General features: G+C 63.2%; 42 protein-coding genes (2 of these 42 cut by a window edge). 13 read left to right on the forward strand and 29 right to left on the reverse strand.

Annotation, left to right across the window (positions count from 1 at the left end):
* The 6 genes from C1M53_RS31750 to C1M53_RS16315 all read left to right on the forward strand — a co-directional run.
* Positions 1 to 2158, forward strand: partial view of a filamentous haemagglutinin family protein gene (locus tag C1M53_RS31750; RefSeq protein WP_165357999.1) — the 3' portion only. The gene continues 941 nt to the left of window position 1, outside the view; 2158 of the gene's 3099 nt are visible here — the last part of the coding sequence; the start codon falls outside the window, past its left edge; its stop codon occupies positions 2156 to 2158.
* Positions 2159 to 2932: 774 nt separating this feature from the next.
* Complete coding sequence (locus C1M53_RS16295) at positions 2933 to 4420, forward strand: recombinase family protein (protein WP_129413182.1); 1488 nt, start codon at positions 2933 to 2935, stop codon at positions 4418 to 4420.
* 330 nt (positions 4421 to 4750) lie between these two features.
* Positions 4751 to 5362 (forward strand): secretin and TonB N-terminal domain-containing protein, encoded by a 612-nt coding sequence (locus C1M53_RS16300; RefSeq protein WP_129413183.1) that lies wholly within the window; start codon positions 4751 to 4753, stop codon positions 5360 to 5362.
* Between the two features lie 20 nt (positions 5363 to 5382).
* On the forward strand, positions 5383 to 5904 hold the full coding sequence (locus C1M53_RS16305) for a sigma-70 family RNA polymerase sigma factor (protein ID WP_129413184.1): 522 nt from the start codon (positions 5383 to 5385) through the stop codon (positions 5902 to 5904).
* Between the two features lie 8 nt (positions 5905 to 5912).
* Positions 5913 to 6905: a FecR domain-containing protein gene (locus tag C1M53_RS16310; RefSeq protein WP_129413185.1), complete on the forward strand. Its 993-nt coding sequence runs from the start codon at positions 5913 to 5915 to the stop codon at positions 6903 to 6905.
* Positions 6906 to 7243: 338 nt separating this feature from the next.
* Positions 7244 to 20020 carry a filamentous haemagglutinin family protein gene (locus tag C1M53_RS16315; protein ID WP_129413186.1) on the forward strand — a complete coding sequence of 4259 codons (12777 nt, stop codon included), beginning with the start codon at positions 7244 to 7246 and terminating at the stop codon, positions 20018 to 20020.
* 267 nt (positions 20021 to 20287) lie between these two features.
* On the opposite strand, the gene C1M53_RS16320 is transcribed toward C1M53_RS16315, so the two are convergent.
* From C1M53_RS16320 to C1M53_RS16400, 18 genes are all read right to left on the reverse strand, one after another.
* Positions 20288 to 20875, reverse strand: a complete 588-nt coding sequence (locus C1M53_RS16320) for a dihydroxyacetone kinase subunit L (RefSeq protein WP_129413187.1) — start codon at positions 20873 to 20875, stop codon at positions 20288 to 20290.
* A 31-nt stretch (positions 20876 to 20906) separates the two neighbouring features.
* Positions 20907 to 21902, reverse strand: coding sequence for a dihydroxyacetone kinase subunit DhaK (locus C1M53_RS16325; RefSeq protein WP_129413188.1), 996 nt, complete (start codon positions 21900 to 21902; stop codon positions 20907 to 20909).
* Positions 21903 to 21919: 17 nt separating this feature from the next.
* Positions 21920 to 22951, reverse strand: coding sequence for an ABC transporter permease (locus C1M53_RS16330; protein WP_165358161.1), 1032 nt, complete (start codon positions 22949 to 22951; stop codon positions 21920 to 21922).
* Entirely contained in the window at positions 22948 to 24462 is a 1515-nt protein-coding gene (locus C1M53_RS16335) for a sugar ABC transporter ATP-binding protein (protein WP_129413189.1), read from the reverse strand. Before C1M53_RS16335 ends, C1M53_RS16330 begins: the two co-directional genes overlap by 4 nt.
* 65 nt (positions 24463 to 24527) lie before the next feature.
* Positions 24528 to 25526, reverse strand: a complete 999-nt coding sequence (locus tag C1M53_RS16340; protein WP_129413190.1) for an autoinducer 2 ABC transporter substrate-binding protein — start codon at positions 25524 to 25526, stop codon at positions 24528 to 24530.
* 56 nt (positions 25527 to 25582) lie between these two features.
* The gene (locus C1M53_RS16345) at positions 25583 to 27079 is read right to left on the reverse strand and encodes an FGGY-family carbohydrate kinase (RefSeq protein WP_129413191.1); all 1497 of its coding nucleotides are present in this window, start codon (positions 27077 to 27079) and stop codon (positions 25583 to 25585) included.
* The gene (locus C1M53_RS16350) at positions 27079 to 28179 is read right to left on the reverse strand and encodes a M42 family metallopeptidase (protein WP_129413192.1); all 1101 of its coding nucleotides are present in this window, start codon (positions 28177 to 28179) and stop codon (positions 27079 to 27081) included. The genes C1M53_RS16345 and C1M53_RS16350 overlap by 1 nt, the downstream gene beginning before the upstream one ends.
* The gene (locus tag C1M53_RS16355; protein WP_129413193.1) at positions 28176 to 29159 is read right to left on the reverse strand and encodes an ABC transporter permease; all 984 of its coding nucleotides are present in this window, start codon (positions 29157 to 29159) and stop codon (positions 28176 to 28178) included. The genes C1M53_RS16350 and C1M53_RS16355 overlap by 4 nt, the downstream gene beginning before the upstream one ends.
* 26 nt (positions 29160 to 29185) lie before the next feature.
* Positions 29186 to 29995, reverse strand: a complete 810-nt coding sequence (locus tag C1M53_RS16360) for a BtpA/SgcQ family protein (protein ID WP_129413194.1) — start codon at positions 29993 to 29995, stop codon at positions 29186 to 29188.
* A gap of 38 nt (positions 29996 to 30033) precedes the next feature.
* Positions 30034 to 30807 carry a DeoR/GlpR family DNA-binding transcription regulator gene (locus tag C1M53_RS16365; RefSeq protein ID WP_129413195.1) on the reverse strand — a complete coding sequence of 258 codons (774 nt, stop codon included), beginning with the start codon at positions 30805 to 30807 and terminating at the stop codon, positions 30034 to 30036.
* A gap of 354 nt (positions 30808 to 31161) precedes the next feature.
* Positions 31162 to 31389 (reverse strand): hypothetical protein, encoded by a 228-nt coding sequence (locus tag C1M53_RS32525; RefSeq protein WP_348629990.1) that lies wholly within the window; start codon positions 31387 to 31389, stop codon positions 31162 to 31164.
* On the reverse strand, positions 31386 to 31778 hold the full coding sequence (locus C1M53_RS32530) for a glutathione S-transferase N-terminal domain-containing protein (RefSeq protein WP_348629991.1): 393 nt from the start codon (positions 31776 to 31778) through the stop codon (positions 31386 to 31388). Before C1M53_RS32530 ends, C1M53_RS32525 begins: the two co-directional genes overlap by 4 nt.
* A gap of 205 nt (positions 31779 to 31983) precedes the next feature.
* Positions 31984 to 32955, reverse strand: a complete 972-nt coding sequence (gene nadE, locus C1M53_RS16375) for an NAD(+) synthase (protein ID WP_129413196.1) — start codon at positions 32953 to 32955, stop codon at positions 31984 to 31986.
* Positions 32952 to 34505: a class I adenylate-forming enzyme family protein gene (locus C1M53_RS16380; protein WP_129413197.1), complete on the reverse strand. Its 1554-nt coding sequence runs from the start codon at positions 34503 to 34505 to the stop codon at positions 32952 to 32954. Before C1M53_RS16380 ends, nadE begins: the two co-directional genes overlap by 4 nt.
* Positions 34506 to 34519: 14 nt before the next feature.
* Positions 34520 to 34774 (reverse strand): acyl carrier protein, encoded by a 255-nt coding sequence (locus tag C1M53_RS16385; RefSeq protein WP_129413198.1) that lies wholly within the window; start codon positions 34772 to 34774, stop codon positions 34520 to 34522.
* 23 nt (positions 34775 to 34797) lie between these two features.
* Positions 34798 to 36714 (reverse strand): asparagine synthase (glutamine-hydrolyzing), encoded by a 1917-nt coding sequence (asnB, locus tag C1M53_RS16390; protein ID WP_129416212.1) that lies wholly within the window; start codon positions 36712 to 36714, stop codon positions 34798 to 34800.
* A 10-nt stretch (positions 36715 to 36724) separates the two neighbouring features.
* Positions 36725 to 37828: a hypothetical protein gene (locus C1M53_RS16395; RefSeq protein WP_129413199.1), complete on the reverse strand. Its 1104-nt coding sequence runs from the start codon at positions 37826 to 37828 to the stop codon at positions 36725 to 36727.
* Between the two features lie 216 nt (positions 37829 to 38044).
* A complete protein-coding gene (locus C1M53_RS16400; RefSeq protein ID WP_129413200.1) occupies positions 38045 to 39031 on the reverse strand; it encodes a helix-turn-helix domain-containing protein in 987 nt (328 codons plus the stop codon).
* Between the two features lie 175 nt (positions 39032 to 39206).
* On the opposite strand from C1M53_RS16400, the gene C1M53_RS16405 reads away from it, so the two are divergent.
* From C1M53_RS16405 to C1M53_RS16415, 3 genes are read left to right on the forward strand one after another with little or no spacing between them, the layout of a single operon-like run.
* The gene (locus tag C1M53_RS16405) at positions 39207 to 39704 is read left to right on the forward strand and encodes a flavin reductase family protein (RefSeq protein ID WP_165358162.1); all 498 of its coding nucleotides are present in this window, start codon (positions 39207 to 39209) and stop codon (positions 39702 to 39704) included.
* 33 nt (positions 39705 to 39737) lie between these two features.
* Entirely contained in the window at positions 39738 to 40523 is a 786-nt protein-coding gene (locus C1M53_RS16410) for an SDR family oxidoreductase (protein ID WP_129413202.1), read from the forward strand.
* A 41-nt stretch (positions 40524 to 40564) separates the two neighbouring features.
* Positions 40565 to 41800, forward strand: coding sequence for a styrene monooxygenase/indole monooxygenase family protein (locus tag C1M53_RS16415; RefSeq protein ID WP_129413203.1), 1236 nt, complete (start codon positions 40565 to 40567; stop codon positions 41798 to 41800).
* Positions 41801 to 41843: 43 nt separating this feature from the next.
* On the opposite strand, the gene hpaH is transcribed toward C1M53_RS16415, so the two are convergent.
* The 5 genes from hpaH to C1M53_RS16440 all read right to left on the reverse strand — a co-directional run bounded on the left by hpaH (position 41844) and on the right by C1M53_RS16440 (position 46519).
* Positions 41844 to 42644 carry a 2-oxo-hept-4-ene-1,7-dioate hydratase gene (gene hpaH / locus C1M53_RS16420; RefSeq protein ID WP_129416213.1) on the reverse strand — a complete coding sequence of 267 codons (801 nt, stop codon included), beginning with the start codon at positions 42642 to 42644 and terminating at the stop codon, positions 41844 to 41846.
* Positions 42645 to 42655: 11 nt separating this feature from the next.
* Entirely contained in the window at positions 42656 to 43519 is an 864-nt protein-coding gene (locus C1M53_RS16425) for a fumarylacetoacetate hydrolase family protein (RefSeq protein ID WP_129413204.1), read from the reverse strand.
* Positions 43520 to 43551: 32 nt separating this feature from the next.
* Complete coding sequence (hpaD, locus tag C1M53_RS16430; protein ID WP_129413205.1) at positions 43552 to 44532, reverse strand: 3,4-dihydroxyphenylacetate 2,3-dioxygenase; 981 nt, start codon at positions 44530 to 44532, stop codon at positions 43552 to 43554.
* 69 nt (positions 44533 to 44601) lie between these two features.
* Positions 44602 to 46119: a 5-carboxymethyl-2-hydroxymuconate semialdehyde dehydrogenase gene (hpaE, locus tag C1M53_RS16435; protein WP_129413206.1), complete on the reverse strand. Its 1518-nt coding sequence runs from the start codon at positions 46117 to 46119 to the stop codon at positions 44602 to 44604.
* A 13-nt stretch (positions 46120 to 46132) separates the two neighbouring features.
* Positions 46133 to 46519, reverse strand: coding sequence for a 5-carboxymethyl-2-hydroxymuconate Delta-isomerase (locus C1M53_RS16440; RefSeq protein WP_129413207.1), 387 nt, complete (start codon positions 46517 to 46519; stop codon positions 46133 to 46135).
* A gap of 245 nt (positions 46520 to 46764) precedes the next feature.
* On the opposite strand from C1M53_RS16440, the gene hpaR reads away from it, so the two are divergent.
* On the forward strand, positions 46765 to 47169 hold the full coding sequence (gene hpaR, locus C1M53_RS16445; RefSeq protein ID WP_162839659.1) for a homoprotocatechuate degradation operon regulator HpaR: 405 nt from the start codon (positions 46765 to 46767) through the stop codon (positions 47167 to 47169).
* Positions 47170 to 47236: 67 nt separating this feature from the next.
* Here the strand turns inward: hpaR and C1M53_RS16450 are convergent, their stop codons facing one another.
* Complete coding sequence (locus C1M53_RS16450; RefSeq protein ID WP_129413208.1) at positions 47237 to 47746, reverse strand: flavin reductase; 510 nt, start codon at positions 47744 to 47746, stop codon at positions 47237 to 47239.
* A 9-nt stretch (positions 47747 to 47755) separates the two neighbouring features.
* Positions 47756 to 49303, reverse strand: a complete 1548-nt coding sequence (locus tag C1M53_RS16455) for a 4-hydroxyphenylacetate 3-hydroxylase N-terminal domain-containing protein (protein ID WP_129413209.1) — start codon at positions 49301 to 49303, stop codon at positions 47756 to 47758.
* Positions 49304 to 49395: 92 nt separating this feature from the next.
* Here C1M53_RS16455 and C1M53_RS16460 point away from each other — a divergent pair, with 92 nt between their 5' ends.
* Positions 49396 to 50271, forward strand: a complete 876-nt coding sequence (locus C1M53_RS16460; protein ID WP_129413210.1) for a helix-turn-helix domain-containing protein — start codon at positions 49396 to 49398, stop codon at positions 50269 to 50271.
* A gap of 9 nt (positions 50272 to 50280) precedes the next feature.
* Here the strand turns inward: C1M53_RS16460 and C1M53_RS16465 are convergent, their stop codons facing one another.
* The 4 genes from C1M53_RS16465 to C1M53_RS16480 all read right to left on the reverse strand — a co-directional run bounded on the left by C1M53_RS16465 (position 50281) and on the right by C1M53_RS16480 (position 54455).
* A complete protein-coding gene (locus tag C1M53_RS16465) occupies positions 50281 to 51636 on the reverse strand; it encodes an aminotransferase class III-fold pyridoxal phosphate-dependent enzyme (RefSeq protein ID WP_129413211.1) in 1356 nt (451 codons plus the stop codon).
* 17 nt (positions 51637 to 51653) lie between these two features.
* Positions 51654 to 52310, reverse strand: coding sequence for an HAD-IA family hydrolase (locus tag C1M53_RS16470; protein WP_165358163.1), 657 nt, complete (start codon positions 52308 to 52310; stop codon positions 51654 to 51656).
* On the reverse strand, positions 52307 to 53572 hold the full coding sequence (locus C1M53_RS16475; protein WP_129413212.1) for a Tm-1-like ATP-binding domain-containing protein: 1266 nt from the start codon (positions 53570 to 53572) through the stop codon (positions 52307 to 52309). Before C1M53_RS16475 ends, C1M53_RS16470 begins: the two co-directional genes overlap by 4 nt.
* Positions 53573 to 53666: 94 nt before the next feature.
* The gene (locus tag C1M53_RS16480; protein ID WP_129413213.1) at positions 53667 to 54455 is read right to left on the reverse strand and encodes an IclR family transcriptional regulator; all 789 of its coding nucleotides are present in this window, start codon (positions 54453 to 54455) and stop codon (positions 53667 to 53669) included.
* Positions 54456 to 54663: 208 nt separating this feature from the next.
* Between C1M53_RS16480 and C1M53_RS16485 the strand changes: the two genes are divergently transcribed.
* Both C1M53_RS16485 and C1M53_RS16490 read left to right on the forward strand, forming a co-directional pair.
* Positions 54664 to 56112: an APC family permease gene (locus C1M53_RS16485; RefSeq protein ID WP_129413214.1), complete on the forward strand. Its 1449-nt coding sequence runs from the start codon at positions 54664 to 54666 to the stop codon at positions 56110 to 56112.
* 187 nt (positions 56113 to 56299) lie between these two features.
* Positions 56300 to 57671, forward strand: partial view of an aldehyde dehydrogenase gene (locus C1M53_RS16490; protein WP_165358164.1) — the 5' portion only. 116 nt of this gene lie beyond the right edge of the window; the window shows 1372 of its 1488 coding nt (coding positions 1-1372); the start codon lies at positions 56300 to 56302; its stop codon lies off the right edge, out of view.

Here is a 57671-nt window from a genome sequence, read left to right on the forward strand (position 1 = left end):
GCTCTGGACCGATCATACCGCGATCAATCTGATCTCTGCCGGCGGCAATCTCACGCCCAGCACCTCGGCGTCAGAAAACGGTCAACAGACCAGCGATCAAAATGCGGCGGACGGATCGTTCACCTATCCGTCGATCCTGCGCGCGGCGGCGTTAGGCGGCAGCATGTATTACGGCGTCAATGCATTGCCGTTCATGCGAGACGACGCTTCGCAGGTATATCCCTTCGTGACCCTTGCTCCGTCTGCGCATGGTGCGCTGGAGATGCTGGCCCGGGACTCGATCTATGGCGGGCAGTACTCGTTCAGCCTGTCCGGTTCCGGTGTGGCGTTGCCGACGCCCTTCAATCCGGCCTTCATGGGACGCAATGTTGACCCCACGGGACGCATCAAGGTGACCAATGGGGCAGTCAATGGCATTGTCGACGAGCAGAACGATCCGGTGCCGTTGTCGCTGTTTGTCTTCGGACCGAACACTGCGGCGCTCGGCGCCGGTCGGGCCCCGGACGCCGATCCCATTCGCTTTTATGCTCGTGACGGCGACGTCGTTGGTCTGCGCACGGGCGAAACGCTGAAGTACGCTCTTTCAATCCAGACTTGGTACAACGCTGGGGCTCCCGTCAGGGTACGCGCCGGCCGGGATATCGTCGGAGCTGGTCTCGCCCCCGACGTCTTCTTGACGGGGCCCTTGGGGTGGACGTCACGCGGCAACCTGATCGTGCACAGCAATCCGAATGACGTGTCGATCGTCTCCGCGGCGCGCGACATCGTCTATGCCAATTTCGATATAGCGGGTCCCGGCACGCTGGAAGTCTCAGCGGGCCGCAATCTTTATCAGGCCGACAAGGGTTCGATTACCAGCATCGGATCGATCGCCATCGGCGACACGCGTCCCGGCGCGAGCATCTTGATGCAGGCCGGCATCGGTGTGAACGGGTCGGACTATGCGAAACTGGCGTCGCTCTATCTCGATCCGGCAAAGCTCGCATTGACGGGCACGCCCCTCGCCGATCAGCCGGGCAAAGTGGCCAAGACCTACGAGAAGGAGCTGGCCGCGTGGCTGAAGGAGCGTGACGGTTTCGAAGGCACGGTCGAAGAGGCGCGATCTCGTTTCGCCACGCTCGCCCCGGAGCAGCAGCGCATCTTCCTCCGGCAAGTGTATTTTGCGGAACTGCGCGAAGGTGGGCGCGAGTACAACAACCCGGATAGCTCGCGTCATGGTTCCTACCTGCGCGGCCGCAACGTGATCGCGGCGCTGTTCCCGGACAAGGATGCCGACGGCAATCTCATCGTGCGCGCCGGCGATATCACGATGTTCGGCGGCTCCGGCGTGCGAACGCTGTTTGGCGGCGGCATTCAGATGTTGACGCCGGGTGGGCGCACCATCATCGGTGTCGAAGGACAGGTGCCGCCAGCCTCGTCGGGATTGGTGACCCAAGGTTCCGGCGATATCCAGCTCTACAGCAATGGCAGCGTCCTCCTCGGTCTGTCGCGCATCATGACGACCTTCGGCGGAAGCATCCTGGCCTGGTCGACGGAGGGTGACATCAACGCCGGCCGCGGCTCGAAGACGAGTGTGCTCTACACGCCGCCGAAGCGCGTCACCGACAACTACGGCAATGTCACGTTGTCGCCGCAGGCGCCGTCGTCGGGGGCAGGCATTGCGACGCTGAACCCGATCCCGGAAGTGAAACCCGGCGATGTCGACCTGGTTGCGCCGCTCGGCACCATCGACGCTGGTGAGGCAGGCATCCGGTTTTCCGGCAATGTGAACGTTGCTGCCTTGCACATCGTCAATGCGGCCAACATCCAGGGCCAGGGTACGGTGACCGGCGTGCCGCAGGTCGTGGCACCGAACATAGGCGGCCTGACCGAAGCCGGGAACGTGGCTGGCTCGGCCTCGAAGGCTGCGGCCAATCCGGCCCAATCAGGAGCCAGCGAGCAGCCATCCATCATCATCGTCGAGGTACTTGGTTTCGGTGGCGGGGGAAACGGAGACGAACCCGAGGATCAGAAAGAACGACGTCGGCGCAGTGCTGCCGCCAGTCAACCAGGCAGCCAGAATCCGGACAGTGCCTACCAGGTCCTGGGTGCAGGTGAAATGACCACGGACCAGGCTCGCCAATTGATCGCAGAACGTCGTCACGCTGCCGGGCAGTGACGATCCGACACCCTTGAAGATTACGAGCGTACGGCGGAGGCAAGCAGCCGCCGTACGCTCTCTCGGCGCCGCGCCTTAAAGTCTCATGCCGGCTGCCGTTATGCTGGATTGCGGTGATGGGTGGCACCTCGCCCTGGCCTCTTGCAGCCGGTGATGGCTCGTGATGGTGGCCGTGCCTGCGCGGCCACGCTTCGGCCGCGTGCAGCGATCTGGAAGGGCGCCGTGGCGGAGACACTGTTTTCGCCATCCCAAAACCAGTGCAGGGATGCATCCTGCAAGCCCCCTCGCAACGACGTCATGTTGGTGCGAATTTTTGGCGGGTTCGCGTCTTCTCGCGTGTCTACGAAACAGGACCTTGTCGAGGGTTGCGTGCGGCCTCTCAAGATCCTGGAGATAATTTCGCGACCGGATCCGTCCAAGCGCAGTATCCAGGGGGAATATCTGTTCGGTGGCGGGCCAGAAAATCTGCTCGTACGGTGAGATGTACAAGGATTTTGACGAATAGATCTGAAAGCTGATCGGCGTGGCGCTTGCGATTGTGTCATGCCGATTGATCCTGACAGCTGAGGATACGAGTTTCGTAAACTGGTAACTCACCTCTTCGACCAGAAACAAATGCGAGCGTGCCAATTTCCCGAAAGGGATGGGGGCTGCTGCCGGCAATTCACGCTTCAGGCCGCCCTTTCCGAAGCGTGTCTCGTCTTCGGCCGATCGCGACGCGGTCGGATCCGGGCTCACGATCTGGCGGCTGGTTGCAACGGGAGGACACGTGTCATGATGCTTGAAAAGATCGCCCTGCACCATCTGGAGCGCAAGGCGATTTTGTATGTCAACCAACCTTCGGACAAGTCGGTCGTGCGCAATCCCGAGAGGGATCCGCAGGAGTTTTCGATGCGCGATCGTCTGGCGGCACTCGGCTGGCCTCAGATCGAATCGGTAGGGGACGATCATGCCGGTTTCGCCGCCGGCGATGTCTCGCGGGCCGGCTTCGATCGCCTGTTCGAGGAGGTCCGTCTCGGCAAGGTCGGGGCGGTCGCAACGCGTCAGCTCTCGGAATTTGCACGCAAGAACCCTGATTGGCGACGGCTGGTCGACATGTGCCGGGTTGTCGATACCGTTCTGGTCGACGAGGAGATGGTTTATGCACCGCGCCGGAAGGATGACCTGCTGCTGTTGGGATTGCGAGGCGATGCCAACGAAGATGAGCTCAATCTGCTCCGCCAGCGCTCGCTCTCCGCGCTCTACGAAAAGACCGAGCGCGGCGAACTGGCCATTGCTGCCCCGGTTGGCTTCGTAAAGGTTGAGGGTAGACTGGAAAAGGATCCGGATCGCCGCGTTCAAGAGGCAATCGCCCTTGTGTTCGACAAGATGGCCGAACACGGGAATACGGAGCATGCCCTGTTATGGTTCCTCGAGCATGGGCTGGATCTGCCCACCAAACGCAGCAACGGCAACGTCACCTGGAGCAGACCGAGATACGCGACCATCTGCCGGATGGTTGAGAACCCGATCTATGGCGGCGCTTACGTCTGCAGGGATGCTCGTGTTACGCTCGGATTTGATCCTTTTGCTGCTCGTCAGCCCGCACTCCGGAAGAAGCCAGCCGAAGGGCTTGCGCTGGTTCCCGACGCTCATGAGGGTTATCTCAGCTGGGAGCGCGCGGTGGCGATCCGCAGGATGGTGGGGGGCAATCCCGGTGCTGGTGGTCGCCACGGACTGCGGCATGCAGATGATGTCACGGAACCACGTCTGCCAGGGTGGCGTCGAGATGTACACAACAGGGCTTCAGCCGAGATCATCGAAGCGGTTCGCCAGTTCGTGCTTGTCGCCAGCGATCGCGTGATCGCAGGAATTCTCAATCGCAACGGCCTGTTGACGGGGCAGGGCAACCGCTGGACGCGCGAACGCGTCGCGGCACTCAGATTGCATCATGGAGTGCCGGTCTTCCGTCCGGCTGCGGACGGGCTCGAGCCATGGCTCAACCTGGACGGGGCCGCGCAGCTGGTCGGCATCACATCGGACACGCTGCAGTTCGCCGCCGAAGCCGGCGAAATCGAGGGCAGGCATCCCTTGTCGGACGGCCCATGGATCTTCAGCCGGACACTGCTTGGGACGGCCGCAGCCCAGGGCGTTGTTCAACGCATCCGCAGAAACTTGAAATATTTCCACGAGATCGCACCCGACCAGCAGAACCTGATCGCTTCGAACGCCTGGGAAACGAGCAGCGTCAACGGCGCGCTCCGGTATGGGAGGAGCAGGTGAAGAACGGCATAGCCATCGTGGCTTGATTGGAGTTACAGCCGCGGTCAGGACTATCGAAAACGCAACGCTGCATTCCGTATTCGTCCCGACATGCCAGCCTCGGCCGGCCTGGTCAAAACTGCCGCTCGTTCCTCGCCACACCGTGGCTGTGGGCCGAGAGAGACCCTTTACGTGACATGAGACTGTAACACACCCTGCCTAAAGGACGGCATCGGGGCCGCGACAGTGCGTGAATGCGAGGGTGAGGTATTGAGGCTGGGTGCGCTTGTCGCCACGCAGATCCGGAGCGTCGGGCTGGGCCATGCTTGCGTTTTGATTGGCTTGGGCCTGATGACAACCTTCAGCTCAGCCTTCGCGCAGAGTGAGCGCATCAGCTTCAACATTCCAGCACAGCCTCTGGCGAGTGCGCTCTTTCAGTTCGCGGAAACCACAGGGATGACGGCGTTGATCGATGGTCAACTGGCACAGGGGTTGAAGTCGTCCCCTGTCAAAGGACGACTCTCGCCGCAAGATGCATTGCGGATACTCCTTGCCGGAACGGCTCTTTCCATCCGCTACGCTGGAACGAATGCCTTTACCTTGACCCCCACGATGTCGGAGCAGAGCCGTGATGGCGCGGCGGCGCGAAACGCACGCCATCCCGATCACGGTGACTATTTTTCCCAGGTGCAGAGCGTTCTCGAGCGCACGCTCTGCCGCAACGGCGGTCTCGGGTCGTATCGAGCGGCTTTTCAGATATGGGTCGGAGAAGGCGGCTCGGTTCAGGCATTGCATTTTCTGAGTTCGACCGGCGATGAAACGCGGGATACGACGATCGCGGCAGCCTTGGGGAGCGCCAGCATCGCACCGCCGCCACGAGACTTGCCACAGCCGCTCACCATCATCTTGCGACCGAAGGCTTCAGCACCGGACTGCACCAAACTGTCTGGGCTGCGTCCGTGACGGAAACGCCAAGCGCCAGCATGCGCGCCACTCTTGAAGCCGGCTACCGAAAACTCAGGGAGCGTCTCCGCCGCCGGCTTGGTTCGGATGCACTGGCAACGGAAGCCCTGCATGAAACCTGGCTTCGCATCGGGCGGATGGGTGACGTCGGGCTGGTGCGACGTCCGGAATCCTATCTCTTCCGCATGGCGCTCAATGTCGCGGCGGATCGCAGGCAGACCGAAAGCCGGAAGCTGAGCGCGGCCGAAATCGAGACCCTGCGGCATATGCTGGACCATGCACTCGATCCCCAGCGTATCGCCGAGGCCCGATCGGAAATCGCAATGCTGGAAGATGCGTTGAATGAATTGACGCCGCGCCGCAAGGCGATCTTTCTGCTCGCCCGGGTGAACGAAATGAAGCATGAGGACATTGCGAAGCGATTTGGGATTTCAGCGCGAATGGTGGAAAAGGAACTGCTCCACGCGCTGAGCCACTGTTCCGAACGTCTGGGCAGAAAAGTGATCCGCAGGTTCGGTCCCGGCGCACAGAAACAGTCTTAAGGGTTGGGATGGGCGAAGGTGATGCGGCCATAGCGATGGATGCCCAAGACGAGATGCTGCAACGCGAAGCACAGGAATGGCTGCTCCGTCTGACGTCGGGTAACGTGACCGTTGCCGACGCCGAAGCGCTCAAGCGCTGGTGTGCACGCAGCAAGACACACGCCCAAGCCTTCGCCGAAGCCAGTCTGCTGTGGGAGAACCTCGGCACGGCGGCGCGTCGCCTGCCGGACCCGAACGTGTTGGGACATGGCCGTCGCAGCCACGCGGCCACAATGGGAAGGCGCGCTTTCCTGGGGGGCAGCATGGCGGCATCGGTCGCCATGGCCGGTTATCTTGCGATGCGTCCTCCCCTGGATCTGTGGCCATCGGTCGAGGAACTCGCCGCCGACTACCGCACCAGGACCGGAGAGCAGCGGCGCATATCGGTTGCGAATGGCGTCGTCGTCGACCTGAACACGGGCAGCAGCCTCAACGTTCGCCGGGAAGGCAACGAAGAGCGGCTCGAACTCGTCTCCGGAGAGGCCGCGATCGCAACGACGCAGCAGCTGCCCGTGCGTTTGACGATCGAGGCCGCCGGCGGGCAGATCCATGCAACCGAAGCCCAGTTCAATCTTCGATGCAACGGATCGCGGGCAATCGTGACGTGTCATCGCGGCTCGGTCGGCGTCGACTATTCTGGGCGATCACTCAGCCTGCGCGAGGGAGAGCAGATCTCCTATGCGAATGGCACGCTGGATGTCGCAACCTCCGTCGATCCCGCCGTGGTGATGGCATGGCGGGAAGGCCAGCTCGTATTCCGGCAGACGCCGCTGTCTCAGGTGGTGGAAGAGGTCAACCGATACAGATCGGGGCGCATTGTCCTGGTGAACGAAGAACTCGGCCGGCGCCTTGTCGAAGCCCGCGTCCGTCTCGATCGTATCGATGATCTGATCGGCCTGGTTCGTGAAGCCTACGGCGCGCAGGTGACATCGCTGCCTGGTGGGATCGTGGTTCTTTCCTAGGGCGACTCCGGGAAAGCAGCGTCGCGGTTTTTCGTTCGGAATTGCGAAAGACAAAAGCTGGGGCGTTGCCGTGAAAACGGGAGTGCTCCGGGGTGCTTTGTTCCAGGAGACGGGCGGTCATTCCATGAAATTTTTGTGACATGGTTCAGTCCATCATGCCTTCAACCGGTCTAGGGGGCACGAACGGACGAAGCGTGGACGCATTCGTGAATTGTCTGGATGGAGGCTTCGGCAACCGTCCCTCAGGCAGCTGCGGCAGTGCATTCCTTTTGCCGGCTCACATTTGTGCGTTCGCAGAAAGTCTCCGATTGATTTCAGTTGACAGTTCAAGGTGAACCATGGCGTCGAGCAACACGAAAACGCGCTCTCTCTCGGTCTTGCTTGCAACCGTGAGTGCTGCAGCGCTCTTTGCTGCGACGCCAGGCAGCCATGCCCTCGAGCTTGGCGGCGGTACTGCGCCAGCGCCGTCGGCGGCAGCGCTTGCTGCTGCGCAGTCGGGGTCGCAGGAAGCGGCGCGCGCGGCGCGCGAGAACTCCAACGCGCTGAAACGGGCGACGCTGTCCATCCAGACCATGCAGGCGAGCCAGGGCGCCGCCCGTGACGCCGCTCGCGCCGCGCTGCAGGCGATGCCGCAGGTCGTGCCCAACGGCCTGCGTCCCGGCGGCCTGCAGATCGGCACCGGCGTCGTCGGTTCCAACGGTAGCGTGAACCGGGAACTGTGGAAGGGCGCCGACCTGCCGACCGAATTCACCGATGGCGACCGCATCAAGGTCGCCGTCAAGCAGAACGAGCAGAAGGCGATCCTCACCTGGGATACCTTCAACGTTGGCGGCCAGACCGACCTTACGTTCCAGCAGCAGGCTGGAAACTGGGTGGCGCTCAACCGCGTGCTGGGCACCGATGCGAAGCCCAGCCAGATCCTCGGCTCCATCAATGCCAATGGCCAGGTCCTGGTCATCAACCAGAACGGCATCGTCTTCGGCGGCACCAGCCAGGTCAATGTCGGGGCGCTGATCGCCTCGACGGCAAAGATCGATACGCAGAAGTTCCTCGACAGCGGCATCTATTCGTCAGGCAGCGGCAGGAACTGGGTACCGAGCTTCACCGATGCGGCAGCGCTGCTGGGCAAGACCCCCGGCGGCGGCGTGGTCAAGGTCGAGGCTGGCGCGCGGATCACCACCCGTGCGCCGGCCTCGGTGACGGCGGGCGGCGGCTTCGTGCTCTTGATGGGCGGCGCGGTCGACAATGCCGGCGCCATCACCACGCCCAACGGCCAGACCCAGCTTGCCGCCGGCGATGACTTCGTGCTGCGCCGCGGCTACGGCACCGACGCGAACCTCGCCTCGACGACGCGTGGCAACGAGATCGCACCGCTCTTCAAGGCGGGCAGCAGCGCCGGGCTGGTGCGCAATGCCGGCATCATCTTCAGCCCGCAGGGTGACATCACGCTGGCCGGCCGCACCGTCGAGCAGAACGGCATCCTGGTTGCCTCGACCTCGGTCAACACCCGCGGCACCATTCATCTCCTGAACTCCGCGACCGACAAGGCCGGCAGCGTGACGCTCGGCGCCGGCAGCGTCACCACCATCATCCCGGAGCTGGAGAGCAAGGAGACGGCGCTCAACTCGCAGCGCGATGCGCTGATCAAGGCGTCCGCCGGCGCCAACGCCCAGCGCAGCCAGTCGGCCAGCGGCTCTTTCGACAACCTGTCGCTGCTTGCCGACCGGCTCGACCAGTCGCGCATCGAGATCGTCAGCGGCGGCAATGTGGTCTTCCAAGGCGGGGCCGCCGGTTCGCTGACCATTGCCCAGGGCGGCCAGACGGCGGTATCGGCGGGCGGACGCATCGTCACCGAGGGCGGTGCCACGATCGACGTGTCGGGCGTGCGTGATGTCGTGCTGGCGATGGCGACCAACAATCTGAAGGTCAACATCCAGGGCAACGAGCTGCGTGACAGCCCGGCCAACCGCGACAAGAACGATCTGAAGAACAAGGATGTGTGGGTCGACATCCGCGACCTGATCTATGTGCCGGCGGGCACCGGCGGCTATGACGCCAACCGCTATTACACATCCGGCGGCTTGCTCGAGGTCGGCGGCTATCTCGCCAACACCGCCCATTCGATCGGCGAATGGTCGACGGTCGGCGGCACGATCACGCTGTCGGCGCCGGAAGTCGTCGCGCAGCAAGGTTCCATCTTCGACATCTCCGGTGGCTCGCTCAAATATGAAAGCGGGGCGATCCGCACGACGAACTTCCTGGGCCGCGACGGGCGTCTCTACAACATCGACAATGCGCGCGCCGACATGATGTTCTACGGGCTCGGGCAGGGCCATGTGCGCGAGCACGCACGCTGGGGCTTCACCGAAGTGTGGACGGGACCGTTCGGGCGGGGCCGCGAGCATGTGAGCTGGGAGGCCGGCTACACGGTTGGCCGCGACGCCGGCCAGCTGGTGCTGTCGGCGCCGACGGCGGTGTTCGAGGGCAACATCCTGGCCGATGTCGTCACCGGCACGCGCCAGCGGCAGGCGCGCCCGGACGGCACCACCGACGGCTACAAGCTCGGGCAGACGCAGGTGGCCAAGGCGGGCCAGCTGCTTGTCGGCAGCTACGGGGCGCAGGGTCGGCTCGACGCGCACAACTCCGCGATCGTCATCGGCGACATCACCGGCATCACGAAGGGGCTCGACACCAGCGCCGCGCTGCCATCCACGCGCAACGGCACCTTGTGGTTCGATGCCGGACATCTCAACGCGCAGAAGCTGGGCGGGCTCGACCTTGCCACGCGCGGCAAGATCAGCATCGAGCGTGACCTCACGCTCGCCGATGGCGGCTCCCTCAACCTCGTCGCGCCTGTCGTCGACTTCAAGGCCAACGTCACCGCCAAAAGCGGAAGCGTCAGCGCAACGAACGTGTTTCGCTCGCCCGCGGTCGGCGCCGTCCCTGTTATCTTGACTTCCGCCAACACTGCGCGGGTCACGCTGCATGCCGGCGCCAGGCTCGATCTCACCGGCCACTGGTCGAACCTTCTCCTCGACCCCAAGGATCTTTCGAAGCTCGCTTATGTCGACGGCGGTAAGGTGCAGTTCGAATCCAGTCATGACGTCGTCCTCGCCGGGGGAAGCCGGATCGACGTCTCCTCGGGTGCTGCCTTGCTCGCCAATGCCAAGACCCAGGGCGGAAAGGGCGGCGACGTTTCGCTCATCGCGGGCTCGGAGCAGGGGAGCAACACCACGGGCCGGTTGCGCCTCGACGGCGAACTCGCAGCATTCGGTGTAAACGGCGGCGGCAAGCTGGCGGTGACCTCCGGCGGCAAGGTGCTGATCGGTGCCAAAACGCCGGTCGAAGGCGCGCTCAATCTGTCTGCCGGCCGTTTTCAAAGTGGCTTCTCCGCCTATGACATCAATGGCCAGGACGGGCTGATCGTCGCGGAGGGGGCAACCATCGACGTTACAATGCCGGTCTATCGGCTCGCCGAGAAGAGCAGAACGGCGTCGGGCAGCAGCGATCCGGCCGGTGTCCTGGAATTGTGGACACCTCCAGTCTACCGGGAAGACCCACGCGCCAGCCGCCTGGTCCAGCGCGGCAGGGCCGATCTGACGCTGCGTTCGCAGCGATCGTATCAGGGCGGCGGTGTCGAGATCGGCAAGGGCGCGACTGTCTCGGTCGATCCGGGTGCGGAAATCAGGATCGCTGCGCCCGGCCAGATGACGGTCGAAGGGCGATTGAACGCCTGGGGTGGCCGTATCACCTTCGACGTGGTCCGTTCCGACATAGCGCCATACGATCCCACGGCGCATAACCGCTCGATCTGGATCGGCGAACAGGCCGTTCTCGACGTGGCGGGGCGCGGCGCGAGCGCTGTCGATGGGCGCGGCTATCGCTATGGGCTGGCGCAGGCGGGCGGCACGATCCAGTTGGGCAGCGTGCTCGACTGGGAAAGCGGTGAGCCGGTGATCCGTCGTCCGCCCGGCCTGCATGTCGTGATCCGCCCCGGTGCGATGCTCGACGCCTCGGGCAGCAGCGTGGTGCTCGACCTGCCGGGGGCGAACGGCGCCTGGCAGCCGGTGAAGGTGGCAAGCAACGGCGGCACCATCGTGATGGGCTCTGCCAACTCCTTGTTCATCGACGGCACGCTGCGCGCTGCGGCGGGCGGCGAAGGGGCCGCGGGTGGCACGTTGGCGCTGACCTTCCAATTCGGCCTCTACCAGAAAGGGCAGCCGACCGCAGAGGTGCTGACGCCCCGCTCGCTGGTGCTGACCCGCAACACAAGCGGGGACCGGCTGGGCAAAGGCGCGAAACCGAGCGACAAGCTGGCTTACGGCACCGCCTATCTGGGCGTGGACCAAATCGAAGCGGGCGGGTTCGACAATCTCTCGATTTTCGCCACGATGCGCACACCGGACGACCTGACGCTGAACATGAGGCAGAGCCTGCGTCTCTGGTCGCCGCTGGGGGTCGCGGCCGACGCGGCCGGCGGGCGCACCGTCAGCCTGTCGGCGCCCTATGTCAAGCTGGGCCAGGCCGTCTATGGACCCAACGGCAACACCGAATTGATAGGAGCGCAGCCTGTCCCGACCTCGCCCACGCGCAATGATACATTGCGGATCAGCGCGAGCCATATCGATGTTCATGGTCGCAACGAATTCGTGGGCTTCGGCGACGTCGCGCTGAGCAGCCGTGGCGACATCCGCCTGCTTTCGACCCCTACGACGGTAGGGTCCGGACGGACCACATTGTTTGCACCCCGCCTGATGACGGTGACGGCCGCGCAGATCTATGCGGGAACCGGCGCGGATGGCTATCTCGGCGTGGGCGATACCAATGGCGGTGGCGTTCAGGTCTCATCGCGACCGGACGACCGTCTCATCATCCGGTCCTGGGGTGGGCCGGCCCCGGATATGCCTTTCTCTGTGGCGGGAAAGCTGACCATCGCCGCCGGCTTGATCGAGCAAGGCGGCGTGCTGCGCGCGCCGCTCGGCACGATCATAGTCGGCGACGTCTACAGCAATCCGGTGGTGCGCTTTCTCGGCGGCAGCGTGACGTCGGTCAGCGGTGCAGGGCTGGTGATGCCTTATGGCGGCACCATCGATGGCATCAAATATGAATATGCCGGCGCTGATCTTGCCGTTCCGGGGATTGGCGGGACGAATGTTTCGAGCGAGCGCAACCTCACGATCGCCGGCAAGCAGGTCGTGGTCGAAGCGGGCGCGGTTCTCGACATGTCCGGCGGCGGCGACCTCCGGGGCGCGGGCTTCGTCAGCGGGCGTGGCGGATCGGTCAACATTCTCGCCGCCGCCCTGGTTGACTCCAACCCGGCCTTCGGTTTCAGCCGGTCGAGAAATCGGGTTTATGCGCTCGTGCCGGGCTATGCCGGCGGCTATGCTCCGGTCGGGTCTGAAATGGGCGCGGGCGCACCAGCGGCCGGGCAGCAGGTGACGATCCCCAATGGCGTTCCAGGGTTGCCCGCTGGCACCTACACGCTGATGCCTTCCAACTATGCGCTGCTGCCGGGTGCATTCCGCGTCGAGATCGGCGAGGTCGCCGCGGCCGGACTGGCAGGGGTGACACCGGTTGGCAGCGGCTCCTTTGTGGCGCCGGGCTATCTGGGGACGGTCAACACCAGCCATCGCTCGGCGCAGGCCAGCCAGTTGATCATCACGCCCGCGGACGCGGTGCGCCGGCACAGCGGCTATAACGAGACCAGCTACAACGACTTCATTCTGGCCGATGCCGCGCGACGCAACCTCCCGCGAGGCATGCTGACGATCGATGCCCGAGCGTTGCGGTTGAAATTCAGTGACGGCGCGGGGCTGGACGGCAAAAAGGCGTTGCTGTTCGACGGCGCCGCGCTGTTCAATCCAGCCAAGGACAGCAAGGGCTTCGGCGGCATACTGACGGTATCTGGCAAGGGCTTCGGCGGGTCCACGCTCCAGATCCTGGCGGATGGCCAGGCGCCGCTGAAAAATCTGGCCGGCATGGCGATCGAGGCGAGCCAGCTCAACGCCTTCGGTGCCAACCGCATGGTGCTCGGCGGCACGCTGGGCGGCAATGGACAGACTGAAGTTGCGATCGCTGGCGATGTGGGAGGCGTGATCCTGCGCAGCGGCGCGATCCTGCGCGCGCCGGAAGTGGTGCTGACTGCGGACGGCGGAGGCCTGGGCGTTCTGATGGAGCAAGGCGCGACCATCAGCACCATCGGCCTCGGCAGGCCGGGCTTCTCTTCTGATGAAGGCTATTTCTTCCGCACGTCGACAAGCGCGTTCGTCGTCTCGAACGGCTGGGTCAACCTGCTGGCCGCGATTGGCGAGAAGAAGCCGACGATCGACATTGGCGGCTGTGCCGCGGGCAATGTCTGCGTCGGTGACACGCGAATCCTGACCGAAGGCACGATCGGCGTGGCGACCAATGGCGCGTTCACCCTGCGCGATTCCGTCAGCTATGGTGCGCGTGATCTGGTGCTGGCCGTCTCCGCCGTGAACCTCGGCTCGGCCGAAGCGCTGGCGAAAGCGCGCGCGAGCGGGCAGCTTGCGCCGGGCATGGCGCTGAACCAGGGCCTGCTGACCAACCTGCTGGCCGGCAATACGGCGCAGGGCACGCCCGCGCTGCAATCGCTGGTGCTGAACGCCCGCGATGCCTTCAACATCTACGGATCGGTCACGCTCGATACGCTGGACATGAACGGCAAGTCGCGACTGAAGCGGCTGGTTTTCGGCGCGCCCGCCATCTACGGCTATGGCTCTGCGAGCGACGTGACGACGATCCGCACCGGGGAGTTCATCTGGGCGGGCACTGTCCCCGTCAATACGGAAACCACATATCGGCCTGGCGACGCAATCGCCGTTGCGCCGGGCGCGGCCATCCTCGACCGGCTGGGCGGTGGTACGCTCGACATCGTCGCGGAAACGATCCGCTTTGGCTATACGCCCAATTCGCAGCAGGTCCGGCTGGTGCCGACCGATCGCATCGCGCTGGGCTTCGATACCGTGAACCTCAAAGCGGGCAAGCTGATCTCCGCCGATGCCAACAACGGCACGCTGCATGTCTATCGCAAACAGACCGGCTACGCGGCCGACAAGGGCTGGAGCTATGCGGGTGGCGATCTCAATATCACGGCTCCGTTGCTGACCGGCGGTTTCGGCGGCAAGCTGGCCGTTCACGCGGGTGGCGCCATCGCCATCACGGGCAGCAGCGGCGGCGAGGTGCCCGCCATCAACCAGCTCGGCGCGGAACTGCGCTTCGTGGGCCAGTCCATCCGTCTTGATACGGCCGTCGTTCTGCCCAGCGGCAAGCTGGTGCTGGAGGCGGCGGGCGACGTGATGCTGGGCAACGGCGCGAAGATCGACCTTAGCGGGCGCGAGATCACCATTTTCGACGCGAAGCGTTACAGCTGGGCCGGCGATCTGCTGATGTCCAGCCGCGACGGAAATGTCAGCGCCGCAGCGGGATCGGTGATCGACATTTCGGCGGCCTACAACCGTGGCGGCAGCATCAGTGCGACCGCCTTGGGCGAAGGCGCGGGCCGGGTGGACCTTCTCGGCACGATCCGGGGCAAGGCCAGCGGCGTTTATGATGCTGGCGGGACGCTGGTGCCTTATGATGCCGGCCAGCTCACCGTGCGGGCGCAGACGCTTACGGACTTTGCCGGCCTCAACGAACGGCTGAACAAAGGCGAGCTGTTTGGTGCGCGGCGCTTCCAGGTCAAACAGGGCGACCTTGTCGTGGGCGACGAGGTGAAGGCGCGCGAAGTGCAGATCGTGCTCGATGGCGGCGACCTGACCGTCAATGGCAGGATCGACGCGAGCGGTTATCAGGTTGGCGCCATCCGGCTGGCGGCGAAGGGCAACCTCACCATCAACGGCACGCTGGACGCCCATGCCAGCGGCATCCGGCTGGACAGCTATGGCAAGCCCATCGATGCGGCCAATCGCGCCGTGGTGGAACTGACCACCCGCAAAGGCACGCTGGCGCTGCGCGACGGCGCGGTGGTGGACCTGCGCGCGGGCACGGGGTCGATCTTCGCGGACAATGTCGCGCGTGGCACGCTGGACCTCATAGCCCCGCGCGTCGGCACCAATGACGTCGCGGTAGATGCGCGTGGCACGGTGGACGTGCGGGGCGCCAGGACCGTTGCCGTCTATGGAATGCGCAGTTACGACGATGCGCCGCTGGCTGCACTGCCGGACGTGTCCGGCACCCGCCCGCAGCTCATCACCCAGGCCTATCTTGACGGAATTGATGACGATAGCCGGGCCTTCATGGATGCAGCACTTGTCAATCCGTCATTGACCGCGCGGCTGTCGGGGTTGTCCGGCCACCGCCTGCGCCCCGGCGTCGAGATCACCAGCAATGCGACCACCAACCCAGGCGGCAACCTGACAGTGGCGGGCGATATCGACCTTTCCGGCTATCGTTATGGTCCGAACGCAAGCCGGCTCGATCCGGCACGGCGCGGCTTTGGTGAACCGGGCATGCTGGCAATGCGCGCGGCTGGCAATCTGAATGTTCATGGCAGCATCAACGATGGCTTCGCTCCACCCGCCACTACGCCCGATGACAAGGGCTGGCTGCTGACCGAGGGACGCGAAAGCTATTATTTCAACGGCCATACGCCTTTCGGCGGTGACATCGTGGTGCCGATCGACGGCGTGGTGCTCGATGTCGGCACTGTCTTCCCGGCCGGTGCGGTGCTGAACTACGACATCACGGTGCGCGCGGTGACCCTACCCGAGGGCAGCACCGTCCCGGTGGAGGTGTCGCTGACCGGCAAGCTGACCCTGCCGGCAGGGCTCGTGCTTTCCGCCGACGTCAAAACGGCGGACGGCAGGCTCTACAAGGCGGGCACAGTGCTGGCTGAAACGCTGACGCTGGATAGCGGTTCGAAACTGGGTGCGGGCTTCCAGCTTCGCAGTGATGTTGCGGTCGGTTCGTTCACCCTGCCCAAGGGCACGAAACTCCCAACGGCGCTTACAACCAATGGTCAGATCACGCTTGCGCGCGGATCGCTGATCCCGTCGATGACCAAGGTGGAGCTTGTCGGCGACAAACCTGTCAATCTGCGCCCGGTCGATGCCGACGGGCGCCAGGGCCGCAACTGGGCGATGGCGCCGATGCTGCCCGAAGGCACGACGAGCTGGGATCTGACAGCGGTGGCGGGGGCCGATCTCGGCTCTTCCGACATGCGGGCGCAGAACGCGCTGGGCACTGGAGACATCGTGCTGGCGGATACCCACTACGGCTCGATCGGCAAGGTCAACATCCGTTTTGAAGGTGGCTCAGGGCCAGGCGGTGGCATCTCGTTGACGCCCGCCGGCGCAGTGAAGGCGCTGGGCGATGCCAGCTTCGCCAATCTCAACGCGGAAGACCTGAACGCTTTGATGAAGTCCAAGTTGGGTGCAAGCTTCGAGGATTACTGGGGTATGTCCCTCGCTGCTTATTGCGCGCTGGAGCCCGGTGCCTGTGTCATGAAGGAGCCGAGCGACGGCAAGACATGGTCCTTCAATGCCGAGGGATCGTTGGCATTTTTCGGGGAGGAGACGCTTGCCGGCAAGACACAGGCGGAAGTCGACGCCTGGATGCAGGAAAATTGGGGCATGTCCTGGGAATATGTCTTCAACAAACAATCCCTGGCGGATGTCTGCAAAAGCAGCGGCAATGAAACTTTCTGCAGCGGCAAGCTGGACAAGCCCGTGCTCACCGCAGATGGCGCGCTCGGCTGGATCGGCGATAAACGCTTCGCCGGGTTGACCGCAGCGGCGCTGGATGCTGCGCTGGTGGATGCATATGGCAGTACCTTCCAGCAACTCACCGGCAGTACTCTGCCCGATTTCTGCGAGGCCAATCCCACCCAGTGCCAGGCCGCCGGGTTCGAGCCGCCGAAGGAAGTGCGCGACTATGTCTATTCCTTCGGTTCGCCCGCCTTCAGCGTGCTGCGGACGGGCACGGGCAACCTTAGCCTCGTGGCCGGGCGCGACGTTGCGATGATGTCGCTCTACGGCGTCTATACCGCCGGTGAGCAGAGCAGCATCGCAGGCATAAACAACAGCCGCTTCAACCTGCCGCGTTCGGGCGAGAACGGCGCGGTGCTGGGCGATCTCCAGGGCGGCGGCCACTATGACGGCGTGCTGTCTGCCTGGCGGGCCTGGTATCCCGACCACGGCGGCAATCTGTTGGTTTCCGCCGGGCGTAACATCCTTGGCGACAGCATGGGCGAGGTTGCCGGTTCCGCCGTGCCGGACGACCGTCACACGGGGCTTCTCTCCAGCGTGGGCGTGGGCAACTGGCTGTGGCGCCAGGGCACCGGCACCACCGCGGGCGTGGACGCGGTCGATACCAGCTGGTGGATCAATTTCGGGGCCTATGTGCAGCCCTCGAATACGGACAAGTCGGCCCGCATGGCCGGTTTCACCGGCTTCGGCGCGCTGGGCGGCGGCAATGTGAAGATACAGGCCGCGGGCGATGCGGGCATCATCTCCGGCCGTGGCGAAGGGATGCGCCGCACGACCCAGCGGGCGGAACGCTCGCAGGGGCTGGTTGTGGCGGTGGGATCGACCGGCCGCGTCGTCGGCGGCGATCTGGTGCTGACCGGCGGTGGCGATCTCGACATCCGCATTGGCGGCTTGCTTAACCCGAACGCCTATGTCAGCCAGCAGGGGCCTTCCAGCGGCAATGGCGGATTGACGAAGGACAATCTGGACCTCAACGGCGTGTTTACAAACCTGCGCGGCACGCTGAAGCTGGCCGGCGGAGGAATGGGTGGGATGACCCCGACCTTCGGCGATGGCCTCGGCGTGCGGCCAAGCAATCCCTTTGCGATGGGCGGCGCACATGCAATCGCGGGGCCGGTGCTGATGCTCGGCGATTCGACCGCATGGCTGGACACACGCGGCGATCTGGTGCTTTCCGGCGCGGGCAATCCGGGTCTGGTGAGGCAGCCGGGCTCAGTCGCTCATACCAAAGGCGGCGTGGCGCTGGACGGCAAGGGGCAGGCCAGTTTCTCGCTCTGGACCCCGGCCACCGCGATCAACCTGTTGTCGGCGGGCGGCGATCTCGCCCCGGCCTCCTTCGGTGAAGGCAATGTGCTGGGCAGCAATCTGCTCGCCCCCTCGGTCCAGAGCGGCGGTGGCACGCGTTATTATCATTATTATCCCTCGATCCTGCGGGCGGTTGCGCCGGGCGGCGATATTCGCATCGCCGGTTCCCCGGTGGTTTACGAGCAGCGGTATGATGCCACGCTGTTGCTGGCGCCGTCGCCCACGGGTGCCCTGGAATTTCTGGCGGGCGGATCGATCCGTGCCGGCTCGACAAGCTATGCCATCAGCATGTCGGGCGCGGCGATGGAGGTGCTGGCGACACCGTTCAAGCCGGCCTTCGTCTTGAGCAACTGGAAATATGGAGAGACGGTCCTCACCAACCAGGCCAACAATGGCATAGACGGCCTGTTCGCGTTCGGTCCGAACACGGTGACCCGCGCATTGCATGGCAATGATCCTGACCCGGTGCGTTTCTACGCGGCGAACGGGGACATTACCGGCCTGCGGGTCGGCGCCACGGTGACCGGCTTCACCGGCAAAGGGCCGGACGGGAAAGACCGCGCGCCCGATGGCTACTGGTATGAAATGGCCAAGGCGGTGCGGCTTCGTGCCGGGACAGACATTCTCGGCGTCAATGTCACGGCCATGAACAACCATGCAACCGACATGTCGCTGGTGCAGGCGGGCCGCGATATCGTCTATGCCAATTTCGCCATCGCCGGCCCAGGCAATCTGGACGTGATCGCGGGCGGCCAGATACGGCAGGAAGATGCGGCCAGCATCTATAGTATCGGCGCCGTGGTTCCCGGTGATACCCGCCCCGGAGCCAGCCTGTCGTTGCAGGCGGGCATGACTGGCGCGAATTGGGAAACGGTGCGCGCTCGCTATCTCGGTTCGACCAATCTTGCTGACCCGGGCCTTCCGCTGGCCGACCCGAAAAATGCGGGAAAGGTCGTGAAGGTCTATGACAAGGAACTGGCTGCATGGCTCGTGGAACGCTTCGGCTTCACCGGCACGGGCGAAGAGGCGCTGACCTATTTCGATACCCTTGCACCTGAACAGCAGCGCATCTTCCTGCGACAGATCTACTATGCCGAGACCCGCGAAGGCGGCCGCGAATATAACGACACCGCTGGTCCGCGCTTCGGTTCCTACCTGCGCGGTCGCCAGATGATCGCGGCGCTGTTCCCGGACAAGGATGCGGATGGCAACACCATCACCCGCCGTGGCGACATCGTCATGTATGGCGGCTCTGGCATCCGTACCAACTTCGGGGGCGACATCCAGATGATGGCGCCGGGCGGGCAGATCGTCATCGGCGTCGAGGGCAAAGTGCCGCCGGCGAGCGCCGGGGTGATCACGCAGGGCTCGGGCAACATCCAGATGTACTCGAAGGGCTCGGTCCTGATCGGCCTGTCGCGTATCATAACAACCTTCGGTGGCGGCATTCTCGCCTGGTCTGGCGAGGGCGACATCAATGCCGGCCGCGGCGCCAAGACGACGGTTCTCTATACGCCGCCGAAGCGCGTCTACGACAACTACGGCGTTGTCACGCTATCGCCGAACATTCCGTCGGCGGGTGCCGGTATTGCGACGCTGAACCCGATCCCGGAAGTGAAACGCGGCGACGTCGACCTGGTTGCGCCGCTCGGCACCATTGATGCCGGTGAGGCAGGCATCCGGTTCTCCGGCAATGTGAACGTTGCCGCCTTGCACATCGTCAATGCGGCCAACATCCAGGGCCAGGGCACGATGACCGGCGTGCCGCAGGTCGTGGCACCGAACATAGGCGGCCTGACCGAAGCCGGGAACGTGGCCGGTGCGGCGTCGAAGGCTGCGGCCAATCCGGCCCAATCCGGAGCCAACGAGCAGCCGTCGATCATCATCGTCGAAGTGCTCGGTTTCGGCGGCGGAAGCGGTGGCGAGAAACCGGAAAAGGAGGAGGAGAAGAACGCCCGCGCAGCTACCCGCCAGCAGGGGCAGAGCCCCGATAGTCCTGTCCAGGTCGTCGGTGCGGGAACTCTCGATCGCGATGCGGCCAGTCGGCTAACGGATGAGGAGCGGAAGCGTCTCGTTCAGTAGCCGTGCAACAATGCATTCCAGACTGTGACGGGTGAACCTGGGCATTTGTCCTGCGGGAATTTCGCGTAGGACAAATGCCGTAATGTGCGGTTCGCTCAGTATCCTTGATGCTTCGGACATCCGGGCAGGCCCTGTCCACGATCATCGAGTTCCCGGGGTTGCGCTTTTCCGCAACCAAATCAAAACACAAACGACCCGTCTCGCGACGGGCCGTTTGTGTTTGAGCTACGCGGCGAGCGGCAGCCAGTGGCCGTTGCTATCTTCTTCCTAAAGACCTTCCAGGATGCGTTGCAGCGCGAGTTGGCCGGGATCGGCGAGGCCGATGCTCTTGTCGGCGAACATGCGGGCGCGGCCAAGTTTGTTTGGCTGGCCTTTGAAAGCCTCGACCGTGTCCTGTGCCGCCGTCACCGCTTTCGCGATCATTTCGCCGGAAGCTGCGCCGTCAGTCGCCCTGGCAATCGCATCGAGGCTGTCGAGCACGGTCTTGTCGCCAAGCGCACCCTTGCCGCGCGCCATCATGGCGTCGCGCGCAGCGGCGACCAAGGCTGGTAATTCGTTTGGTTCTATCGCCGTCCTGCCTTTGGTCGCCTTGGCGGCAGCCATGAAACCGGTCGCCACCAGTGTGCCGTAAGAAGAAGAGGAAACGCGCTGGAACGCCTTGGCGATCTCAAGTAGCGCCAAGCCAAAGTCGTCCGGCAACGCGGCATTCGCAGCTTCGGCAAACCCCTCTGAAACAGTGATGCCAAGGTCGCCGTCACCAAGCGCGCCATCGGCTGCACAAAGTTCGGCCGATGCCGCAACAGCTGCTGCCGAAACGCTTTGCAGAGCCGAGCTCAATACCTTGCTGTCTATCATTGCAGATCCCTCCCGAGCGGCTCGGAGCTGGTTAGACACGCCAGAAGGCGCAGTCAGCCGGCGCCCTCAGCAGACGTTCGAGCTCGTCATCCAGCTTGATGATGGTGATCGTGGCGCCGGTCATCTCCATCGAAGTGGCATAGCGGCCGACCAATGGCATGACGATCTCGACGCCGAGTGCATCGAGGCGCTTCCTGGCGTGGCGATAGAGGATATAGAGCTCTTCCGCAGGCGTCGCGCCGAGCGAGTTGACCAGGATCGAGATGCGATCACCCGCCGCAAGCGGCTGGTCGTCGACCAGGCGGTCGATCATCTCATCCGCGATGACGTCGGCCGTCCTGATCGCGGCACGCCAGATGCCGGGTTCGCCATGGATACCCATGCCCATTTCCATCTCACCCTCGCCGATCTCGAAAGTCGGCTTTCCAACCTGCGGAATGGTGCAAGGTGTCAACGCCATGCCGATCGAACGGCAGGCATCGGCGGCCTTCTGCGCGACACGTGTCACCTCGTCGAGGTCGGCACCGGCCTCGGCATGGGCGCCCGCCAGCTTGAAAGCATAGATCATGCCGGCGACGCCACGGCGCTTGGCCGCCTCGTCCTTTGGAGCAGAGACAACATCATCTGCCAGGACCACGGTGGTCGAGCGGATGTCGTGCTCGAGCTCCACCATTTCGCCGGCCATGTCGAAATTCATGACGTCGCCGCCATAGTTGCCGTAGAGGCGGAGCACGCCGGCACCACCGTCAGCCAACCGGATGGCTTCCGCCATCTGCTCGGCCGACGGGCTGGCGAAGACGTTGCCGATCGCGCATGCATCGAGCAGCCCCTTGCCGACATAACCGGTAAAGACGGGCAGGTGACCGGAGCCGCCGCCGGTGACGATGCCAACCTTGCCTGTCGTCGCCCCGCCCGCGCGGGCGATCACCCGGCGCGCTGGCTGGGCATAATATTCCGGATGGGCGGCCACCAGGCCTTCCAGCATTTCGTCGACATAGTCGGCGGGGTTGTTGAGGATTTTCTTCATCGCTGTTTCCTTCGGGATCATGCGCTGAGGGACCGCGAGATGCGCTCGCGATGGCGGGACAGGCGCTCAATGACGATCGGCAGGCCGGTGCCGACGATGATCAGGCCGCCAATGACCACCTTCTGCCAATATGACGGGACGCCTGCCATCAGCAGCGTCGTGTTGATCATGGTGATGACGAAGACACCGAGCAGGGTACCAGTCACCGTGCCGTAGCCGCCGGTGATGCGAGCGCCGCCGAGTACCACGGCGGCAATCACGTTGAGCTCCATGCCGACGAGATCGAACGGATTGGCCATGCGCGACAGCGTCACGTGGGTCATGCCCGCCAGGCCTGCTATCGCGCCGGCAAGGACGTAGATCATCACCTTGACGTGCCTGACCTTGATGCCGATGCGTTCAGCCGCCTCCTCCGAACCGCCGATCGCGTAGATCTTGCGTCCGAACAGGGTGAGGTTGATGAGGATGGCGACGACCGCCGCAACCCCGACCAGCACGAGGAACGAATAGGGTAGCGAGACCATCTGCCCGGCTGCATTCTCCATTCGAACCAGGACCTTTCGCGAGAAGGCGATGATTTCGCGCGGCACGGTCGTGATGTAGGTCGTGCCGAGGAAGGTCAGCAGCACGCCGCGGTAGAGGCTGAGCGTGCCCAGGGTCACGATCAGCGTCGGCAGGCCGAGAATGCCGATGAGCAATCCGTTGAACAGGCCGAGCATGGCGCCGATCAACGCGCTGAGGGCGAAGAAAGCGAAGATCGGCAGATCCACGTCCACACCGAGCACGATCTTCATCGTGGCATACATGGCGAAAGCGCCGATGGCCGTACAGGAGACATCGATGCCGCCCGATGCCAGCACCATCATCACGCCGAGCGCGAAGATGCCCGTTACCAGCGAGTTGCGCAGCAGATCGATCAGGGTCGCGACCGAAAAGAAGGCAGGATTGATGATGCCGAGCACCAGCGCGAAAACCAGCACCGTGATGAGCACAACGCCCTGCGGCGTTGCCAGAATCCGGGCCAGAATCCGGGAAAGAGGCTTGCTCATGCCCGGCCCTCCTTGATGACTTCGTTGTAGAGCCGGTCCTCATCGACATCGTTCGCGTCGAAGCGACCGGTGATTTTCCCGCGCACCATGACCAGGATCGTGTCGGACAGCGCGATCGCCTCGCTGATGTCGTCGGTCACGACCATGACGGCCGTGCCGGATCGGCTCAGCGCGACCAGCAATTCGTGGATTTCGCGTTTCGAACCGACATCGACGCCGACAGTCGGGCCGTTGAGGATCATCAGTTTCGGGTTGCGCTCCATCCAGCGCGCCAGAACCACCCGCTGCTGGTTGCCACCGGACAGGGTGGCGACGGAAGGCACTACGTCCGGGGTCTTGATGCGCAGTGCCTTGACCGCGTCACGCGCACGCTGAACAAGAGCACGCGCATCGATCAATCCTGCGCGCAGGTTCTTCTCCAGGCTGGAGACGACGATGTTGTCGCGAATGGTCTGGTTGAGGAACAAGCCTTCGGTCAGGCGATCTTCCGGAACATAGGCGATGCCGTGATCGATGGCGTCGCTTTCGCTGGCGAAAACAACCGGCCGCTCTCCGATCTCGATGCGTCCTTCATCCGCCGCCAGGGTGCCGAACAGCGTAAGCGCCAGCTCGGTACGACCCGAGCCGAGAAGACCGACGACGGAGACGATCTCGCCAGGCCTGAGATCGATGTCGACATCGGCATATTCGCCGCGCCGTCCGAGTTTCCGGGCGGAAAGAAAGGGTGACGCCGGCTCAGCCTGGGCCCGCGGCAGGCGCTGGCTGTCGATCGAGCGCCCGGTCATCGCTTCGACGAGGCTTGCGGCATCGAATTCCTGGATTGGCCCTTCGACCACGACGCGGCCGTCGCGCAGCACGGTGATGGTATCGCAGATCGCGAAGACTTCCTCGATCTTGTGGCTGACGAACAGGAAGGCGACGCCTTCATCCCGCAATGCGCCGACGATTTCCAGCAGGCGCGCAACCTCGCTGCGGGTGAGCGCCGTCGTCGGTTCGTCCATCACGATGATGCGCGCGTTGTTGGCAAGCGCACGGGCGATCGCCACCAACTGCTTGGAGGCGACCGGCAGTCGCTCGACCGGGGTATCGGGATCGATGTCGACGCGCATGCGCTTCAGCGTTTCGGTTGCAAGCGCGCGCCGTGCGCTGCGTCGATGCACCATGTCACGAGCCGTCACGGCGGCAAGAAACCCGATGTTTTCCCAGACCGTGAGGTTCGGGAACAGCGAGAAATCCTGATAGATCACCGAAAGGCCGGCTGAGATCGCCGCCTTGGCGTCATTGCCCTGCCGTCTGCCTGCGATGGTCACCGTGCCTGCATCGGCGCCGACGACGCCGGACAGGATCTTGATCAGTGTCGATTTGCCGGAGCCGTTCTCGCCGGCGAGGCAGCGAACCTCGCCCTCGGCGAGGGAAAGGCTCACATCTGCCAGGACGCGTACCGGACCATACGCCTTGCGTATGGCCCGCATCTCAAGCATGGCCGGTTTGTCTTTTGCTTCTGGTGTCATAGGGCCTCCGCCACGACCGCCGGGCGCAAGGCCCGGCGATAGCTGGCGTCATTGGGAGCAGAGGGTCAGAACTTGTATTCGCCCATGTTGTCCTTGGTCACGTCGACCCAGGCTTGGCCATAGATCACCTTCCCGGTGAGACGCACCTTGTTGTAGCCCTCGACGCCGAGATCCATGCCGTCGGTGACCTCCTTGCCTTCGATCGCCATGGCCGCGACCTTGTTCATGGCGATGCCTGCCTTGGCCGGATCCCAGAACGAGATCATGTTGATCTCGCCGCTCTCCAGATAAGGTCCGGCGACCGAGACGAGGCTGGTGCCGACGATCGAAACCTTGCCGGTCAATCCTGCTTCTTCCACCGCGAGGGCGGCGCCGACGACGTCTTCACCGGCCGACCCCTGGATACCCTTCAGGTTCGGATAGGTGCGCAGCAATTCCTTGGTCTTCTGGTAGGCGACCTGCTGCTGCTCGGTGCTTTCGATCTTGTCGGCGACCAGTTTCATCTTGGGGTACTTGGCTTTCTGGTAAGCGATCGCGGCGTCCACCCATTCGTTATGGGTCTTGGCGCTCAGATTGCCGACGAAAACCGCATACTCGCCTTCACCGCCCATTGCCTTGGCAAGCGCTTCCATGAGGTGTTCGCCATAAGCGGCATTGTCGAAAGCTTCGACGTCGTAGGTGACGTTCTTGAGGCTTGATGCCTCGTGGCCAACGACCTTGATGCCTTGGCCAAGCGCTTTGGCCAGGACCGGTTCCAGCGCCTCGGGCGAATTCGGCACCACGGTGATGGCGTCGACCTTCTTGGCAATCAGGTCTTCGATCATCTGCACCTGAAGTGCGGCATCGGCCGAAGCCGGGCCGACCTGCGAGGCATTTTGCCCGGTGTCCGCCGCATACTGCTTGACGCCTTCTTCCATGCGGTTGAACCAGGCGATGCCGGAGAGCTTCACCACCGTGACGATCGTATGCTTGGCATCCTGGGCATTGGAAGCCACCATGGCTCCTCCGAGCAGCATGGCGCCCAACGCCGCTCCCGCTGCCATTTTCTTGAAGTTGAAAGTCATAAGTCCTCCACCACTCTTCTTGTTTGCTCGTTGCAGCCCGTTGCGCAGGGCTGTTTCTACCTGCCGAGCCCCACCGTCAGATCCTTCGTCCTGGCGTAGAGCTCCCTGTAGGTCCGATAGCCGGATGCATAGACAGACCGGTTTCGCGCGTCCGGCTCGATTTCGCGCTCAACCGGATTCCAGTTCTGGATATCGCCGCGCCGGGCATCGCCCACGGCGACGGATGCGAGGAAGGCATTGCCAAGGGCCGCACCGATGGTCTTGGCGCATACAGTCTGTCGCCACCCGGTGACGTCGGAGATCGCCTGGGACCAGACACGGTTCTTGGTGCCGCCGCCGACTGCCGCAATGCGCTGCAGTGGCGCGCCGGCATTCCGGTACGTCTCGACAATGTCGTTGACGCCGTAGGCGATACCCTCAAGCAGGCCACGGTAGATGTCGGCACGCCGGTGGGTGAGATCCAGACCGAACACCATGCCCTTGGCATGGGGGTCGTGGATCGGCGTGCGCTCGCCCGAGAAATAGGGAAGGACCACAACGCCGTTTGCCCCAACCGGGGATGTCTCGGCTTCTTCAGCGAGCTGCCGCAGGGCGGACTGGGGATCGAGCTCGCGGGCGAACTGTTCCTGGAACCAGCGCGTCAGCGTGCCACTGGTCGAGGTGCCGGACATGCACGTATGCTGTCCCTCGAACAGCCATGGCGCGTACCACAGCCTCGGATCCTCGACCCGGCTGTCGGTGACGAGGATGATGAACATGGTCGAACCGTACATCATCATCATCTCACCGGCGCCGAGAACGCCGACGCTGACGGCTTCGGATGCCGCATCGATGGTTCCGGCAGTAACCGGTGTCCCGACCGCGAGACCCGTCGCCTCGGCGGCAGCCTGACTTACGGTCCCGGCGATATCGGTCGTCCAGAGCAGTTCCGGAAGGCGCTCGGGCGCGATGATGCGCTCGGCATAGCGATCATTCCATTGATGCGTGCGCACATCATAGAGCGGACTCGAGCTGCCGGCCGAATAGTGATCGATCACATAGCGACCGGTCAGCCGATGGATGAGAAAGGACGACGAGTTGAGGACCTTGTGGGTGCGTGCATAAAGATCGGGCCGGTTCTTCTTCAACCACAGGATCTTCGGTCCGACCGACTGTGATGTGAGTGAATTGCCGCCCGATCGGATCAGCTCTTCAAGACCGATCTCATTCGTGAGTTCCTCGATCTCGACTGCCGCGCGAGTGTCGACACCGTAGAGCACGGCGTTCATCAGCGGTTCGCCGTCGGCATCCACCGGCAGCATGCACGGACCAATGCCGCTGGTTCCGACCGAGCGGATATCGGCGGGGGCAACGCCGCTCGTTGCGATCAACTCCTTGCTGATCGAGCAGAATTCGAGCCACCAGTCGCGCACGGCGTCGTGCTCGGCCCAACCCGGACGCGGCACGAGCATCTTGTGCGGCCGCGTCGCGGTCGCGGCGATGACACCGTGACCGTCGACGAGGACGCCCTTGGACTCGTATGTCCCGATATCGATTCCAAGATAGTATGACATCAGGTGTAGAGATCGCGATCGAGGCTGAACTTGGAATCGATCCGCCGGATACCGGCGACCAGCAGCCTGGTCAGCCCTTCGAGGTCGCGCAGGTCGCACATTTCGAGCGCCGTATGGGTGTAGCGGCAAGGGAAGCAGAGATCGATGCAGGCGACCCCTTCGCCGACCAGCTGCACATAGGATGAATCGGTCAGCGCGCCGGTGTGTGCCGTGCGCTGCAGGTTGATGTCCTCGGCTTTCGCGGTCTCGTCGAAAAGACGCGGCAGAGCCGGGTGCGGGATCGTTCCGTTCAGCGTGCCGCGGCCGTGGAAGGAATAGAGAGCCATGGCAGGTCCCGCGCCCAACTCGACCTCGCCGCGATGCGCCATGTCAGGGGTGTCGGAGTTGAGCGCGAGATCCAGCTGGATCGCGATGTCGGGCTTGATTGCCTGGGCCGCGACCATTGCGCCGCGCAGGTTGAATTCCTCCAGAACGGCGAAGACGAAATGCACGGTCGGCCGGGCGTCGCTCCTGGCAAGCTGGCGTGCGACCTCCATGACGACGGCACACCCGGCGCGGTCGTCGACGGAGGTTCCGATCAGACGGTTTTCGTTGAGATGGATGACGCGTGGATCATAGACCACGGGCGTTCCGATCTCGATACCCAGGGCACGCACCGCGTCGGCATCCTGGGCGCCGACATCGATGAAGAGATCGGCATAGGGTGTGACCTTGTATTTCTCTTCGGCCGGCGTGGCGTGATGGCTCTTGTTGGCGATGACGCCGTGCACGTCCTTGCCCTCGCCAACGCAGAACAGAACCGCCTGCGCTGGCAGGGCTTTTTCCGGAATGCCGCCGAGACGCTCGATGCGGACCAGGCCGTTGGCTTCTATCTTGCGCACGATGAAGCCGAGCTGGTCGATATGAGCGAACAGCATCACCGAGGGTGCTGCTTCATCACCTTCCAGCGTGGCGATCAGATTGCCGAGTTTGTCCGTGCGCAGTTTCAGCGGCAGGTCGGCAAGCTCGCGGGCGATCAGGCGGCGCACGCGATCCTCATGGCCCGACAGGCCAGGAGTGAGCATCAGGGTTTCGAGCAGGGAGCGGAGACGCGCCTTCATGAGGGCTTGGCCTTTCGTTGGAACAGCGTGGCAAAACCGACCGATCCGGCAGCCGCGCGCAGTGACATGACGGCCACCAGAAGGCCGCCGAAGAAAAGATCGCGTGAGAACGCGCTGAAGGAGAGGCTGTTCAGCCCGCTCGAGATGAACTGCAGGCTGATCACCGCCAGCACCACGCCAGCGACGGTGCCGAAACCGCCCGCCGGGCTCACGCCGGCCAGGATGTTGATGAGGATCACCAGCAGCAGATAGGACGAGCCGTAGTCGGCATTGGCCGAGTTCACGCGGGCCAGCACGACAAGCCCGGCAAGTGCAGCGATGAAACCGGTGATGGCATAGATGCGGATCAGCAGTCCGCGTTCACGGATGCCGGCAAATCTGGCGGCGACCGGATTGGCACCGAAGAGCCGCAACCTCAGACCAACTGGCGTTCGTCTCAACAGGACGGAAAGCGCCAGCGCAACGAGGGCGAAGAGCAGCAGCGGCAGAGGCAGGATGCCGCCAATCGACCAGTTGCCGAAAGCCGTGTACCAATCCGGCAAACCGGTGATCGCCGGACCACGGGTGATGGCAATGCCGAAGCCGGCAAAGAGCTGCATCGTGCCAAGGGTGGCAAGGATCGGTGGTAGCCGCAGATAGGCAATCAGAAAGCCATTGAACGCGCCGCATGCCGTGCCCACGGCGAGTGCGGCGGGGATGGCAAGCCAGGCCAGTTCGGGCGCGGCTTTCATGATGACGGCAGCTGTGATGGCGGCAAGGTTCGCGGTGGCCACCACAGAGAGGTCGATGCCGCCTGATATCATCGTCGGCAGCACCGCCAGCGCCAGCAGCCCGAACTCGGGAAACTGGAAGCCCATCGAGTTCAGATTGGTCGCGGTCAGGAAGCTCGGGGAGGCCACGGCCAGCACGGCGAAGATCAGCACTGTCAGAACAGCGAGGCTCTTCAGGTAGCTGTTCGTCGTGTCTTGTCTGGCGTTCATGTTTCCTCCCACTCGCCGCGCCGGTCTCAGTGACCCCGCGCAGTCTTGACGATGCGCATGAACTCCTTGGCCCGTTCCGGATCGACAGCCTTCCAGGTGTCGCCGTCGATCTTCAGCGAAGAGCCGACGATGCAGCCGTCCGCGATCTTGAGGATGTCGGCGACGGTGTTGTGGCGCACCCCGGTATTGGCGAGCACCGGTGTGGTCGACAGGACCGCCTTCACCGATTCCAGCGCGTTCATCTCCGCTGCCTCGCCAGTGATGGCTCCGGAGACGAGAACGGCATCGGGGATGGAAGAGAAGACCGCCGAGCGTGCGCGATCGGCGAGCGCGCGGCGGTCAAGGGAGTCGGCGAATTCAGCCGACACGTTATAGAGCATTACCAGATCGGCACGGTTCAGCCTGTTGCGATAGCGCATCGCGGCGCCGGCGTTCGGCTCCCACGGACCCATGTCGGACGCGTAGGTGCCGGTGAAGATTTCGCGTACGAAGGACGCACCGGTGGCCGCCGCAAGCGCAACCGTGCTGGTCGGATCCCACAGCACGTTGACGCCGAACGGCTTTTCGATCTCGGAGCGCAGCTGGCCGATGACATAGGCCATGGTCGCGGTCGAGGCGACGTCGACCTTGAGCTCATAGGGGCGGTCGTTCTCATTGCCGAACATGACGGCATCGACATCGGCGGCCTGGAGCGCCTTGAGGTCGCGACGCGCCGCTTCCACGATGCCGTCGATACCCGCCTCGGCATCGTAAAGGGGGGTGCCGGGCAGCGGGTTCAGGTGCACCATGGCGATGATCGGTTTCTTGCCGCCGAACAGCGCGTTGAATTTGCTCATTTTTGGTATTGCCTTTCTGCGTTGCGGGTGACGAGACGTCACACCGTCTGGATGGCGCCAAACCGGCCGCGATAGGGAGTGAGCAGCGGTTCGGCGTCGGTATCGGTGATGAACAGGTCGACGGCTTCCAGCGGGCACACCGCTGTGAAGCTTCTCGTGTTGAGCTTGCTGTGGTCGGCGACCAGGACCGTGCGTGTCGCCTGCGCGATTGCAATGCGCTTCGTCTGCGCTTCGTCCTGTGTGGAATTGGTGATGCCGGTTTCGTCGATGGCGTCCGCCGCCAGGAAGAACGTATCGGCGCGGATGTCTTTCAGGGCGTCGGCGACCCAGGTTCCGACGATGCTGAAGTAGCCGTTGCGGACACGACCGCCGACGAGATGCACTTCGGTGTCGCCGCTCGCCGCCGCTTCCGCGACTTTCAGGTCCATGGTCACTATCGTCAGCGGACGCCCAGCCAGAGCACGGGCAACGGCCAGGGCGGTGGTGCCGGAATCAAGGATGACCACCTTCTTGTTTTCGACCGTGGCAGCAGCCGCAACGCCGATGCGTTGCTTGAGATTTTGATGGACGCGGAGCTTCTCCAGGAAAAGCGGTTCGGTGATGCTTTCGCCGACGCCACGCGCCACGACGCCGCCATGCGTGCGCGCAACCAGACCGGCCTGCTCGAGCACCGACAAGTCGCGACGAATAGTGGCCAGCGAAATGCCCAGGCGGGATGCCAGCTCGGTGGTGCCGACGCGCTTCAGGTCAACGATGAGGTCCAGCATCTGCTGATGCCGTTCATGTGGAAACCGCGTTCGTGAGCTTTCCATGTCGTCCTCCTGCGATGATTGATAATGATCGTTTTGAATGAGTCAAGCATTGTCGATCAAATTTTGGTGTTGATTTTGGTTTGCGCGCTGGCGCGTCGCGTAGCACTCATTCAGTCTCAAGCAAGAGCTGTCGGATCTCGCCTCCGAGAGGCATCCATACGGCTGGGAGAGTTTTCTACCGATCACGGGCGCGAGGCGGGAGGCAGGAGAGCCGAAATCGTCAAGGCTCCAGACGCTTTGGATGCAGTCCGAAACCGATCGCGAGACGGGCCTCTCTGCGTGGCAAGCGCAGAAAGGCCCGTCTTCGAATTCAGGATGACCAGTTGTGTGTCGCGGATTGGATCCGTTCGGCAATCAGTCGTGCGTCTCGCCATCATACGGGGTGGCTTGCATGGAAGGGCGTTGCAGAAACTCCCTGAACCATTTCGAGAGCCGCGGCCTTCCGGTTTCGAAGTCGGGCAGGTCGCGGAAGGCCAGCCAGTCGAGCGCAGTGGCGACAGCGATGTGGCCGACGTGAAGCGGCTCATCGAACTCGGTCGTCTGCTCGAGATAATCGTAGGATTCGATCAGCTTCGTCTTCATCCCTTCGGCAAGGGCGGGATAGCGGAGGTGTTCCGGGCGGCGCGAGGTGTCCCAGCGCAGACCGATGCCGGTTCGCACATACCTTGCGCGACTGCCTGCATGCGCAAGGCTGCCCAGCGGCGAGCGCCGACAGCCGGAATCAATGCAGCGTGCTTGTTGAACGTTTCAAGATAGTCGCAGATCACGACGGAATCGAAGATCGCCTCACCGTCGGCAAGAACGAGAACCGGCACCTTGCCCAGAGGATTGACTGCGAAGACCTGGTCGTTGCGATTGGTTGGGCTGGTTTCGTGGTGAATGACACGCAATTGAGCGGCAAGCCCGGCTTCCTGGGCAAACACCAGAACCTTGCGCGCATAGGGAGAGTGGGTCTGATAAAGTAGGTCCATTGTCGATCCAGTCTGACGGTGAGGCACATGTTCGCCAACGGAGCAGCTGTCGCGTCCGGTCGTGTCGGCCTGTGCTGATGGAATAGTATTGCGCCAGAGTGGATAAGGGCGCTGCATTTGCCGTCTAATGACGAGCGAAAATTGCGCGACAATGGGCGCGCGCATACATCTTCGCTCGTTGTGGCCAAACGGCCGGTAGCGCCCTCTATTCGATGATCAGTTGCGGCGTCATGTGCAGATAGCGTGCTGCCTTGCGCTTCGCGGCAATGTCCTTCCAGACAAACTCGACCTGATCGATGGTGAGACCAACGGCCTGGGCAGTCTCGGAGGCCGGCACGGCATGGTCCAATGCGTAAAGACAAAGATCCATCTTGTCGTAAGGCAGCACGAAGTAGAACTCTTCCTGCGTCTGCGGCAGCGAATAGGTGTCCGTCGTCGGCGGCCGCGCGCGGATTTCGGCAGGAACGCCGAGATATTCGGCGAGCTTGTAGACCTGTGTCTTGTAGAGATGTGCGATCGGCTTGATGTCGGCTGCTCCATCCCCGTTCTTGACGAAGAAGCCCTGGTCGTATTCCAGCCGGTTCGGTGTGCCGAGCACGGCATAGTTCAAACGGTCGGCATGATAATATTCGAGCTGCTTGCGGGTGCGCTGCTTCATGTTGGTGGCGGCGACGATGCCGAGATAGGTCTCCACCGGTAGCCGCAGCTTCTTCTCCTCACCGTCCGGCGAGCGCACGACCAGCGATGAGAGATTGTAGCCGCCAGTGGTGAGACCGTTGTCGAACACGATCTTGGACGCCCAGCCCGCGCCATAGTCGGGCTCGACCTGGCGGATGAAAGCATCGCGGCGCTCATAGCAGCCCATCGCGGCCAACATCGGCGCCATGTCCTCGACGGTGTGCTCGATGCCGAACGTATCGGCGACCGATGTTCCGAGGCGCCGGCTTTCGGGATCGGAATCGGCTTCGGGCATCAGCAGTGCAAAGACGTGTCCGGGGCCAAGCGCGCGCACCGCCAGCCCGGCGCAGACGCTGGAATCGATGCCGCCCGAGAGGCCGAGGACGAGACCGCGCCGGCGCAGGTCCTTGCGCAGGCTTTCACGGATCATCCCGGCAATGCGGTCGGTTTCCGCCGCCGGATCGAAATCGAGCGCTGCGGCCGAAAAACGGATGGTCATGCGTCAGGCCCTTTTCTGGTGGAGTGCATTTCTGCCGCCAGCCGGCGGCTGAGCTTGCCGCTGTCGGTCTTCGGCAAAGCGGAGACGAATTCGACCACCTTGGGAACCATGTAGTCCTCCAGGTGGCGTGCGCAGTGGCGCAGGACTTCACGTTCGGTGAGGTTCGGATCGGCCAGAACCACAAAGGCCTTGATCGATTGTCCAAGCACCGGGTCGGGAACACCGGCCACGAGCGCTTCCGCGACGCCGGGCAACGCATGCAGGACGGTCTCGACTTCCTTCGGCGGCACTTTTTCACCACGCGACTTGATAATGTCGTCGCGGCGGGCAACGAAGGTGAGGAAGCCGTCTGCATCGACGGTGAAAAGATCGCCGGTATGGAGCCAAAGCGTCCCGGTTTCCGGATCTGGGCGCAGTGCCAGGGCGGTTGCCTCCGGCGCTTCCCAATAGCCTTTCATCACATTTGGCCCGCTGACCACCAGCTCGCCGACGGCGTCCGGTCCCGCCGGTTTGCCGGCTTCATCCGCGACGTAGGCCCGCATGCCGGGAATGGCGATGCCGGCAGAGCCGGCACGTATGTCCAGCTGCTCAGGCGGCAGATAGGTGGCGCGAATGCACTCGGTCTGGCCATACATCGAAAAGATACGAACGTCAGGCAGGAAATTTCTTAGCCGACGGATATGATCGACCGGCAATGGTGCGGCTGCGCTGGTGAGATAACGCAGGCTGACGAACAGTGTCGGGTCGAGATCTTTCATCTGCAGCATCATGGCGACCATCGAGGGTACCAACGGAAAGCCGGTGGCGTGTTCGTCGCGCAGGCGCTCGAAGACGGCGTAGGGAAAAGCAAAGGATTTTTCGAGGACGAGTGTCGCGCCGCTGAACACGGACGTCAGCAGTTGCGTCAGCCCATAGCCGAAGGACAGCGGCAGGACGCTGAGAAGAACGTCGTCGCTGGTATTGTCGAGGTAGGACACGATTGAGGATGTGGCCGCCTCGAGATTGGCATGCGCCATCATGACCCCCTTGGGATCACCCGTGGAGCCGGACGTGTAGAGGATTGTCGCGAGATCATCCTCTTGCCGACGATCGTCGATCACCGACATCGGCACGGCGAGGAGGGCATCTGCGAAAAGGGCCGCGTCTGGCAGCGCGGTGTGCGGTTCCGTCAACAGAACATGGAGCGGTGCAGCAAATTGCTGCACGGCGTCGGCAACGACGGGGGCCAGCCTGCCTTGCGCGATGACGGCGGCGGGCCGGCAATTGTTGAGAAGGAAGGCGATACGCCCAGCCTTTGCCGACGGATTGACCGGCACGAGTACAGCGGCCGATATCCACACTGCAAAGATGGAAAGCGCAGCCTCAAGGCCATTTTCCATGAAGACCAGGACGCGATCGCCGCGACGCACGCCGGCGCCGGCAAGTGCCGCGGCGAGACGTTCCGCCGATTGATTGAATTCGGCGTAGCTTATCCGCCGGTCACCACAGACCAGCGCCGTCTTCCGGCCTGCATCGGCTGCACGTGCGCGAAGATGACCTTCAAGACGCATCTCGCAGCTAGCCCTCAGTTGGCCCGTTTGCTGTCGACGTAAGCGAGGATGCGGGCGATCGAGTCGAGATTGGCAGGAACGATCTCGCGGTCCTCCACCTTGAAGCCAAACTCCTTCTCGATGTAGCCGACCAGTTCGAGGATGCCTGTGGAATCGACCAGGTCGTTGTCGATCAGCGACATGTCGTCTGGCAGCGGCTGGTTGTCGTCGCCAAACAGGAAGTTCTCGATGATGAAGGCGCGGATCGCCGTTTTGGTGTCGTCTGCCATGATCTCTGTCCCGGTGTTTCCCATCATTCGGTCTTCGTGGAGAACGTGTCCAGCCAGAGCTGGGTCGAAACGATGCCGATAAAGGCGGTGTCGTCCCGGAAGCTGGCCGTCTCCTGATGCAAGACCTTGTTTTTCAGTTTTTCGACTGCCGCCGCGTTGAAGAAACCACCCCTGGCAACAGCATCTCCGGAGAGCGCGTCGGCGAGGTAGCCAGGCGGCGTTGCGGCAAAGGCCTGGCTGTCCGGAGCGCGATACGGCTGTTTGGGCCGCTCGATGATTGCCTCGGGAACCAGACCTTTCGCGGCCTGCTTGAGGATATGCTTTTCCCGTAGCCCATGCAGCTTCATGTCCGGCGACAGGCCGGCCGCAAAGTCGATGACACGCGGATCCAGGAACGGGAACCGGCCCTCCACGCTGTTTGCCATCATGACCCGGTCGCCCTGGGCGGAGAGGATGTAGCCCGGCAGCAGGAACGACGTTTCCAGATATTGAGCCTGGTGCAATGGATGCCAGCGGGAAAAGTCCGCCGGCAGCATGGAAGCAAGTTCCGCGGTTGCATCATAATCGCCGAGTTCCCGCTTGAGTTCGGGCGAGAAGAACAGCTTGGCTGCACTCGTCGAACGGAAGCGCGGCCGATGTGAATAGAGGAGATCGTCGACACGATCGTCCCCGGCGCCGAAGAAGCGGGCCAGATATTCCGGCGATTGCCGCTGCAGGCCAGGCAGATAGGGATAGAGCCGCTGGAAGAGCAGCGGCCGCCATTGCGAATTGGGCTGGCGACCGCAGAAGCGACGCAGCTTCGCTTCGCGGAAGATGTCGTAACCGGCAAACAACTCGTCTGCACCTTCGCCGGTGAGCACCGCCTTGATGCCGTTTTCGTGCACCAGCGCGGAAAGCTTGGCGAGCGGCGCCGGCGCTGTGCGCAGGATCGGCCGTTCGACATGACGGATGACGGATGGAAACAATTGCGAGATATCGCCAGCGGTGCAGCGGACTGTGGTGTGTTCCACGCCGAGTGCCGTAGCCATCAAGGCCTGCCACCTGCTCTCGTCATGCTCTTCGCTGTCGAAGCCGAGGGAAAAGGTGCTGAGCCGTTCCGGCTGCGCGCGAGCGGCGAGTGTCGACACGAGAGAGGAATCCAGGCCACCGGACAGATAGGAACCGACGGGAACATCGGCGCGAAGGCGAATGCGGGTGGCATCGTCGAGCAACGCCCGCAGTTCTTCGACCGCGTCGGGTCGCGGCCGGACATGACCGGCATCTGGATAGCTCTGCTGCCACCAGGCGCGTTGGTCGATGCGCCCCTCTTTTACGATCATCAGGTGACCAGGCGGCAATTCCGAAATGCCCTGGAATGCCGTGCGGGGTGCAAGCGGCGCCCACAGGGTGAAGATCTGGTCGAGCGCGAACGGATCGAGACTGGCCTCGATGCCCGGTACGGTGAGCAGTGCCTTGATCTCTGAAGCAAAGAACAGCGTGTCGCCGCGCTGGGTATGAAACAGCGGGCGCACGCCCATGCGATCGCGGGCCAGCACCATGCATCTTTGCCGCGTGTCCCACAGCGCAAAGGCAAAGTCCCCATTGAGATCGTCGAGGCAGTCCAGGCCCTTCTCGGCGTAAAGATGCAGGATGACCTCGGTGTCCGACTGCGTGCGGAACTTCCGGCCTCTGGCAATCAGCTCGTTGCGCAACTCGACATAGTTGAAGATCTCGCCATTGTAGGAAATCACCAGATAGTCGGATGGGTCCGACATCGGCTGGTGGCCATCGCTGAGACCGACGATCGACAGCCGTCGATGCGCCAGCCCGGCTTCGCCATCGATATGGATGCCACTGTCGTCCGGACCCCGATGAGAGAGTTTGCTCGCCATGCGAGCCAGCAGCGCCTTGGCCTCAGCCGGCGCTACACCCTTTCCGAAATACCCCGCCACCCCACACATCAGGCCACCGTCATGTGAAACGGTCGCCAATCAAGCGTGTCCAACCTTCTCCGGCAAGACCGTTGACGAAGGCCTGTCCGCTGGTGAAGGCCTCGATCAATTTCGGGTCGCGAGAATGAACGATGGTGGATGCGGCATGCACGAATGCGATCTTGCGTCCCATCATGGCGCCGAGAAGCGCAGGCTGCGTACGTCCGCGCAACGCTGGCATGTTCCGGGAGTCGGCATGACGCATCATCCGGTCGATCACCAGTCCTTCGCGACCGGGCAGTGAGAGAACCTGGACGACGCGACCGAGACGCCCCCTGTCGCCATAGTAGAGAAACAGGCCGATTGGCGCGCCGTTCGAGCGGGCGCGAACAACCCGCAGCACTCTTTCACCGTGGATGACCTTCTGGCGAGCCTCCGCCAGCATATAGCGCAGGCGTTCGGCATCCCACTGCGGCCGCAGCGCGAACTGGCGCAGGAATGTCGGGATGATCTCGGCGGCTTCGTCCTCGCTGGCGTCGGCATCGATGAACGCGTCCGCACGACTGGCTTCCGGAACGTAGCCATACCAGTCCGACTTGGCGCGCTGCGCCAGGGCGTCGAAGGGTCGGAGTAGAGGCGTGAGAAGTCTTGCCCCAGGCACACGCTTCGCGACGCTGTCAGCAACAAAGGAAACCGGGCGCAGGATACGCAGCCATTCGAGGCTGTAGTCCGGCAGGATATGCCCGTTCACCTTTTGCCACAAAGCAGTCGACAGGTCGTTCGAGGTTTCGGTGAAGGAGAGATCCTGTGGGCCGGAGAGGACATCCCGCAACAGGCGGGCACCGGCGAAGGGGTCGTCCTCGCGGGCATCCACCATGAAGGTGCCGCAGACGGCTGCGCGCAGCGTCCTGCCGGCATGCTCCATCGCGAGCGGGAAGATGCCGAAGAAGCCACTCACGCTACCGTCGTCACGCACATGGACCTTGGAGGCCAGTTCGGGGTCGTAGTTCGGGCCTTCGAGGAACAGCGTCTTCAGATAGTCGGCGAGGGCACGCGGATCCACACCGTTGCTGCGCAGCAGTCGCTGGAAAAGCGCAGCGACAGCCGGCAGATCCTGAGCCGTTACCGGTCTGATCTCAGGCATGCTTGTCGCCTCGGCCAATCCTGAACACGTCCACGCTTCCAATCTCGAACACAGCTTTACGTATGGGCAGCGTCGTATCAGCAACTTCTAACCAAATGATTGGCGGCGCCATAGTTTGGAAGAAGATGTGAAGCTTGGCGAACAGATGCTTAAGACGTCTCAAGAAGAGCGTTCGTCAGAAGCCCCCCGGCATCTGCGCTCGATGCTGCCTTCAGATCACCGGCTGCGACGAAGCGTCTGCGACGGTGTTTCACCATATCTGCGGCGATAGGCAGCTGCAGCGCGGCCGAGATGCCCCAGTCCGGCCTGGCCGGCCAGGTCGGTCACGGATTGTCCGTTTTGCGGACCGGTCAGCAGCGAATGGAAGTGGTCGAGGCGCAGGGTCTCGACCATCTGCAGCAGCGTCGTTCGATTGTGGCGGCGAACCGTCTCCTGCAGCGTGCGCAGGCTGACGTCGACTGCAAGGGCGATGTCGCCCACACTGAAGTCACGTTCGATGTTGGCACGGATCCAATCCTGGGCCCGACCGACCGTGGACGACGTCGCTACCGGGGCAGGGGCATCGAGCACCGCCCGGTGCGAATGAGCAAGCGAGGAAAGCAGAAGCGAGGACAGGCTTTCACCAAGTCTCGCCAGATAGGTGCCGAACGCGGCATTGCCGTTCTCGATGCTCTCCAGCATCAGGCCGACATGATCGAGAGCCAGCCGCCCGGCAAGGCTCGACAGGTCGACGGCCGTCTCGAATTCGACCTTGTCGATGGCGCGGTCGGCCAGTTCGGTGCATTGCCGTTGCATGACCTCCCGTTCGATCAGCACGATCAGCTTGGCGCAGCCGTCGGACCAACGCATGCGGGTCGGCAGCGTTGGCGACAGCAGCGAGGCGGTCTGGCCCGGATTTGCCAGCGCCGTGGTGGTGCCGCAGTGCACTTCGGCCGACCCGGCGAGCGGTATCTGCAGCAGGAAGAAGGAGGAGAGTTCGCCGGGGTCGATCTCGACTTCCGAGCCGTAGCCGACGAAATTCAGCGAATAGCCACGCTGGCGCGAAGCGCGATGAACAGCGTGAAAGCCTGCGGCGCTGGCGTGGCGGGGCGACAGGAAGTGCGGGCAGAAGATACGGCCGATCTCCTGGCGCGCTTCCTCCGGTGAAAACGTGTCCACCAGGGCGTGCCGAGCGAGCGGCGATCTCAGATTGACTGCGTCCATGCCGGCAGCCTTCCCATTCGCACCATGTGGCCGCGTATTCTGGATAGTCTTTGCGCGTATTGGATTGCGGCCGCGGCGCTTCCACCTCACCCTCAATCTAGTTGAAGTCTAAAAGAAACGCGAGTCCGCCATAGAGATGGGCAACGCGTCGGGACGGGAATGCCTGGAGGAGATCATGACGTCCGCGCCTTTCATCGCCGGCATGCGCAAGGTCGCAGGCGCCGTTTCCGTGATCACCACCACCGGCAGCGATGGAGAGCAGCGCGGCCTCACGGCGACGGCGATCTGTTCGCTGTCGGCCGAGCCGCCATCGCTGATCGCCTGCGTCAACCGCAAGACCTGGGTGGCGCAGTTCGTGCCGGATTCAGGCGTGTTCGCGGTCAATGTGCTGTCGCATCTGCAGGAAGACGTGGCGCGTACCTTCGCCGGCCAGACCGACCTCGCAGCGGGCGACAGGTTCGGCGTCGGTGATTGGCATTCCGGAGTGACGGGTGTGCCGGTCGTGCGTGGCGCCCTGGCCGCGTTCGAATGTCGATTGGCACAGGTCGTCGAGCACGCCACCCATGTGATCCTGATCGGTCACGTGGTGGAGACTGTGCTCGGGGATGGGCAATCGCTGGTCTATGTCGAGGGCGGCTTCTCGGCGGTGGGACATGTCCGGTCAGCAGCCTGAACCGGCGGGACGAAACGAATCGGGAGGAAATCGATGAAGGGTTTGAACGGAAAAACGGCGATCATTTCGGGCGGCGCGACGCTGATCGGCGAAGGCTGCGCTGCGGTTCTTGCTGGCTACGGCGTCAACGTCATCATCGCCGATATCAATGAAGCGGATGGCGAAGCGGTGGCCGGCCGGATCGGCGCCAAGGCCAGTTTCATCCGCACCGACATCACCAGCGACGAAGACATCAAGGCGCTGGTCGAAACGACGGTGAAACGCCATGGCCGTCTCGACTTCCTGGTCAATGTCGCCGCCACCTATCTCGACAATGGCGCGGATACCACGCGCGCCGAATGGCTGAAGGCATTCGACGTCAATGTCATCGGGTCGGTGGTGCTGATGCAGGAGGCGCGTGCGCATCTGGCGAAAACCAAGGGGGCGATCGTCAATTTCGGTTCGATTTCGGCGCGTGTCGCCCAGGTCGGGCGCTGGGCCTATCCGGTTTCGAAGGCCGCGATCCTGCAATTGACCAGGAATCAGGCGCTCGATCTCGCCGCCGACGGCATCAGGGTCAACGCGGTGTCCCCAGGCTGGACCTGGAGCAACATCATGCGCCAGCTGTCCAACGACAACCGGCCGAAGACCGACGGTGTCGCCGCCCCCTTCCATCTGCTGAGGCGCACCGGCGATCCGGCCGAGGTGGCGGAAGCGGTGGCGTTCCTGCTTTCCGATGCGGCGAGTTTCATCACCGGCACCGATATCCGCGTTGACGGCGGTTACACGGCGATGGGGCCGGAACGCATCGACCCGGCCATTCCGCTGCTGATGGAATGAGCCCGGCACGTGCCGCAACGACAAGCAAGGGAGGGAACACGATGAGCAAGCGCATCACGATATTGGGAGGAGGACAGGCAGGCCTGCAGCTTGCCTGCGGCCTGCTTCAGCAGGGCGACTATGAGGTGAAGGTCGTCCAGAACCGTACGGCTGAGGACGTGCGCACCGGCAAGGTGCTGTCCAGCCAATGCATGTTCGATACCGCGCTGCAGAACGAGCGCGAGGTCGGCCTCAGTTTCTGGGAGAAGGAGTGCCCGACTGTCGATTCCATCAACTTCGTGGTGCCGTCACCCGATCAGCCCGGCGCCAAGGCGATCGACTGGAACGGCAAGCTCGACAAGCCGGCGCAAAGCGTCGACCAGCGTGTGAAAATCCCGGTCTGGATGAGCGAGTTCGAGCGGCGCGGCGGCACGCTGGAGATCAAGGAAGCGGGCATCGCCGATCTCGAGACCTATGCCGCATCGTCGGACCTCACCATCGTTGCGGCGGGCAAGGGTGATATCGCCAGGCTGTTCGAACGCGATGCCGAAAAATCCCCGTTCGACAAGCCGCAGCGCGCTTTGGCGCTGACCTACGTCCACGGCATGACGCCACGGCCGGAGCATTCGGCGGTCTGTTTCAACCTGATCCCCGGCGTCGGCGAATACTTCGTCTTCCCGGCTCTGACCAATTCCGGTGCCTGCGAGATCATGGTGCTGGAAGGCATCCCCGGCGGACCGATGGATTGCTGGAAGGATGTGAGTTCGCCGCAGGAGCATCTGGCGCGGTCGAAATGGATTCTCGACACGTTCCTGCCCTGGGAGGCGGATCGCTGCCGCAACGTCGAACTGACCGACGCCAACGGCATCCTGTCAGGCGCATTCCCGCCAACGGTGCGCAAGCCGGTCGGACGCCTGCCTTCGGGACGGCTGGTGCTGGGTCTCGCTGATGCCGTCTGCCTCAACGATCCGATCACCGGGCAGGGATCGAACAACGCCTCGAAGGCGGCGAGGGTCTACATGGATGCCATCCTGGCGCATGGCGACCGGCCGTTCGACGCCGCTTTCATGCAGGCGACATTCGATCGCTACTGGCAGTATGCGCAATACGTCGTCGGCTGGACGAACGCGCTGCTGACGCCGCCGCCCCCGCATGTGCTCAACATCATGGGATCGGCGCAGGCCTATCCGGCGCTCGCCAAAAGGATAGCCAACGGCTTCAACAATCCGCCGGATCTCTTCCCGTGGTTCGCCGTGCCGGAAGAGGCCGATCGTTACCTGCAGCAACTGGCGGCTTGATCAGAACGTGGCATGGCCAAGTGGCCGGCCATGCCACGCCGAACTATGCGAAGAAGACGCTGATCGTTCCATAGGGGCCGAAATCGGCGGCAATGGTGTCCCCATGCCGCGCTTCGACAGGGCGCACGAAGGAGCCCGACAGCACGACTTCTCCGGCGGCGATGCCCATGCCGTAGGTGTGCAGCCGGTTGACCAGCCAGACAATGCCCATGGCCGGATGGTTCAGCACGCCGGCACCGAGGCCGGTTTCCTCGACCTCGGCATTGCGCGAAACGATGGCGCCGATCCAACGCATGTCGGCATCGAGTGGCCGGATGGGTCGCCCGCCGAGCACGATGCCGGCATTGGCGGCGTTGTCGGAGATGGTGTCGAAGAAGGTGCGGGCCTTGCCGGCTTCCTTGTTCGTGCGCTCGATGCGCGTGTCGAGGATCTCGAGCGCCGGGGTGATATAGTCAGTGGCATTCAGCACATCGAAAATGGTGACGTTCGGGCCGCGCAGCGGCGCCTTCATGACGAAAGCGATTTCGGCCTCGATGCGCGGCTGGATGAAACGATCGGCCGGAACCGTCCCGCCATCGGCGAAGAACATGTCGTCGAACAGGATACCGGAATCCGGGATATCGATGTTGAGCGCCGATTGCATGGCCTTGGATGTCAGGCCGATCTTCCAGCCCTTGATGACCGCGCCGGCCTCGGTCTTTTTCTTCACCAAAGCCGCCTGTACCCTATAGGCGTCGTCCATCGTGGCGTTCGGGAAATCCAGGCTGAGCAGGCGGATCTGGCGCCGAGCGCGTTCGGCCTCGAACAGGCGCGTGGCCGCATCTTCGATTTCGGCTGGCGTCATGGTCGTCGCGGTCACTCGTCAACAACTCCATTGCGCAGGATGCCGATGCCATCGGCCTCGACTTCGATCACGTCACCCGGCTTCAGCCAGATCGGCGGGTCGAAGCGGGCGCCGGCGCCGGTCGGCGTGCCGGTGACGATGACGTCGCCGGGCACAAGCGTCGTGAAGGTCGAAATATAGGCGATGATCTTGCGGAAGGAGAAGATCATGCGGCTGGTGCGATCGCTCTGGCGGACCTCGCCGTTGACGCGGGTCTCCAGCTTGATGTCGGCGATCTGCGCCTCGTCGGTAAAAGGCACCAGCCAGGGGCCGATCGAGCCGGTGCGGTCGAAGTTCTTGCCCTGGGTGACATTGAACTTGGCGTGCCGGACCCAGTCGCGGATCGTGCCTTCGTTGCACAGCGATAGTGCAGCGATGTGATCGAGCGCGGTGGTTTCCGGAATGCGGCGGCCGCCTTTGCCAATGACGATGACGATCTCGCCTTCGTAGTCGAGCTGCGGCGATTCCGGCGGGCGTACCAGATTTTCGCCATGGCCGACGAAGGAACGCGGGAAGCGGATGAACAGCGAAGGGTTGGACGGTGCGGCCTGGCCGTCCTTGTACTCTTCGTTGCGGTCGGGGAAGTTGACGCCGACGCAGATGAGTTTCTCCGGCATCGGCACTGGGATTTCATAGGTGATGTCGGGCAGGGCGAAGTCAGCCGGCAGGCCGGCTGCTTCCTCCGCCAGGCGAAGCAAGGCGCCGGCTTCGATGACTTCCCGCAGCGTCGGCCATTGAGCGCCGTGGCGGCTGGAAAGATCCACGGCACCGTTGTCGGTGATGGCGCCGTAGCGTGTCTTGCCGCCGGCGGTGAATGTGGCGATGCGTGCGCTCATGCCCGGTTCCTTGTGATTGTCGTGTCAGCCGGTCAAGGCGCGATGATGGGCGAAGCGGCGAGATCGGGATCGCGCGGCTCGATGCCCGCGAAGACACTGCCTTCCTCGAACCACGAACGTGGTGCCGGCGCTCCCCACAGGGTCTGTCGCTGCGGATCCTTCAGGTCCCACTTGATCGGCTCGAGGTCGGGATCGACCGTCTGATAGTCCGAGCAATAGATCTCGATGCGATGGTTGTCGGGGTCGCGGACGTAGAGAAAGAAGGCGTTCGAAATGCCGTGCCGGCCGGGACCGCGTTCGATGTTGCCGATGTAGCCGGTCGTGGCCATCAGATCGAGCAGGTCGATGATGTTGAGCGGCGTCGGCACCCAGAAGGCGACATGGTGAAGGCGCGGACCGCGGCCGTTGGTGAAGGCGATGTCATGCACGCCGCCCTTGCGGTGCGTCCAGGCTGCCCAGAGCTTCCCGGTTTCCGCGTCTTCCGTGTATTCGGTCACGCGAAAGCCGAGCTCGTTGTAGAAGGCCACCGATTCATCGACATTCGGCGAGTAGCAGTTGAAGTGGTCGATGCGCAGCGGCTTCACGCCTTTGTAAAGGGCGTATTTCTGATGGATCGGCGGCAGGCGGTCCATCCTGGAATAGAATTCGAGCGGAATGCCATGCGGATCGCGCGTACGAAAGGTGCGCGACTGATAGGGCCGCTCGACCCACTCCACCGGCAGGCCCTTGGCCCTGAAGAAATGCTCGGCCTTGTCGAGGTCTTCCTCGCTGTAGAGCTTGAAGCCGAGGTCGCGGGCTTCCGCCTTGTCGGCCTTGCGCAAAACGATGCAGTGATGGCCGCGTTCTTCCAACGCACGCAGGTAGATGGCGTCCTTGCTCTCGTCGGTCACCTGCAGGCCCAGCGTATCGACATAAAACGCGCGCGATTTTGCCAGGTCCGTGACGGCAAGTTCGACATGGCTCAGCCGCACGATGTTGAAAGCGGGATAGAGATTGGGTTGCGGCAAAGGCATCAGATTCCTCCTCGTATGTGGCGCTGCGCGGCCTGGCCGCGCGGCGCGGCAAAGCCGCGCTGTACGGCGTCAACCGCCAAGCTTCTGGATGGCGTGTGGCCTGGTCGCGAAAGCGATGTTCTTGGTTTCCATGTAGAAGTCGAATGACCAGTCACCGCCGTCCCGGCCGATGCCGGAATTCTTAACGCCGCCGAACGGCGTCGGCAGATGGCGTACGTTCTCGGAATTGACCCAGATCATGCCGGCCTCCAGTGCTTCGGTGAAGCGGAAAGCGCGCGTCACATCGGACGTCCACAGATAGCCGGTGAGGCCGTACTCGGTGTCATTGGCGATCGCCAGCGCCTCTGCTTCGTCCTTGAACGGAATCGCGGTGAGCACGGGGCCGAAGATCTCTTCACGGGCGATGCGCATGGTGTTGTTGGCGCCGGTGAAAAGGGTCGGGGTGACATAGCAGCCGCCGCCCGGACCGTCGAACTTGGTGCCGCCAGCGGCAATGGTGACGCCCTCCGACTTGGCGATCTCGATATAGGAAAGCACCTTTTTCTCGTGCACGGGATGGATCAGCGGACCGACAACGGTTTCGGGATCAAGCGGGTGGCCGATCTTGATGCGCTTTGCCTTCTCGGCGACCAGCGCCGTGAACTTGTCGTGGATGGAAGCCTCGACCAGCAGGCGCGACGAAGACGTGCAGCGCTCGCCATTCAGCGAATAGATCATGAAGACGGCGGCATCGGCCGCGCGCTCCAGGTCGGCATCGGCGAAGACGATGACCGGGTTTTTGCCACCCAGCTCGAAATGCACACGCTTCAGCGTATCGGCGCCCTGTTTCATGATCATGGAGCCGGTGCGGCTCTCGCCAACGAACCCGATCGCCTTGATGTCGGGGTGTTCGGTCAGCGACTTGCCGGCGTCCTCGCCGAGGCCGTTGACGAGGTTCCAGACACCCTTGGGCAGGCCGGCTTCCTCGGCGATCTCGACCAGCAGACGCGCGCTCAGTGGCGAAAATTCGGCCGGCTTGTGGACGATCGTGCAGCCTGCTGCGAGCGCCGGCGCGATCTTCCAGGTCGACAGCATGAAAGGGGTATTCCAGGGCGTGATGATGCCGACAGGGCCGATCGGCACGCGTGTCGTCATGTTGACCTGGCCTGCGTCCTGCAGGGTACGGCCATCGCGAGCCTGGGGCGCGCGGTCGGCGTAGAAGCGGAAGTTCTCGGCGCCGCGCAGTGCTGCCTTGGCCATGAATTTCAGCGACTGGCCGGTGTCCATGCATTCGACGAAGGCGATTTCTTCGGCGCGCGCGACGATGGCATCGGCAATCTTGTGCAGCAGCTTCTTGCGGGCATCGCCGGACATCGCCGCCCAGTCGCGGAATGCGGCCTTGGCAGCCTTGGCGGCGCGGTCGATGTCGGCAGCCTTGCCATGCGCCACCTTGGCCAGCGGCTTCAGGTCGACCGGCGAGATCGTCTCGAAGGTCGAGCCGTCGGCAGCCGGCACCGCTTCGCCGGCGATATGATTGAGCACGCCGTCGCGCTTGAAGCGTTCAAGATAGGCGCTTGCCTTGCGCAGATTGTCGTCCAGGGCGCTCATGCTTTCGTCCTCGTTACTTGCCGCGCAGTCGCGGGTGGATCGCATTCTTCTTCCAGCTCAGTTCGGCGTCGATCTCGCGGATCTCCAGCGACAGCGCGAAATGAGGGGTAGCAAACAGCAGGGCCAGCCGCTGTGAAACGGCGGCAAAGATGGCTTCGCCGGTACGCTTCTTCTCCTCGGCGCTGCGGCCCTTGCCGATGCGGAAATTCATGTCGATGAAGCCGTTCTGAGGCAGCCTGTCGGCGATCGCGTAGGCTTCGGCACGGAATGCACGCACGCGGATGGCGCCGATCTCGAACAGGCCCGTCTCCAGGATGGTGTCGGCCACCAGAGTGCACAGGCCCTGGATATCGACCGTTTCATCGAGATTCGCGGAATATTCGATCGCCATGTGGGGCACGGCGTTCCTCCACCAGTAAGTCGACTGTTTGTAATTAACATGTGAATTACATCTTGACTGATGAAAGTCAAGCGCTGTTGAATGGGTTGTGCCATCCGCTCGCGGCGGGATTGCCGGTGCCGCCAAAATCGCGGATATAGCGCTGAAAGCCGACTACGCGTCTTGCGTGCGCCGGTTCGCGAGACAGACGGAACCAGAGCGGAGACACCACCTTGCTGCCGCCTTCCACACGACGCTCCCTGCCGATGACGCTTCTGCGTGCCCGCGAGGTGATCATGGCGCATTTCCGGCCAATGCTGGCCCGGCACGACATCACCGAACAGCAATGGCGTGTCTTGCGCGTGCTGGCCGAGACAGGGCCGCTCGAGGCGACCGAACTTGCCGGCCGCGCGTCGATCCTGCCGCCGAGCCTGACGCGCATCATCAAGGCGCTGGAAGAGCGCCGGCTGATTACCCGCAACCGGGTGAAGGATGACGGCCGGCGCGCGCTGCTCGCCATCACGCCAAGCGGCGTGGCGCTGATCGAGGATCTGGCACCAGAACGCATCGCCATCTACGAAGCCATCGAGGGGCGATATGGCGCCGAGCAATACGAACAGCTGCTCGACATGCTTGAGAGCCTGATCCAGTCGGAGAGCAGCGAAGGCTGAGCTTTTTCCCCTGAAGGACGGATGGATCGCAAACCTCGTGCGGTCATCCATCGTTGCAGTCTGCTTTTCAGCCACCGAAACTGCCGAGCGCCATCGGTTGCGAGTAGTTGCGGTCGACATAAAGCAAAGCCGCTTCGCCGCTGCCGTGCCGGATATCGATGACCCGGCCGAACATCACATTGTGCGTGCCGACCTTGTTGACGTCACCGATCTCGCAGTCGAACGAGACGATGGCGTCGAGCAGCGCCGGCATGCCGGACGGCATGGTCTGCCAGTTTGCCGCCTGATAGCGCTCGGCCATGTCGCGGATGGCGCCGGCAAATTTCGAGGCGAGATGCATATGCGCCTGCGTCAGCACGTTGACGCAGAAACGCCGGTTGTCGAGGAACATTCCAGTTTGCGCCGAGCGCTCGTTCATGCAGATGAGCAAGGTCGGCGGATCGTCTGAAACGCTGCACATGGCCGTCGCGGTGAAGCCGCCGCGACCAGCCGGTCCGTCCGTGGTGACGATGTTGACCGGCGCGCAGACCCGCGCCATGGCGTCACGAAATTCCAGCCTGGAGACCTGCAGTTGCATGGCTGGTCCTCAATCCCGGCCGGTAGTGCCCAACGGCGGCAGCCAGGTGTCGCCGGTCCAGCCGTTCTCGTCATAGTCGGCCATGCAGGTGTCGACGAGCTCTTCCATCTGCTTCAGCCGGCCGCCGCGTTCGGCGCCCTTCAGCACCTGCAGGCGGACTTCTTCCTGGGCACCGGCATAATTGAGTTCGTAGAGCGCATGGCGGCCGCCGAACTCCGTGCCGGTGGCGTCCCAGAGCAGCTTCATGATCTTGATGCGCTCTATGTGGCCCATATTGTCGGAGCCGCGCACATATTGCGCCAGGTAGCGGTCGATGTCGGGATTGCCGAAATCCTTGGCGGAGGAGGGCAGGTAGATCAGGCCGGAGGCGACAACCTTGCGCACCGTCTCGATGACGCGTGGATAGGCTTCGGACATGAAGGTGCGATACGCCAGTGCGCCTTCCATGTTCGGCAGCACCGCGCCGCCAGCCCATGGGATCGGGTTGTAGGCCATCGCGTTGGAGAAGCTCCAGAACATGTGCCGCAACGCGATCACCTCACCGAGTGCTGCCTGGTTGCCACGGAAGGCATCGCCGCCGGTGGCGCGCAGTGCCTTGGCGAGCAAGCCGGCCAGGAAGTCGAGCTTTACGGCAAAACGTGTGCAGCCCTGGAAACAGTAGCCGTGCATGAAGCCGGACGCGGGGTGAAAGGAGAGGATCTTCTGCGCGTCCCGCAGCACCAGCACGTCTTCCCAGGGTACGAAGACATTGTCGAGCACCAGGATGGCGTCGTTCTCGTCGAAGCGGGACGACAACGGGTAGTCGAAGGGCTGGCCGACCGTGTTGGCCGTCTGCTCGTAGGAAACGCGGCAGAACATCTTCACGCCCGGCGCGTTCATCGGCACGATGAACATCACCGACAGCGAAGGGTCTTCCGTCACCGTGGCAGAACTCTGTGCCAGGAAATTGTAATGAGTCAGCGCTGACGAAGTCGCCACCACCTTGGCGCCGGAAACCCAGATGCCGGCATCATTCTCCTTGGTGATGTGGACGAAGACGTCCTTTACCTGCTCCGCCGGCTTGTGCCGGTCTATCGGCGGGTTGACGATGGCGTGGTTCATGAACAGGACCGATTCCTGCGCGCGCTTGTGCCAGGCTCGTGCGTTGTCCTTGAACGGTCCGTACCAATCGGCATTGGCGCCCAGTGTGTTCATCAGTGCCGCCTTGTAATCGGCGGTGCGCCCCATCCAGCCATAGGTCATGCGCGCCCAATGGGCGATGGCGCCCTGCTGCGCGACGAGATCGGCCGGCGAATGGGCAACACGGAAATACTTGTGGGTATAGCCGCCGGAGCCGGTATCGGTCGGCGACGTGAGAGCGGCCTGCTGCTTGGGATCGTGCAGGGCATCATAGAGACGGGCAAGCGAGCGCGCGGAATTGCGCATGGCCGGATGGGTGGTGACGTCGGTTATCCGTTCGCCGTTGATGTAGACCTCGCGGCCGTCACGCAGGCTTTCCAGATATTCGGCACCCGTGAACGGGCGCGTCTTGTCGGCCCGGAAATCTTCCGCTCGCATCGTATTCCTCCCTTGATGTCTTAAGAGTAGCGCTGGGCAGCGCTATGGTTTATGGACAAAAGCCGAAAACCGCTTGGACTTTTTCGGGTGCCATGAGCCAGGTTTCCATCCCGGAATTCTTCGTCTACGGCGAACCCACGCGCGCGCTCGACGTCGGGTTCTTTCACGTCGAGACCGTTCGTGCTCGCGAGGGCATCCATCGCGGCCGCGTGCAGCCGCACAAGCACCCGCAGATGGGCCAGATCACTTTCTGGACGAGTGGCCGCGGCAACTACCGGATCGAACAGTTTTCCGAAGATTTTTCAGCCCCTGCGGTCAGTTTCGTGCCGAGCGGCGTGGTGCATGGCTTCATCATCGAGCCAGGCACCGACGCGATCGTCGTCTCGGTTGCCGACGATGCGCTTTCGGCGATTGCAGTGAACACGCTCCTGCGGCTCGACCGTCCGGTTTTCGTCACCGGACGCGGTGGTGATACGTTGTGGCGGAAACTGGAAAGCAGTGTTCTGGCAATCCAGGCGGAATATGCCGATGCGTTGCCTGGCATGGACAAAATCCTGCCGTCCTTGATCGCGGTGACGCTCTCCGGCATTGCGCGGCTGGGCAGTGGGCCGCAACCGATCGAACTGCCAGCCGCAGGAGCGCTGGCCGCGAGGTTGCGGCATCTCATCGACCGGAACTTTCGGGAAGACTTGCCCGTAGAGCGCTATGTCGAAACGCTGGGCACGACCCGACACCTGCTCGATAAGGCCGCCCAGCAGGTGCTGGGCACCGGCGTGCGGCAAGCCGTCAATGAAAGGCGTCTGGTCGAAGCCAAACGACTGCTCGCCTTCACCATCCGGTCGGTGGAAGACATCACTTTCGAGACGGGCTTCAACGACCCCGCCTATTTCTCGCGGTTCTTCCGCAAGGCGACGGGTCTGTCGCCCGCTGCCTGGCGGAGGGAACGATTGGGTCCCTCCACCGACTGAAGCCTTTGCTCAGGCAATTGCCGCCGTCAGGCCAGCATCGATACCTTCGGCGATCCTGGCGACGTCGGCAGCAGTGATGATGAGGGGCGGCGACAGGATGATCATGTTACCCGATACACGCAGCATGACCCCGGCGTCGTAGGCGGCATCGGCCACCTTGGCCATGGTCTTCTTGTCCGCCGCCTTCTTGGAATCGCGATCGGACACCAGTTCGAGCGCTGCCATCAGACCCTTGCCACGCACGTCGCCAACCAGCGCATGCTTGGCTTTCAACGCTTCCAGCGCCTTGCCGAGCTCAATGCCACGCGCGGCGGCATTCTCGTTGACGCCGAGGCGTTTGGTTTCGGCCAGCGCAGCGAGACCGGCGGCGCAGCCGACAGGATGGCCGGAATAGGTGTAGCCATGGCCGATGGCACCGAAGCTGGTCTTGTCGGCTTCGAAGACATCGGCCACTTTCTGCCCGATCAGCGTAGCGCCGAGCGGGAAGTAGCCACAGGTGATCGCCTTGGCGATGGTCATGAAATCGGGCTGCACATTCCAGAGCCGCGAACCGGACCACGCACCGGTGCGGCCGAAAGCGGTCACAACTTCGTCAGCGATGAGCAGGATGTCGTGTCGGTCACAGATATCGCGCACCAGCGGCATGAAGGTTTCGGGCGGTACGATGACGCCGCCGGCGCCCAGGACCGGTTCCATGATGAAGGCAGCGATGGTGTCGGCACCCTGGAAGGCGATCTCTTCCTCAATGGCGCGCGCGCACAGCCAGGCGAGCTTGATCGGGTCGGTTTCGTCGAACGGGTTGCGGTAGGTCCAGGGTGCCGGCGTATGGAAGCAGCCCGGCAGCAGCGGTTCGTAGTTGCGGCGGAAATTGGCATTGCCGTTGACCGAGGCGCCACCGAAATGCGTGCCGTGGTAACCCTTCTTCAGCGCCAGGAATTTGGTGCGGTCGGCCTGGCCGCGGATCTTCCAGTACTGGCGGGCAAGACGCAGCGCAGTCTCGACGGAATCCGAACCGCCGGAGGTGAAGAAGGTGCGCACCATGCCTTCGGGGGCGAACCACTGTGAAAGCTCATAGGCGAGCTCGATCGACGGCCCGGTCGAGGTGCCGCGGAAACCCGAATAGTAGGGCAGGGTATCGAGCTGGGCCGCAATCGCCTGTTTGATCGGATCACTGCTGTAGCCGAGATTGACGTTCCACAGGCCGCCGACGGCGTCCAGAACGGTACGGCCTTCGATATCGGTGACATGCGCGCCTTCGCCCTTCATGATCACACGCGGGGGCGACGCGCGCATCTCGGCGGGATGCGCCATCGGGTGCCAGATCGGCTTGGCGTTGTTTTCTGCGAAAAAATTGGTGTCGCGCATCTGAAGTCTCCAATTCCTTAAAGGGTGAGGCCGAAATGGCCGAGCGCTTCGGCGTAGGATCGGGCCGGGCTGGCCACATCGAAATGAACGGGCAACATGCCGGCGGCGATCGCGCCGTCGATGTTGCGTTGCTGGTCGTCGACAAACACGCAGGCGCCGGTCGGCAGGCCAAGTGTATCGGCGACGGATTGATAGGCACGGAGGTCCGGCTTCAGGATCTTCGTGTAGGTGGCATCGACGATGGTCTCGAACAGGGAAAGCAGCGGCAGCCGGCCGCGGAAGTCGGCGCCGTAAAACAGGTCGAGTTCGTTGGAGAGCACCGCAAGCCTCACGCCGGCGGCATGGGCCTTGCGGATGGCCCGATCGGCTTCCGGCCGGACAACGGCTACCGGATCGGCGCCGCGGGCGCGGCGTACGAAGGTCTCCATCGCATCCCAGTCTTCGCCGACGAGCTCGCCGACTTCACGGGTGCGGGTTTTCCAGTAGTCGCGTTCGCTGATCTCGTCCGCCTGCATCGATTGCCACAACGGATCGGAAGCCGGGTCGAACGGCCCCTGCCAGGTCAGTGTGCCCGGCTTGAGGCCGAGAGCCTTTTCGGTGAGTTCGTGGGTCTCGAACAGCGTCCTGGTGACGACACCGCCGAAATCGAGCACCAGGGCCTTGGGTATGCTCACGATGACTGCTCCTGGCGAATGCCGGGTGCGATTACCCCACTTGCCGCCCAGCGATCGAAGATCGCCAACGCCGTCGTGGTGAATTCGACGCTGTTGATGTGTCCCTCGATCTCGTGCAGTTCGACGGGAGCCTTGATGACGCGGCGCATCTCGTCGGAAAAGGCCGCAAGCGCGTCGGGTTCGTGGAGAGGCTCCCCTTCCTGATCCCATTGTTCGATGCCGCCGGCCGGCAGGATGAAAGCGACGGGTCCGGTGGCCAAAGCAAGCTTTTCCGAGATCGCCCGCGCGACGTGGCGGCGCCCGTCCGTGCCGGTGGTGACGGAGGCAAGCAGCCGGTTGTGTGCATGATAAGGCCGATCGGAGAGACCTTGCGGAACCGGTTTCCAGGTCGGGAAATCGACCATGTCGACCGCTCCTGGTGCCACGATCTGCGGGATGCCGGCGCGGCCGGCGTTTTCCAGCCGGTCGACGCCCGAGGAAACGACGCTGCCGTTCAGATGGTTGGCGACTTCCTGCAGGCTGAAATCCAGAACGGCGACGAAACGGTTGTCGGCGGCAAGCGATTCAAGCGCGCGGCCGCCCATGCCGGTGGTGTGGAAGATGACGACTTCATAGCCACGTTTCTCCAGCTCGGGCCGCAGCGTCTTCATGTAGGAAAGGCAGCTCGTGCCGAGCGACGAGATCGCGACCGTCGGCAGGTTCGGGCGTGGTTTCGCAGTGGTGAGCGCTGCGCCGACAACGGCGCCGGAGGCCTGGGAGAGGACGGCCTTGCAGGTGTCGTTGAGGCCATAGAGACCGCCTGCCCACAGGATCATCATCAGATCCGGCGCGATCCGCTCCGGTGGGATCAGATGGGAATAGGCGATGGTCGAGACGATGAATTTCGGCACGCCGATCGGCAGCGCAAGCGCGATGTCGAGCGCGAGATCGGTGCCCATCGTGCCGCCGATGGCAATGAAGGCATCGATCCTGGCGGAAGCTTCGAGGTCCCGCACGAGAACGGAGGCACCGCGCGCCATCAGTTCCATGGCGGTGTTTTCATCGCCCGATCGCGCAATCGCTTCGATGGTGGTGCTTATCGCGGAGGCCACGGCATGCTTGTCGTATTCAGGGCGGTAGGGCGGATCGCCGAGCACGCTGACGTCGAGCATGACGGGATCACCACCGGCGCTGCGGATGCGTTCGGCCATGTAAAGCAGCTCGTCGGCCTTGGTGTCGCCGGTGCCGCACAGAAGTATCTTCGGGATATGCGTTCTGGTCATTCGTTCCGCTCTGATGGTCTTTGTTTCATGAGCGTTTCCGTTCTGCGGAAACGCTCTAACTCTTTGTTTTTGTGCAATTCCGGACGGAGGACCGTTACACGCTCTTCCTGGAATTGCCTTGGTCGTTGGCGGCCATGGCACGGCGGCCGGTGAGGCGCTCGCTGATCTGGGAGGCGGATTCGACGACGGCCGCTCCCAGGGACTCCGTGTCCGTCGGTTCGATGCGGGCACGTGGTGCCGCAATCGCAAGCGCGCCGACCGCGGTGCCGCGTGCGCCGAGGATCGGCGCGGCAACCGAGAAGACGCCGTCTTCATAGCCTTGTGCACCGATGGAATAGCCTCGGGTGCGCGCGGCCGAGACCAGCTCTCTGATCGCTGTCGGGTCGGTCACCGTGTGCGGGGTGTAGGATACCAGCTTGCCGCCCAAGGTGGCATCCATGACGCGACGGTCGGCAAAAGCCATGAAGGCGATGCCGGAGGCCGTGGCATGCAGCGGCAGGGTTTCTCCGACCGGCACCGCAACACGGTTGGCCTTGCTCGATTCCACCACATGGACAGAGATCAACCCGCGGCTCGAATATTCGGAGAAATGCACGGTCTCGCCAGTCCTTGCGGCGAGCGCATCGGCAACCGGGATCGCGGTTCTGAGAAAGGGAAACTGCGCTTCGCGCATCAAGGCGAGACGCGCCACGCCGATGCCCAGCCGATAGAGGCGGCTGCCGCCGTCCTGTTCGACCAGCCCCTGCTCCATCAGTGCCAGCAGCAGACGTCGTGTCGTCGCCTTGTCGAAATCGACTGAACGGGCGAGGTCCGCCAGCGTTCTTTCCGGCTCGCCCTGTCCCAGCACCTCCAGCAGGGACACGGCCTTGGCCACCGTGCTCATGCGTTTGTCTCTCCTCCAGATACTTAACGCGCGAATTAACTTGACAGGTGCCGAGCATCTTTGCAAGTCTATATTCGAAATGTCGTTTTAAATAATGAAACGAAAACAGGCCTTTCGGCCACTCGGCATTTCACTGGGCTTTTTTTGGCCCCGCTTCGCGGGGACGGGCTTGTGGGGCCCCGCGTGGCGGGGAAAGGAGGAGGAATTCATGACAACCGTAGTGGAATCCGGTGAGGCCAATCGGCTGAGAAAGAACAGCCTTGGCGTTGGTGCCGTGACGTTTCTGGTGGTTTCAGCCGCCGCGCCGCTGACCGCGGTTGCAGGGGGCGTGCCACTCTCCATGCTGATGGGCAATGGCGCCGGCATTCCCGGCACCTTCCTGATCGTGACCGCCGTGCTGCTGATCTTTGCGGTCGGCTATGTCGCCATGGCTCGCCATGTCGCCAATGCCGGTGCTTTCTACGCCTATACGGCCAAGGGCCTCGGCGGTGCGCTGGGTGGGGCTGCAGCGCTCATCGCCATCCTGTCCTACAACGCCATGCAGATCGGCGTCTTCGGCATGTTCGGTGCTGCGACCTCAGGCCTGTTCGCCGGTTGGGGCATCAATTTGCCCTGGTGGCTGTGGTGTTTCATCGGTGTCGCGCTGGTCGGCGTGCTCGGCTATCGCCGTGTCGACCTGTCGGCCAAGATCCTTACCGTCCTGGTGCTGCTTGAATATCTCATCGTGCTGGTGGTCGATCTTGCCATCCTGTTCAAAGGCGGCGATTCCGGTCTCAGCATGGCGCCGTTCACGCCGACGCAGATCCTGAGCGGCGCGCCGGCCATCGGCCTGCTTTTCTGCTTCGCGGCCTTCATCGGCGTCGAAGCGACCACGATCTATTCGGAGGAAGCGCGCGAACCGCACCGTACTGTGCCACGTGCCACCTACATCTCCATTCTGATCATCGGCGTGTTCTACATGTTCACCTCCTGGCTGATGGCAAATGCCACCGGCGTCGACAAGCTGGTGCCGTCGCTGCAGGCGCTTCAGGATCCGACGACCTTCCTGTTCACGCTGTCGGACCGCTATGTCGGCACGGCGGTGACGCAGCTGATGAGCGTCCTGTTCGTGTCCAGCCTGTTCGCTGGCGTGGTCGCTTTCCATAATGGCGTTGCCCGCTACTTCTATGTCGCCGGTCGTGAAAAGCTCCTGCCGGAATCGCTTGGTGTCACGCATCCGGTGTTCAAGAGCCCGCATGTCGGCTCCTTGATCCAGACGGCAATCGCCTTCCTGGTGATCGCGCTGTTTGCCGTCACCGGCCAGGATCCGGTGCTGGCACTGTTCTCCTGGCTCACCAATGTCGGCACGCTGGGCATCATCACCCTGATGGCGCTGACGTCCTTCTCGGTGCTCGCCTTCTTCAGCCGCAACCCGTCGCTCGAAGGCAACGTGCTGAAGGCCAAGGTCGCGCCGGTCATTGCCGGCCTTGTGCTGGCCTATATCATTTTCCAGATCGTGCTGAACTTCGGCAGCCTGTCGGGTGCGTCCGGTACGCTGTCATGGTTCCTGCCGTCGCTGGTGCTGATCGCGGCAGTGCTTGGCCTGGTTCTGGCCCTTGCTCTCAAGAGCAAGGATCCGGCAGCCTTCGCCCAACTCGGCAACGAGGTAAAGGAATAGAAATGCCGGAAGGGTTGGCCAGAGCATTTCCGGCGAAAAGCGTCGCCTCCAATGCTCTGTCTCCTTGTTTTAACGCAATTCCAGCAAAACCGCTACGCACTTTTGCTGGAATTGCTCGAGGTGGCCAACCCTTCCATCCTCCCAAGATAATATTCACGTAGAGCATAGCATTCGGAGACAAGCCCTGATGGACCAGGCCACGATCGACGCGCTGCGGCAGAAACCTGTCGCGGCGCAAAAGCTTTTTATTGGTGGCGCGTTCGCCGACAGCCGGGATGGGGAAACACTCCCCGTCATCTCACCGATCGACGGCACGACGCTTACCTCGATCGCCGATGCCGGAGCCGCCGATGTCGATCGCGCGGTGGCCGCCGCGCGTGCTGCCTTCGAGAAGGGAAGCTGGTCGCGGGCTGCACCGGCTGCGCGCAAGAAAGTGCTGCTGAAGCTTGCCGACCTGATCGAGAAACACGCGCTCGAACTGGCCGTGCTCGGCGTGCGCGACAACGGTACCGAAATCGGCATGGCCTACAAGGCCGAGCCTTTGTCGGCGGCGGGCACATTCCGCTACTACGCCGAGGCCATCGACAAGGTCTATGGCGAGATCGCGCCGACAGCACCCGAGGTGCTCGGCCTCATCCACCGCGAGCCGCTGGGCGTCGTCGCCGCTATCGTGCCATGGAATTTCCCGATGATGATCGGCGCCTGGAAGGTGGCACCGGCACTGGCCGCCGGCAACAGTGTTGTCCTGAAGCCGGCAGAAGTGGCATCTCTTACGTTGCTGCGCCTCGGCGAGCTGGCGGCGGAAGCCGGCCTGCCGGAGGGGGTTCTCAACGTCGTCACCGGGCGTGGCAGCGTGACCGGTGAGGCGCTTGGCCTGCACATGGATGTCGATGCCATCGTCTTCACGGGCTCGGGCGGGGTCGGTCGTCGGCTGCTAGATTATTCGGCGCGCTCCAATCTCAAGCGGGTGCAACTGGAACTCGGTGGCAAGTCGCCCAATGTCGTCTTTGCCGACGCGCCCGATCTTGATGTCGCCGCCAGGGTTTCCGCGCATGGCATTTTCCGCAATGCCGGCCAGGTCTGCGTCGCCGGCTCGCGGCTGCTCGTCCAGTCCTCGATCTACGATGCCTTCGTCGAAAAGCTGGTGGCGGCAACGACCAGGATGAAGGTCGGCGACCCGCTCGACATCAAGTCGGATATCGGCGCGGTGAGCAGCATGGAGCAACTCAAGAAGGACCTCGGCCATGTGGCGACGGCGCTGGACGAGGGCGCGCAACTGGTTTCCGGCGGCCGCCGCATCCGCGAGGAGACCGGTGGCTACTACATGGAGCCGACCATCTTCGGCGGTGTCGCCCCCGGCATGACCGTTGCGCGCGAGGAAGTGTTCGGCCCGGTGCTGGCCGTGCAACGTTTCGAGGATGAAGCCGAGGCTGTGCGTCTGGCCAACGGTACCGTCTACGGGCTCGCCTCGGCGGTGTGGACATCGAACCTTGCGCGTGCCCATCGCATGGTGCGGGCGATCCGCGCCGGCGTGGTGCACGTCAACACCTATGGTGGTG

Origin of the sequence: Mesorhizobium sp. Pch-S (genome assembly GCF_004136315.1) — a bacterium.
GTDB lineage: Bacteria > Pseudomonadota > Alphaproteobacteria > Rhizobiales > Rhizobiaceae > Mesorhizobium.

Coding starts and splice junctions, on each gene's coding strand:
- C1M53_RS16405 (WP_165358162.1), top strand. CDS start 39,207: ATGACGTCCGCGCCTTTCATCGCCGGCATGCGCAAGGTCGCAGGCGCC.
- C1M53_RS16415 (WP_129413203.1), top strand. CDS start 40,565: ATGAGCAAGCGCATCACGATATTGGGAGGAGGACAGGCAGGCCTGCAG.
- C1M53_RS16400 (WP_129413200.1), bottom strand. CDS start 39,031: ATGGACGCAGTCAATCTGAGATCGCCGCTCGCTCGGCACGCCCTGGTG.
- C1M53_RS16355 (WP_129413193.1), bottom strand. CDS start 29,159: ATGAACGCCAGACAAGACACGACGAACAGCTACCTGAAGAGCCTCGCT.
- C1M53_RS16305 (WP_129413184.1), top strand. CDS start 5,383: ATGCGCGCCACTCTTGAAGCCGGCTACCGAAAACTCAGGGAGCGTCTC.
- C1M53_RS16455 (WP_129413209.1), bottom strand. CDS start 49,303: ATGCGAGCGGAAGATTTCCGGGCCGACAAGACGCGCCCGTTCACGGGT.
- C1M53_RS16340 (WP_129413190.1), bottom strand. CDS start 25,526: ATGACTTTCAACTTCAAGAAAATGGCAGCGGGAGCGGCGTTGGGCGCC.
- C1M53_RS16385 (WP_129413198.1), bottom strand. CDS start 34,774: ATGGCAGACGACACCAAAACGGCGATCCGCGCCTTCATCATCGAGAAC.
- C1M53_RS16330 (WP_165358161.1), bottom strand. CDS start 22,951: ATGAGCAAGCCTCTTTCCCGGATTCTGGCCCGGATTCTGGCAACGCCG.
- C1M53_RS16460 (WP_129413210.1), top strand. CDS start 49,396: ATGAGCCAGGTTTCCATCCCGGAATTCTTCGTCTACGGCGAACCCACG.
- C1M53_RS16300 (WP_129413183.1), top strand. CDS start 4,751: ATGACAACCTTCAGCTCAGCCTTCGCGCAGAGTGAGCGCATCAGCTTC.
- C1M53_RS16295 (WP_129413182.1), top strand. CDS start 2,933: ATGATGCTTGAAAAGATCGCCCTGCACCATCTGGAGCGCAAGGCGATT.
- C1M53_RS16325 (WP_129413188.1), bottom strand. CDS start 21,902: ATGAAGAAAATCCTCAACAACCCCGCCGACTATGTCGACGAAATGCTG.
- C1M53_RS16475 (WP_129413212.1), bottom strand. CDS start 53,572: ATGACCAGAACGCATATCCCGAAGATACTTCTGTGCGGCACCGGCGAC.
- C1M53_RS16465 (WP_129413211.1), bottom strand. CDS start 51,636: ATGCGCGACACCAATTTTTTCGCAGAAAACAACGCCAAGCCGATCTGG.
- hpaD (WP_129413205.1), bottom strand. CDS start 44,532: ATGCCTTTGCCGCAACCCAATCTCTATCCCGCTTTCAACATCGTGCGG.
- C1M53_RS16345 (WP_129413191.1), bottom strand. CDS start 27,079: ATGTCATACTATCTTGGAATCGATATCGGGACATACGAGTCCAAGGGC.
- hpaH (WP_129416213.1), bottom strand. CDS start 42,644: ATGACGCCAGCCGAAATCGAAGATGCGGCCACGCGCCTGTTCGAGGCC.
- C1M53_RS16450 (WP_129413208.1), bottom strand. CDS start 47,746: ATGCAACTGCAGGTCTCCAGGCTGGAATTTCGTGACGCCATGGCGCGG.
- C1M53_RS16315 (WP_129413186.1), top strand. CDS start 7,244: ATGGCGTCGAGCAACACGAAAACGCGCTCTCTCTCGGTCTTGCTTGCA.
- C1M53_RS16320 (WP_129413187.1), bottom strand. CDS start 20,875: ATGATAGACAGCAAGGTATTGAGCTCGGCTCTGCAAAGCGTTTCGGCA.
- hpaE (WP_129413206.1), bottom strand. CDS start 46,119: ATGAGCGCCCTGGACGACAATCTGCGCAAGGCAAGCGCCTATCTTGAA.
- C1M53_RS32525 (WP_348629990.1), bottom strand. CDS start 31,389: ATGAAGACGAAGCTGATCGAATCCTACGATTATCTCGAGCAGACGACC.
- nadE (WP_129413196.1), bottom strand. CDS start 32,955: ATGACCATCCGTTTTTCGGCCGCAGCGCTCGATTTCGATCCGGCGGCG.
- asnB (WP_129416212.1), bottom strand. CDS start 36,714: ATGTGTGGGGTGGCGGGGTATTTCGGAAAGGGTGTAGCGCCGGCTGAG.
- C1M53_RS16365 (WP_129413195.1), bottom strand. CDS start 30,807: ATGGAAAGCTCACGAACGCGGTTTCCACATGAACGGCATCAGCAGATG.
- C1M53_RS16360 (WP_129413194.1), bottom strand. CDS start 29,995: ATGAGCAAATTCAACGCGCTGTTCGGCGGCAAGAAACCGATCATCGCC.
- C1M53_RS16310 (WP_129413185.1), top strand. CDS start 5,913: ATGGGCGAAGGTGATGCGGCCATAGCGATGGATGCCCAAGACGAGATG.
- C1M53_RS32530 (WP_348629991.1), bottom strand. CDS start 31,778: ATGGACCTACTTTATCAGACCCACTCTCCCTATGCGCGCAAGGTTCTG.
- C1M53_RS16410 (WP_129413202.1), top strand. CDS start 39,738: ATGAAGGGTTTGAACGGAAAAACGGCGATCATTTCGGGCGGCGCGACG.
- C1M53_RS16380 (WP_129413197.1), bottom strand. CDS start 34,505: ATGCGTCTTGAAGGTCATCTTCGCGCACGTGCAGCCGATGCAGGCCGG.
- C1M53_RS16395 (WP_129413199.1), bottom strand. CDS start 37,828: ATGCCTGAGATCAGACCGGTAACGGCTCAGGATCTGCCGGCTGTCGCT.
- C1M53_RS16350 (WP_129413192.1), bottom strand. CDS start 28,179: ATGAAGGCGCGTCTCCGCTCCCTGCTCGAAACCCTGATGCTCACTCCT.
- C1M53_RS16480 (WP_129413213.1), bottom strand. CDS start 54,455: ATGAGCACGGTGGCCAAGGCCGTGTCCCTGCTGGAGGTGCTGGGACAG.
- hpaR (WP_162839659.1), top strand. CDS start 46,765: ATGACGCTTCTGCGTGCCCGCGAGGTGATCATGGCGCATTTCCGGCCA.
- C1M53_RS16425 (WP_129413204.1), bottom strand. CDS start 43,519: ATGAGCGCACGCATCGCCACATTCACCGCCGGCGGCAAGACACGCTAC.
- C1M53_RS16485 (WP_129413214.1), top strand. CDS start 54,664: ATGACAACCGTAGTGGAATCCGGTGAGGCCAATCGGCTGAGAAAGAAC.
- C1M53_RS16335 (WP_129413189.1), bottom strand. CDS start 24,462: ATGACACCAGAAGCAAAAGACAAACCGGCCATGCTTGAGATGCGGGCC.